Genomic DNA, 57,671 nt, shown 5'->3' on the forward strand with positions numbered 1-57,671 from the left:
AATTCCGTTGATATCAAAAACCGGCTCTTTGGTTAAATCAAAATCCGGAACGTTTTTTTTCTTTTGCAATTTCCATTGTCGGTTCAGTTTTTTTGCAAATTGGGTATTCACAAAGTGCCCAGGCTTATTTGCAATTACTTTACCTTTTATTTTTACTCCTGCCAATGCCAGGTCACCAATTACATCGAGTAATTTGTGTCTTGCAGCTTCGTTAGGATAGTTTAACGTAAGATTATCAAGAATACCATTCGGTCTTATAGAAACATTATCTTTTCCGAATGCTTTTTTCAATTTTTCTGTAGTGTCAGGTGTAAGATCTTTATCTACATACACGATAGCGTTTGAGATATCTCCTCCCCTAATCAATCCGTGATCCAAAAGCATTTCCAATTCATGCAAAAAGCTGAATGTTCTGGCAGATGATATCTCGTCTTTAAATTCTGAAATATTTTTAAGAGTAGCATTTTGGGTACCTAAGACTTTGGTTCCAAAATCTACCATGGTAGTCACTTCGTAAGTATCTGAAGGAATAATGGTAATTTCTGATCCTGATGCAGGGTCTGCATAGCTCAACACTTCTTTGATGACCAGGTATTCTCTGGCAATATTCTGCTCTGCTATTCCTACACTTTCGATAGCTTCAACAAAGAATTTTGAAGATCCATCTAAAATTGGCGGCTCAGAGGCATCCATTTCAAGAATGGCATTATCAATATCACATCCCACCAACGCAGCCAAAAGGTGCTCACAGGTAGTAATTTTTACACCTAATTTCTCTAATGTTGTTCCTCTTTCTGTTGCTACTACATAATTAACATCAGCTTCTACCTGAGGATGTCCCTCTAGATCTGTTCTTACGAACACAAAACCTGTATTTTCTTTAGCTGGTTTAATGGTAAGTTTTACTTCTTTACCTGTATGAAGGCCAATTCCAGAAAGTGTTACTTCTTCCTGGAGTGTTTTTTGCATATCACTCATTAGTTTTATCTTTTGAGATATCCTCAAGATTATTTATTCTCTTTACAATTTCAGTAAAATTTCTGAAATGGACATAATTTCTAAGATAGTCATTGTAGCTTATCGCCGGGGATCCATACAATGTTTCTTTATCATTAACACTGGAATTCACGCCACTCTGAGCCTGAATTTTCACCTGATTCCCAATCTTGATATGGCCAACCACTCCTACCTGTCCACCAATCTGGTTCCAGTCTCCAATTGTAGTAGATCCTGCAATTCCGGCCTGTGCCGCAATTACGTTATTCTGCCCGATTTTCACATTATGTGCAATCTGAATCAGATTATCGATCTTCGTTCCTTTTCCGATAATGGTAGAACCAATAGTTGCTCTGTCGATGCTGCAGTTTGAACCGATCTCTACATCGTCTTCGATAATCACATTACCCAACTGAGGAATCTTTTTGAATCCTTCAGCAGTAGGCTGAAAACCAAATCCGTCACCACCTACAACCGTATTGGAATGGATCACACAGTTGTCCCCGATAATACAGTAGTCATAAATTCTGGCTCCGCTGTCGATTTTACAGTTTTTACCAATCTTAACTCCCTTACCGATATAGACCTGCGGATAAATCTGCGAACCCTCTCCAATCTTAGCTTTCTCCGAAACATAGGTAAATGCTCCGATATAGGCCTTCTCTCCGATCACTGCAGTCTCATGAATAGAAGAACCGGTTTCGATTCCCTCTTTTCTTCCCTGCATTTCCTGATAGAGATTCATTAAAACCTGAAAAGAAAGGTAGGCATCCTTTACAACAATTAAGGTAGGATTATAATTAACTTTATCTATAAGTTTTTCCGAAACAATAATGACGGAGCATTTTGAGGTATTTAAAAAATGCGAAAATCGATCCTGTGCTATAAAAGAAAGATGTCCTGATTCACCATTCTCAATTGGTGAAACCCCTGTAATAACCGTACTTTCGTCGCCTATTATTTGTCCGTCAATAAAACTTGCAATTTGCGAAGCTGTAAATTCCATATTCTGCAAAGATAAGAAATTCTATAATTCGCAAACATTTTTTGATTTTAGGAACGTGAATTTTAAGATTATTTAAGATATTATGTGGGAAATATCTCTCGGAAAGGTAAGAATATACCGGGCTGTCTTGTGTACCATGAGTCCAGACAATAACTGGTCTTGTGACTCTTCTAATCTGATCTTTTTACCGTTTTTCTGGAGTAAATAAATCGGCTGTTTTTTAGTGTCATAAGGCAGCAATTTTCTTTTAATCTCATGTACAAGCTCTTTTCCATTATTGATTCCGAAAAATTCATTGGTGTTTTTTATTTTTTCCTCAATAAATTTTCGCTTGAAAGGATGCGTTGAGATAACCGTTTTTGGAAGGTTTCTCTGGATTACGCATCTGCACCAATAAGAAAGAATAAAGTCTTCTGAATCCTGCCAGGATTTCATCGCATGAATTATATCATTGTCATCAAGTTGTGTAAATCTATAAATATCTTCATCGGTAGCAGAACTTTTTCCGCGGTTCAGAAAATATTTCAGGTTTTCCCCTGCAGGCAGGTCCATTCCCTCGGAAATCAGATATTTTGCCCTTTCCAGAATCTTAACTAGAAGAAACTCTGCCAATGCTGAAGTTTTATGATAATATACCTGCCAGTACATAAACATCCTGGCTGTCAGAAAATTTTCAATGGAGTAAACTCCTTTAGCATCAATGACTAATTCGCCTTCACTGCAGACATTCATCATGGAAATGATCCTCTGTGTATTAATATTTCCCTCTGAAACACCTGTGAAAAAGCTGTCCCGGTTCAGATAATCAAGCCTGTCCACATCAAGCTGGGAAGAAATAAGCTGGTTAAAAAACTTTCTATGATATTTCCCCTGAAACATTTCGATCGCTACAGACAGCTGTCCTCCAAACTCCTCATTCAGCTTATTCATTAACAGCAGCGAGAGTTTCTCGTGATGCCAGTCGTCCATCAGCATATTTTCTAATGCGTGAGAAAAGGGTCCATGCCCAATATCATGCATCAGAATGGCAAGCATCGCTCCTTTTTCTTCTTCCTCCGTAATTTTAATTCCTTTCTGACGCAGGGTTTCCAACGCCGTAAACATCAAATGCATTGCTCCCAAAGCGTGATGGAATCTTGTATGGGTAGCTCCCGGAAAGATGAGGTTCAAAAGTCCGGTCTGCCCGATTCTTCGAAGTCTCTGGAAATAAGGATGCTCTATAACATCAAATAAAATTTCGTGGGGGATTCTGATGAAACCATGAACGGGGTCGTTGATGATCTTTAGCTTATTCTGCATTGAAACTTTGGTATTAGTAAACAAAGTTAGGGATTTTAAATTTTAGGCATGATTAAATTGCTATTAAAGAATCCGCAGCCTCCAAAATACTCTTTCCCTTTTGCATGTGAAATAATTTCTGTATGATTTGTGAAGGTATCTGTGGTTCTTATTTTTTCAACTACAAATTCTACTAATTTTATACAAATGGTTTCGTTATATTCTGTTTTAAAAATATATCTTTGATAGCATTAATAACCATTCTATTTAATGAGAAAAATTTCTCTTTTCATTTTATTTTTTTTCAGTTTATACTTTTCCGCACAGGCTTTGTCTGAAACCCAAAAGCTGGAATCACTATGTAAGGTCTGGGGATTTTTAAAATATTACCATCCTCATGTGTCAAAAGGGGATTTTGATTGGGACAAACAGCTTTTTGAGAAAATTGATGAACTTAATACTATCCGTGATAAAGAGCAGTTGAACGAATTTTATTCTAAATGGATCAACAGCCTTGGAAAAGTTGATGAATGTAAAAAATGCTCAAAAGAAGACAAAGAGAAAGTTTATTTTCTGAGAAACTTTGATCTGAATTGGATTAGAAATGAAAAGATATTCAATGAAAAGGTAACCTTACAGCTTCTTTTTATCCAAAACAACAGAAATTTAGGCAGCAGTCATTATTTCGGAAAAGGAGGAAAAAAGGTTTATTTTAAAAATGAAAATTCATACGGATCAAAATTTACCTCAAAAAAGATCAGTCTTTTAGAACTTTTCAGATATTGGAATTTTGTAGAATATTTTTTTCCGTACAAATATCAGACGGATCAGAACTGGAATGATGTTTTAACGGAAATGATCCCAAAGTTCCTCGATATCAATAATGATGAAAGTTACCACTTGACTCTTGCGGAATTGGTGACAAAAATTGATGATTCTCATGCTTTTCTGCACTCGCCGATAATCAATGCCAATCAATATGGAAGAAGAAAAGTTCCGGTAGAATATATGTATGCAGAAGGAAAGCTGGTCGTAACCAACATCATCAAAAATAAATTGGATGAAGAAATACCTTTGAAAGCCGGTGATGTCATTTATGATGTTAACGGCAGAACGATTCCTCAAATGGTGAACAGCTTTGGAAAATATGTTCCGGCATCTAATTTCTGGGGAAAGATCGCAAAAGTGAAACATCTTTTTCTTTTCAGCAATAATGATTCTCTTACCTTAAGAATAGAACGTGACGGACAAAATTTAGCTATCACCGCCAAAACCTATCTTCTCAAGAATATTATCCGGGAAAATCCGGCTGTTCAGCAGAAATGGGAATTTCTTGATGCTGACAAAACGACAGGGTATGTCCATATGGGTATTATTGAAAAAAGTGATCTGGACGATATGTATAGAGATTTGAAATCTGCAACGTCAATTATTTTTGATCTCAGAAATTATCCTAAACAGACCATTTTCCCTTTAAGCAAAATGATTCTTCCGGAAAAATCAATTTATTATCAATTTAATTTCCCGGAGACGGATTATTTGAGTAAATTTTATAGCGCAAAAAACAGCATCGGCAGAAAAAACCTGGATTACTATAAAGGGAATATTGTGGTTTTGGTTGATGAAAATACACAAAGCCAGGCAGAAACCACTGCTATGATGCTTAAGCAGCATCCAAAAGCTAAAGTGATAGGGAGCAATACTTCAGGAGCTAACGGTGATGTGATTAGATTTAAAATTGCGGACCTGGATACCTGCTTTACAGGGCTTGGAGCCTATTATCCTGACGGAAGGGAAACACAACGGATAGGAATACTTCCTGACATTGTCATAAAGCCCACTATAAAAGGGATAAAGAAGGAAAAGATGAAGTTCTGGAAAGAGCTTTAAAATATATAAAGACCGGTTTTTAAATGAATTGAATATCAGTAATAATGGGCAGGATTTTCATTTAACTAATATTTAACTTTTGTTGTCTCTAATTTGTGAGAATTTAAAAGGAATTGGTCAACATTTTGATGCAATAACCATGTAAAAAAATAAATTATGTCGGAAAAGATATTATGGATAGATGATGAAATAGATTTACTCAAACCCCATATCGTATTTTTAGAAAAAAAAGGTTACCAGGTAACCCCTGTTAACAACGTGAACGAAGCTCTGGAACTAATGGATTCGGAGAAATTTGCATTAACACTTATTGATGAAAATATGCCCGGCATTTCGGGACTGGAAGCCATTCCCATGATCAAGGAGAAAGATAATTCTTTAAAGATCGTAATGGTGACAAAAAGTGAGGAGGAACATATTATGGAAGAAGCCATCGGATCTCAGATTGCTGACTACATTTTAAAGCCGGTAAACCCTAACCAGATTTTATTATCGTTAAAAAAGAATCTTCAGGAGGAAAATCTTGTTGAGCAGAAAACAATTCTCCAGTACCAGCAGGAATTCAGAAACCTGTCTATGGAACTTTCTTATATCAGAACCTATCAGGAATGGGCGGAATATTATAAGAAGATTCTGAGCTGGGAGATAAAATTTGATAAGGTAGAGGATAATGAATTCTCCGACCTTCTGCAATCACAAAAAGAGGAAGCTAATATCCAGTTTGCCAAATTCATTGAAAAAAATTACGAAAGCTGGCTTACAGATTCTGATAAGCCATTGATGAGCCATACACTTTTCAAGGAAAAAGTAAAGCCTGAGGTAGAGAAAGAAAAAGTTCTTCTTCTTATGGTCGATAATCTTCGTTTCGACCAGTGGAAAGTTATTGAGCCTTTATTTACAAAATACTACAATAAAATCTCGGAAGATTATTATTACAGTATCCTTCCTACAGCCACACAGTATGCAAGAAATTCTTTCTTTGCAGGTTTAATGCCGTCCGAGATCGAAAAACGTTTTCCTGAGAAATGGTTCAATGATAATGAGGAAGGAAATAAGAATGAATTTGAACGTGATTTCCTTGAAGATCAAATGAAAAGAATCGGTTTAGGATCTAAATCCATGAAGTACCTCAAAGTATTGAATGCAGATTTTGAGCGTAAGATTTATGATGATTTCAACCAGCATAAAAGCAATGATCTCCTGGTTATTGTTTACAACTTCATTGATATTCTTTCTCATGCCAAAACGGATAATCATATTGTAGACCAGCTGATCCGTGATGATAAAACGTTCAGATCTCTTACCTTTAACTGGTTTGAAAACTCATCATTACTGAAAATCATTAAAGCAGCAGCAGAAAACGGCTATAAACTTGTGATCACTACGGATCATGGAACTGTATACGTTAAAAAGCCTAGTAAAGTAGTTGGCGACCGTGAAACATCGACCAATATCCGCTATAAAACAGGAAAGAGTTTAACGTATGACGACAGTGATGTATGGGCGGTTACCAACCCTGAAAAGCTGTTCCTTCCCAAAGGAAATTTAAGTTCAAAATATATATTTGCAAAAAACAATATCTTCTTGGCCTATCCAAAGAATTACAATCACTTTGTGAATTACTATAAAGAGACATACCAACACGGAGGAATTTCACTGGAAGAATGTATTATTCCTATCAGCATTTTAGAACCCAAGTAGTTTTTTTCATAGTTTATTTAAATTTTGGGTTTAAGGCGGCAAAAATCGAATGATTTTTGCCGCCTCTTTTTATGAACTGCTTTTAATAGTCTCAAAGAGTTCATATCTTAGCGAAAAAACAATGTTTATTACTTCATTGACTTACCAAAATTTCTCTGGAAAAATATGGAACGCTTCATTCCGGAACATAATAAGTATTACAGATTATGATATCATTGAATTTATCCATCAAAATATAACGAACATTTTAAATTTTATAAAAAACTCATGAGGTTAATCACGTATAACGTTAACGGAATCAGGGCTGCCTTTACGAAAGATTTTTTGGGCTGGCTGAAGACGGCCGATCCGGATATTGTCTGTATTCAGGAAAGCAAAGCCGGAAACGACCAGATAGATATTGAAAGTCTCGAAAAAATCGGTTATTACAGTTATTGGCATTCTGCAGTAAGAAAAGGCTACAGCGGTGTCGGAATTGCGTCAAAAATAAAACCTAATCATGTTGAATATGGATGTGGTATCGAAAGCTATGATAATGAAGGCAGGATCATCCGTGCAGATTTTGACGGATACTCTGTAATTTCAGTATATGTTCCGTCTGCAAGCAATATTGAAAGGCTGGATTTTAAAATGCAGTTCTGCCATGACTTTCTGGCTTATATAAAGGAGTTAAGAAAAACGATTCCTAACCTGATTATTTCAGGCGATTTCAATATATGCCATCAGGCCATAGATATTCATGATCCGGTTCGTTTAAAGAATGTTTCCGGCTTCCTGCCGATGGAAAGGGAATGGATGACCAGTTTTATTGAAGAATGTGAACTGATTGACAGTTTCCGTTTTTTCAATAATGAACCTGATAATTATACGTGGTGGAGCTACAGACAAAACTCCAGAGCTAAAAATAAAGGCTGGAGACTGGATTATAATTTCGCTACCTATACTTTGAAAGATAGGCTGTCACGGGCGGTAATCCTGAAAGAAGCCGTACATTCTGATCATTGCCCGGCTTTATTGGAATTCAATGTATAGATATATAGAAAAGCCATAAAATAAAAGCCAGCTGAATCAGCTGGCTTTTTTTAATTTAAATCATAAACTTAGTCGACAATTTCATATTCAACCGGAATGGTACCACGACTGATATCCCCGATTTCATCGAACGCAGCTTTAGAAATATCTAATGCTCTTGATGCATGGAAAGGTCCTCTATCATTGATCTTCACTATCACCTGTTTTCCATTGTTCAGATTGGTGACTCTAATATTAGTCCCAAACGGAAGCGTTCTGTTTGCAGCAGTGAACTTTGAATTACTAAAGATCTCGCCGCTTGCTGTTTTTCTACCATTAAACTTATCGTGGTAGTACGATGCATAACTTGTTTTCTTCGCATCTAATGTGTTACCTGTAAAAGAATAAACACCTAGGGTTGAAATCATCATTATGATTACGAGAATGAATCTTTTCATCATCTTGAATTTTATTGGTTTTGACGGAGCAAAAGTATAAGGAATGTTGTAAAGTCCCTACTCGATATGTTAAAAACTGTTAATGGAATATCAATTATATGTTAATAAAGCCTGTAAGTACCTATTAACAGGGATTTTAGGTAGCACTGTTAAAAAACGTTAAAAAAACAAGCTAAAAGTTAACATAATTAACTTATTCTCAAAAAAACTTAAAATACGTAATCTATAAACATCTAATAATCAGTATTTTATGTTTTTATTAAAAATTCAATATGCAAGGACAGCTTCCCTAAAAAACAAAAGTTTTTATGATATTAAATGGACAGAACTGTTTAATAGAAGTCAATAAGAGTAAAGTATATATCACTCTATATTTATTTTAACAATGGTTTTAACAACAGGATGAAGGTTAACTTCAAATTCTATTAATTAAAAATAGTAAATTGATTTTTCCGCTTAAACATTTCTTCTTCATTATATTCAAATGAAGCTATTAGATAAAGGATTTTTTCCTACCATAACTTCATCATATTATAAAAACAAAAAACCAATGATTACTCATTGGTTTAAGTTATATAATATAAGGTATTATCTTATTTTAAGTATTCTATTACATAGTCATATGTTCCAGAAGGATAAACCACTGACATATTTGTTGATCCTGTAATTGCATTTCCTGCAGTAGTTGCAATTGTATAAGAATACAAGCTTCTGTCATAAACAGTGTTTGTACCTGCTCTATAGATAGTGATACCATATAAAGCAGTCATCCCTGCCGGAGATGGAATATTTACAGCTGTTGAACTTCCTGTTGCATTAAATGTTCCTTTAATAGCGTAAACTTGCTTGCTTGCTACTAATGTATTTGTAGCTGTTTCAGCAGCGGTTACGTCAAATTTAGCGTTACCTCCTCCTATTGGTAGCCATCTACCTCCGGTAACATCAGTACTTTTATTAGGGTTATCAAAATAATAGAAGCCACGGCTTACTGGTGTAGAAACAACACCATCATTTGTAAGCGTGTTACCAACACCAATATTAAAAACTATCATGCCATCATAAGCAGATGGGAAGTTAATACCATCTAAACTAGCTACTTTAAATGTAAAAGCTGTTAGATCTGTTGTAGGAAACAATAGACCTTTACCGTCATTTACTGCAGCATTGTTATTTGTAGAGGCATCTAAGAAAATGTTTTCATTAGGGAAAGTGTTTGCAATTACACCGTTAGATAAAGCCTGTGCACTGGCCAATGTACCTAGTGATACAAACAGTGCTAATATGATTTTTTTCATCTGTTTAAAATTTAATGATTGTTATATTATCTACCTGAAAGAATACCCCAGTTATTTACACCAGCATTACTCACTACAATAAAGCAGAAAGATCCACCTGAAGTTACCGTTGATGGTATGCTATTCATTCCTCTAGTGATACCTGGAACTGCTGCAGCATCCCAACCCACGTTACCTGGGCCATTCGCAGATACACATCTTACTGAGTTTAATGGCAGTGACGTGGCTGCAGGCAATAATAGCTGGCTAGTTCCTCCCATAGCAGTAGTAACGACAGAATAATCATCCGGTGCCCATGTAATAGGAGCATTTACAGAGTGAAGTCTACCTTTCTGAATCTGGAAGTTTGGAGGTGTTGAACCACCACCACCACCTACAGCAACCCAAACAGAATTTGGAGCATCATAGTAATAGAAGCCAATTCCAATTACATTTACTGTCTTACCAGCTGCACTACCATCTAAAGTGGTAACAAATGTAAGGGCACCATTCTGAGCAGCCGTATATGCTGCGTCTTTAGCTGCTAACTGAGCTCTTGACAAACGAGGGACTAGCAAGGCATCAGGTCTGGCATTATCGGTAGTATTGGCTACTACATCCAATGTTGCGGCTGGTGTGGTTGTGTTAATACCTACACGCCCCGTTGTCTGAGCCTTGGAAACTGCCGAAAGGCCAACGAGCATTGTCGCTGTTAATAAAAATTTTTTCATAAGTTTTTAAAGATTTTAAATTACATTATTTTCCATCAATATTTCCAAATGGAGATGCATCCCAACTTGTGCTAACCATTAAGATTAACTGTTTTTTTAAGCTTTATTAAGGGGCAACTCATTGAAGCATTTGATTTTAAAACATTGCTTATTGCGCAAATTTAAGATATAATTTTCAAATTTATTCATTTTATATAAAAAAAATAAAAAGCTTTTAGCAAGCAAAATTACAACTACCTGAAAATCAAACATATCATTAAATCAATATTTATTTTAATTATGTTAAATTTTATTAATATTTTCAATTATGCGCGAAAACCATACAATTATAATAATTCCGATAGAAACAGATTGCTAGACCAATTCTCCATACAAGTCAAATTCTTCTGCAGAAGTAATTTTCACTTCAGCAAATTCTCCTATAGAAATGTAGGTTTCATCAGCTGAAACTAAAACTGTGTTATCTACATCTGGTGAATCAAATTCTGTTCTACCAATGAAATAATTGCCTTCTTTTCTGTCAAATATACATCTGAATGTTTTCCCAATCTTTTCTTGGTTTTTTTTCCAAGCAATCTGTGATTGCAGCTCCATGATCTCTTCTACTCTTGTTTCTTTTACTTCCTGAGGAATATTATCCTCCAATACATAAGCTCCTGTATTTTCTTCATGAGAGTAGGTAAAACATCCCAGTCTATCAAACTTCTGCTCTCTTACCCAATCTTTCAGCTCCTGGAACCTTTCTTCAGTTTCTCCTGGATATCCTACAATCAAAGTAGTTCTAACAGCCATATCCGGAACTTTTTCTCTAAACTTAGCTAATAATGCATTGGTTTTTTCGTGGGTAGTTCCGCGTTTCATTGACTTCAACAGATCAGAGTTGATATGCTGAAGAGGAATATCGATATAATTGCAGACTTTAGGTTCTTCACGGATGATATCAAGAACATCTTCAGGGAAACCACTTGGAAAAGCATAATGGAGACGGATCCACTCGATCCCCTCAACTTTTACAAGTTCTTTTAAAAGTTCTCCAAGCGCACGCTTTTTATAAAGATCAAGACCATAATAAGTAAGATCCTGGGCAATAAGAATAATCTCTTTTGTTCCTTTTTTTGCCAGTTTTTGAGTTTCCAAAACCAGTTTTTCGATAGGCGTAGATACGTGTCCACCTCTCATTAAAGGAATTGCACAGAAAGAACATGGCCGGTCACAACCTTCTGAGATCTTCAGATATGCATAATGTTTGGGAGTTGTTGTCAGCCTCTCTCCTACCAGTTCATGTTTGTAATCTGCACCAAGGTGTTTTAGGAGAATAGGCAGATCTCTTGTTCCAAAATACTGATCTACATCCGGAATTTCTTTAATAAGATCCGGTTTATATCTTTCAGAAAGACAGCCTGTAACAAAAACCTTTTCGACTTCGCCTCTGTTTTTTGCGTCTACATAATCAAGAATTGTATTGATTGATTCTTCTTTAGCATTATCAATAAATCCGCATGTATTGATCACTACAATATCTCCGCGGTCTTCGTGAACCACTTCTTTTCCATTTGCTTTCAGCTGGCTCATTAATACTTCAGAGTCATATACATTCTTGGAGCATCCTAGCGTAACCACATTAATTTTCTTCTTCCCTACAGATTTTGTGCGCATCGTTTTGATTTTGAGTGTGCAAAGATACAAAATAATAAAAGAGTTAGGCTCAAAAAATAAAAACCACTTTAGTAGAGTGGTTTTCAATATATTTAAAAGTTTTGTTCAGAGAATGTAGGGAGCATCTTATCTTTTTCAGAAAGTATGATTACTTCGATCGGAAGCTTCCAGTCAATATTCAAATCCGGATCATTCCATATAACACTTCCTTCAGAATCTTTATTGTAAAAGTTATCACATTTATACGAAAAAACAGCTGTTTCGCTTAAAACCGAAAAGCCATGTCCAAAACCACGTGGTACATAAAGCTGAAGCTTATTTTCTGGTGTCAATTCAGTTCCGAACCATTTTCCGAATGTTGGCGAATCTTTTCTCAGATCAACTGCCACATCAAAAACTTTTCCTTCAAGGCATGATACTAGTTTGGCCTGTGCATGTTCACCTTTCTGTAAATGGACTCCTCTGAGCACACCATATGAAGATTTTGAAATGTTATCCTGAACAAAATGGCCGTTCATTCCCGTTAGTTCCTCAAATTTTTTTTCATTGAATTTTTCAAAGAAGTATCCTCTATCATCTTCAAAAATTGTGGGCTCGATGATATAACAATCTTTTAAGGGTGTTTCTTTTATTTTCATTTTTATGCTTCTATAAATTATATTCCTTTTTCAGTTTCCATTTTAACGCTAAATAAATTCCGCCTGCAGGAATAAATATAATCAAAATAATAACCCAAACAGGAAGTTCGGAATGAATTAAAAATATATTAATTAATAATTGACAAACAGCATAAACTGAACTTATTACCAGGTGTGAAGCTTTTTTCTCGTTGGCAAAAAGCTGATATAAATGCCGTCTGTGTGCTTCAAAAATATTTTCTTTCAATAATATTCTTTCAGTAATTGTAAGGACTACTTCCATTCCGTAGATTGAAAGTAACAATATATATTTATATTCACCGGTCCTCATGACAAGAAGAGTAACAAGCCCTATCACCCAAAAGCCAATCCCCATACTTCCAACATCTCCTGCAAAACATTTCGCCTTTTTCCTAAAATTAAAAAAAAGAAAAACCAGACATGCTAAAATTGGATATATAATAAAATTCTCATCTGTAAACTGGATAATATCATTATTAATATATGCTAATGAAGCTAAAGTTACAAGACTATAGATCCCTGTCATTCCATTAATTCCATCCATGAAATTATAAGCATTCAAAGTTCCTATTATCATAACGAATAAAATAGGCCAAGTCCAAATAGGCATTATATTAAAAGCTCCTGTAAAATATAAAAGCAGAATTACCGAAATTAAATGAACCGAAAGTCTTATTTTATTTGACAAGGTTTTAATATCATCAATAAAACTAATGGTACAAATGGCTAAAAGCCCTAATCCAAAGGACCAGTAATTCTGTATAGTTTCATTTAGATTGAACAAACAAAAGAAAATAAATGCTACGGGAAAAATAATGCCTCCCCCTCTTAAAGTAATCTGAGTGTGAGCACTTCTATGGTTGGGCTTATCAATGATATTAAAATGATCGGCAATCCAAAAGTACAGCAGGATACTAACAAATAGGATGAGGGTTACAAGCCAATATTGCATCAAATAGAAATTTATGTTTTTATGGCAGTAAAAATAGTGATTTTGAATTTAAAATAAGCATATAATAGACTTAAACAGAAACTTTATTCTTACCTACTATTAGTAACAAGAACTTGAATTTCCTATATTTGTTTATATTCCGGTTTATGAAAAGTAAAATAATTTTTATCCTGCTATTTATTTTGATTAACCATAGTTTATGGGCAAAAGAAAAAGAAGAACAGTCTAATAATAACATCTTAATTCAACAAACCTACAGCCTTCTGGATTTTGGAGCTATAGGTGATGGCAAAAAGGATGATTCTCAGGCATTATTAAAAGCACTTGAAGTTATTGCAAAAACACCTTCAAGAAAACTTATTATTCCTGATGGATATCTTTTTAATTTTTCAGGTAAAAACATTGATTTCACAAAATATTCAAAAGGGATTATATTGGAATTTTCAGGTGGAATTATCATGAACGCTACTTTGACAGGAAACCAAACTAAAATATTAGCAGACAGAATCAAATTATTTGATAATGTAACCTTAGCAGGGACATTTACTTCACTATCAGACTATGCCTACCCTGAATGGATGGGTATATTTCCAAATGACAATAATATTGATCTTGCAGATGGAATAAACAAGTTATCTTCGGTCTTTTTTGATATATCACTGGGCACGGGAGATTATTATACAAGAAAAGGGGAAATTGCGATCAATGGACTAAAAGGCACTTCAATGGCTGGCACCAGAGTGGTAATGGAAACCGATAAATCCAATACGTATCTTTTTTCGTTGGGAAAGATTGGCGGTACAGTTAAGGAACGTACTTATAATTATAATTATATAAGGGATGTAAACCTTTTTATTACCAAAAAATCAAATTCATCAATACTAAAAGGAAATAGAGGCATTATCATTGGAGCAGTGCATAAACCTTTGATAGAAAACGTAAGGATACAACAATCTTTTAATTATCAGATGTTTGTAAAATCTGATTTATATGATTTTTTAAAGAATGAAAATAAAGTACAGGATGCGAATGTAGGAATTGATTTTCATGGGGATTCTGAAGTGTCACGTTTATCGAATGTTTTTACTATATCAGACATAGGAATCATGTTTTCACAATACACAGATTTTGTAAATGTAACCGACTTTATGAACTGGTGTGGCCCTTATGGACTAGCCAATGTATATTTTAAGAAGGAAGCTGTACAGTCACAAAATCTTTTATTTACAGGTTCACAAAGTTGGAATCAGGGATTGTATGGCCTTTACTCAGAAGACAGTAACCTTTGGAATGCCTTTCGAAATAACAAGTTTGAAAATCTCAGAATTGAACAGCTCACATCTGAAGTTACCCAAAATGGTAAAGTTGTGAGCACATCTATCAGAATAGGAAGATCTAATCTGATTGCCAATATGATGTTTGAAAACATTATTCTTTCCGGCGCTTCTAATGGCATTTATATTGGAGAAACGACGAGTGGCGATTTATTTTTTGACAAAGTCATTCTGTATGCTGATATAACAATCAAAAGGGGTTTTGCTTTTAAAACAAAATTTCTAAAACCAAGCACAAGCCCTCATGAAACGCCTTTCAGGATTCACTTAAAAAATGTTGATCTTTACAGAGATGCTGAAACTTACTTTGAGAACAGTAGTTTTTTAAAGCAAAGCAAGCAAGCCGTGCCTACAAACAATAGATTTACAGAGGAAACAATCATTTCTTATCAATAAAAGATTGTATTGTTTTTTTCAAGCCTTCTTCTGCTGTATATGGGAGATTATCAATATTTAAGGCATTTTTTATTTTTAAATTAGAAACTACATAATTTTCAGTTAATTTAGTAAGCCTCTCTGAATTTAAAGGTAAATGAAGTTTATCACCTAATTTTGCTATACCCTCCATCAGAGATTTTTTAATAAAAAGAAATTTGGGTTTCTTTTTTAAACCTATGCTTATAATGTCAATTAGCTCATTTGTAGATAATGAATTATCATCTGAAAAATTATATATACCCGACTGAATTTGATTATTTCTTATAATTTGTTCTATTAAAAAGGATAGATTGTCTATACTTAAAAAAGAACGTCTATTCTCAAATGCGGCTAATGGCCAAGGCACTCCCTTACTAACTAATTTGTATAATAAATTCAGATTTCCTTTGTTCCCCGGACCATGAATCATACATGGGCGTATAATAAACAATCGTTTACCCATAGGAAGTGCTCGTGATAAAAGAAACTGCTCAGCCTCCAACTTAGATTTACCATAAGGAGTTAGAGGGTTTTCAATTATTTTTTCATCCAAAACTCCTTCAACAGTATCTGCTGCTGCTTTAACCGAACTAAAATAAATAAAATCTCTAATATCTGATTGTAAAAATTCATTAAAAACATCTATTGTTAAATCCCGATTAATTTTAAAATAGTCGGCCGAAGAGGAAATATTAGAAGTATCATGTGCTTTACCTGCAAGATGGATAATAGCTAATCCTTCTCGAACAAAATTATCTTTCCAATTTTTATGTTGTAAAGAAAGGCCTTTACAACTCATATTTTTAAATGATAAATATTTTGATAAATTCTGTCCTACAAAGCCTGAAGAACCGGTTATAATAATATCCATAGCTTATTCTTTATTCATAGATCTATTAAATACATTATTTCATTATATCTACAAGAGTTTTCAGCAATTTATTTCTTTCAAAATTTGTTTTAAAATAAACCTCGGCATTGCTTCCCATTCTTTCTCTTTCGGTATTAGAAAGATTATATAGTTTAATTACATTTTCAGCTAAAGTATTTGCGTCCTCACTTGGAGAAGCAAATCCACATTTTGCATCATTTATAATTTTAGCTCCTTCTCCATCTAAAGATGCTAAAATAGGTTTAGCACACGCTAAATATGATTGAATTTTAGATGGTATAGTTAATGCAAAAATTTTATCTTTTTTCAAAGACACCATTAAGGCATCTGCAGAGGCAAAGAATTTAGGCATATCTTGAGCAGGATATGAGCCTAATAAAAATACATTATCTTCTAGTTTTTTATAGTTTATATTTTTTTCAAGAGCCTCTTTAGCTCTTCCATTTCCTAAAAAAAACCATTTAATATTAGATATTTTTTGCTTTACAATCGCAGCTGCTTCGATTAAAGTTTCTAAACTCTGTGCTTCTCCTAAATTTCCTGCAAAAATTATTCTAAATCCTGGTGATAAAAGTTTCTCAATTTCTTCTATAGGTTCTTCTTTTTTATAAAATCCTTCAGTTGTATTAGGGTAAAAAATAATTTTATCTTCAGGTACTCCTTGATTTTTTATATATTCCTTAAAGCCAGGCGATTGTACAAGAATTTTTTCAGCCTTAGAATAAATAAGTCGTGTTATCTTATCAAAAAAACTCAAGACATATTTATTTTTCACTCCCCCCGCAGCTGTAAGGCTTTCAGGCCAAAGATCTTGAACCCAAAAGTAATAAGGAGCATGAAACTTTTTAGCTGCCTTTATAGCGGGAATTCCTACTGTTATAGGAGAAGGTTCATAAACAAGAATTCTATCAAATTTTTTATTTATTTTTTTAATTTTCAACCATCCAAAAATAACAAATGAAAAATAATTAATAAAAAGTTTTACTCCTCCTTTACCTCTTGGAAATAACTTTGATCGATATATTTTAATACCATTCCATTCTTCATCACTACTTTTAATGCTATATCCATCATAAAAAGTTCCAGAAGGATAATTCGGAAGTCCTGTTAAAATGCTTACTTCATGGCCTAATTCCTTAAGTCCCAATGCAATGTCATTGATTTTAAAACTTTCTGGCCAAAAATATTGTGAAATAATTAAAATCTTCATTAATAATTATAATTATTTGGATGATTTTTCAGCCATACTTTTATGTCATCAAGCATAGTTTCATAAGCTGGAACATTATAGGTATAATCACTTCTTATGCTGATGAGGCTTTTATCAGAATGGTAATCTCCATTAGATTCTATTGTAATTGCACTATCTCTGAAAATTCTGTTAAAAAGTAAAATTAGATTATACTTATCAATTTTTTCGCGGGCAATCTGTTTTAACCCGGTTACATTGTTTTTAATTGCATCATCAACTACTTTTGCCAACTCTAAAGTGGTTATTCCTGACCAAAATACATTGGAGAATCCTTTAAGAGTTGCTTCGTTGGGCTGAGTCATAAACCAATGAAATAAGCCTATCCCATTTTTATTAATTTCAGGTCCTATGATCGATGTTCTGATCGTAAGATCTTTGTCATTATCAAGTTCTCCCAAAGCTTTAGACTGTGCATAAAAACCGGTTCCATTCTTAAAACTTTGTTCGGTATAACCTCCATTGTCTTTTCCGGAAAAGACACAATCAGTACTGATATGAATAATTTTTGTTGCTGTACTTCTCGTCACTTCTTCTAAAAAATGAGGAAAATAGCTATTAAACCATATTGCTTTTGCAGGATTATCTTCTGCATCCTTGTTTAAAATTCCAATACAGTTTACAACATAATCAAATTTATGGTTAGTAATTATAGACTTTAATGCTGCAGTATCAGATACGTCCAAATTGAATATTTTTTCTGAAGAATCAATATTTCTGGCAATCCCATATACATCATACAAATCATTTTGGTCGTAATAATTGAATAAAAGATGACCGGCCATACCTTTTATTCCTATGATCAACATTTTTTTCATCGCTTAAATCTTTTTATTCCAAGTTACTTTATTGATAATAGAAGTATAACTTTGTATCACTTTAACTACTCTGTCAGAAGTATTTGTTACCTCATATTCAAAAGGCTGTTTGATTTCAGCATCGTGCAGTCCTTTTGCTATCTCAATGGAATTAAGAATCTGTTCTTCTGAAATTCCACCCAGAACAATAGTTCCTGCATCTATAGCTTCAGGTCTTTCTGTACTGGTACGAATGCTTACCGCTGGAAATCCCATCATTGCAGATTCTTCACTGATTGTTCCGCTATCTGATAATACAATAAAAGATTCTTTCTGTAATTGTACATAATCAAAGAAGCCTAAAGGAGGAACATTCTTAATTAAAGGGTGAAATTGTATATTGTTTTTCTGTATTCTATTTTTGGTTCTTGGGTGTGTTGAAAAAATAATAGGCATCTGATACTTTCCGGCAACAGCATTTAACGAATTGACTAAAATATCAAAATGATTACTTAAATCTATATTTTCTTCCCTATGTGCACTTACCACAATATAATTATTCGGCTCAAGTTCTAAATTCTTAACAACGTTGCTGGCAGCTATTTTTGATTCATATCTGTTGAGTACTTCTTTCAATGGAGATCCGGTTACAAATACGTGATCCTTCCGGAAACCTTCGCTAAGTAGATATCTCCTACTGTTCTCGGTATAGGTTAAGTTGATATCACTGATATGATCAGATATCTTCCTGTTTATTTCTTCTGGTACATTTTGATCGAAACATCTGTTACCTGCTTCCATATGGAAAATAGGAATTTTTAATCTTTTTGCTGCAATAGTACTCAGTACGCTATTTGTATCCCCAAGAACCAGAAGGGCATCTGGCATTTCTTTTGACAAAATCTCATAAGATTTTGAAATTACATTCCCGATAGTTTCCCCAAGATGTTCTCCAGCAACATTCAGAAAATAATCAGGCTTTCTAAGTCCTAAATCTTCAAAAAATATTTCATTAAGCTCATAATCATAATTTTGTCCTGTATGGATAAGCAGATGATCGAAATAAATATCACTTTTCTTTATACATTCGGCTAATCTTATAATTTCCGGACGTGTTCCTAAGATCGTAGCTAATTTAAGTTTTTTTATGTTATTTACCATGTGTTTTGATTAAATTTATAGTTATCTTCAACTTCATCTTGCTTATAATCAGACATCACCAACAGCTTCGAATTTTCTTCGAGGGCCTGAATGGAAGTTGCAAATCCTGGTGGTACTTTTAGTAAAGAAAATTCACTACTCTTAAGTTGAAAAATTTTAATAGAAAGATCATGTGAGGGATTTTCCCAATCATCTATCTCAACCGTCTTTATTTCAAAACTACCCCCTGCAGCCAAAAACCACCTCTGCTCTATTTTATGTCCTTGCCATGCTCTTATAATAGAAATATCAAGGTTCTCTATTATATAAATTTTTTTTATCTCTGAAAAATCAAGTTGATTATTATAAAATAAGGAACCTCGGTTATCAGAAAATGCTTCCCCTTTAATAAGCTGAATACCCCTGTGTACCATTATTAAAAATATCTAAACCGGATAATAATTTCATAACTTGAGCCAGATCTTGTTGTTCTGTATTATGGGAGTTATAATCTTCAATTTCTGATTCTATTTGCTGACCTTCAGAGAAATATTTTGCATAGTTCAGATTTCTATTGTCTGCCGGAATTCTGTAAAAATCTCCCATATCTTCGGCTTTTGCCATTTCTTCTCTGGTACAAAGGGTTTCATAAAGCTTTTCGCCATGTCTGGTTCCAATAATTTTGATTGGGTTATCTGCCTTTTTAATAGTTTTTACAGCTTCAGCAAGAATGCCAATGTTAGTAGCAGGTGCCTTATTTACAAATAAATCTCCTGCATTACCGTTTTCAAAAGCAAATAATACAAGCTCTACTGCATCATCCAAAGACATTAAAAATCTTGTCATATTAGGATCTGTAATAGTGAGCTCTTCGTTATTTTCAATTTGTTTAAGAAATAATGGAATTACCGAACCCCGTGATGCCATAACGTTTCCATATCGGGTAAGGCAAACTGTAGTATCTTTTAAATTTCTGGCTTCAGCAACAGCAACTTTTTCCATCATTGCTTTAGAAATTCCCATTGCGTTGATTGGATAGGCTGCTTTATCTGTAGACAGACAGATTACTTTTTCCACAGAATTGGCTGCTGCAGCACGAATGACATTTTGAGTCCCTATAACATTCGTCTCTACGGCTTGCATTGGAAAAAATTCGCAAGAGGGTACCTGTTTAAGCGCAGCAGCATGAAAAACAAAGTCTACATCTTTCATTGCATATTCAACAGATTTGAAATCTCTTACATCTCCTATGTAATACTTTATTTTATCATTTTTATAATAATTTCTCATATCATCCTGCTTTTTTTCATCACGGGAGAAGATTCGAATTTCTTTAAAATGATCAGTGTTTAAAAATCGGTTGAGAACAGCCGTCCCAAATGATCCGGTACCACCGGTAATAAGAAGTGTTTTATTTTGTATTGTTTTCATCATTATATATTTTCCTCTATTATACGTAAATATTCTTTTGTACGATCTAAACTGTTTCCAAAACGAAGTAAATTATTAATCCCATTGTTGATTAGTCTTTCTTTTAAAAAAGGATCTTTAGATAAATTTACTATATTTTCTGCATATTGACGAGAATTTACCGGATCACAATAAATTGCAGCATCTGAACAAATATCTCTAGAAAAACTCATATCTGAAGTAATGATTGGAACTTTCATAAACATCGCCTCCAAATAAGTGGTGGAAAATGTCTCTAATAAAGTAGGCATAAATAAACTGTCCATTTTAGAAAATAATGAAGGTAATTTGTTTAGATCTACTCTTCCCAAATAATTAATATATTTTTTATATACATCCGGAACCTTAAGATTTTCTTCTGTAAGAGAAATATGGAATTTAAAATCAAAATCCGGATCAATTTTTAAAATTTCATCTATAACGTTTGGGATAATCTCCAGGTTTTTATGAGGATAATTAGCAGACAAGCATAAAAGATTAAAACCAGAAGACGGAATTAAAATATCTTTCCATTGCTCTTTTTTATTAAAAATGGAATTCAAAGTATTACTTACTACATAAGATTTAATACTTGAATTGTAATTTTTGCTATAAATTTCCTGAGCATTTTTAGTTTCAAAGATCAATGCATCAGAATTACGGTTAAAAAAGAAAACTTTTAATGCATTTAACACCTTATATTTTATAGACTCTATAATTCGGAGTCTTTTGTAAAAAGGAGAATCTAAATACAAAACGTATCCCCAAGCAAAACCAACTATTTTAGGAAATTTGCTTTTATGATATGATGGACCAAAAACTGTAAAAATACAGTCAGGCTTTATTCTATTTTCTTCAATCATCATTTTCTTTATTCTTTTCCGTTTAGAATTATATTCTTCATCAGAAAGCTCAATAAAATGAAAATTTTCAGGAAATAAATTTACTTCAAATTGACGATGACAATTAGGAGAATTAATGATATAGTAATCATTGTCATTATTTATTCGCTTCAAATCATTAACAAATGAAGCTGCAACCTGCAATCCGCCCCCTGCAAACAAATTAGAATTATCTATTATGATTCTCATAATGTTTTTCTTTTAACAGGTTATAAAAGGAATGTATTGATTCATCAGAAATTTCATTAAAAAAGTTAAACTCGGCATCGTTAAAATTTGATTTATTCTTAATTAAATACTGAACTGAGTCGTCAAGCATTTTTAAAAGCTCTATTTCATCAACTGTTTTTGGATTAGGCAATATTATTCCTTTTTTACAATAATAAACCGAATTAAGATCTTTATCATAATTATTCTTTTCATTAAATATTTCCCAAACACCAAAAGAGGAATTGGTAGTTATAACTGCATTATTAAGTATCAACGACTCTATAATTACTCCTGGCAAACCTTCGGACTCTGATAAAGATACAAGGCCATCTACAGCTTTTATAAGTGGATAAGGATTAGAAAGAAATGGAATAAATGTAATATTTTTTTGTAAATTATTTTTTTCTATCAACTTTACAAGTTTATTGTAATAGTCATTATCAACAATATTGCCAACAATATAAACATGTACATTTTTATTTGTAGAAACCATTTTAATGATGAGATCCTGTCTTTTATTATAATCTATTGTCCCTAGACATAATAGATTTATTTTTTGATCATTATGAATTTCAATTGAAGAACTTAACAAACTTTTTTTAATAATTTCATCGTCATTATGAATATTATAATGTAATCTTATATCTGCATCTTTGATATGTCCTTTTAGATCATTCACTACCTCTTGGCTAATACCTATCAAAGCATGAAGTTTTGGAAAAATAAATCGCAATGAAAAAACATTAAGAAAAAAGGTTAATGCCCCTCTTTGTTTTAGCTGAAAATTTGGAGCGTGAAAAATTCCAATTTTTACATCCTTTTTATTAATGATACAGTTATATGTTGTAATCGCATTTTGATTGGAAACTGTAATATCCGGCTGAAAATCTTTCTTTACCTTTTTAATAAATAATAAGGATTTTACATAATTTACAATTTTATTTTGATATTTTTTTTTCTTATAAATATCTTCTTGTTCCAGCAATGACCCATTTTTTTCATAATTCACGCAGGCTATCTTAATTTTAAGGTTCGGATAAAACTTCCGTAAAGCATTTATCTGGTTCAAGGTTACCCTCGCTACAGAGGTATCTGCCGTAGAAAAAAGATATAAAATATTCATTTGTGAAAAATCTAATTATTACTGAATCTTCTTGATTCAATTATCATGACGAAGATTTGAGGGTTCTTTATTGATTGTGTTTTCTTTTTGCTTATAAAGGGATTTTGTAATTTTCAAAACAACAAAAACCAGAAGCAAACTCCATGCTATTGTTCGGGGCTGATAAAGATAAAATGCTCTGGGAAAAAATATAGCATGTGAGACTAACAAATAATAGACTACAAAAGCATAAATATTTTTATCTGAAGATTGTTGCATTTTATTAATTAACCATCCTAGTAAAAACATTATAATACATACCCCATAATATCCAAATCCCATATAGGTTTCGCCAACAAGATTTGTCCCAAGTCCCCAGACCGAATCTCTTCCAAATTCAATATATGTAGGTAAAGCTCCCCCTGAAATCAATTCCACGGGTAATCCCATATTTGAAGAAACATAGGCAAATAGCCCAGGCACTGGAGAGGTAATATCTGAAATGGCACTTAATAAATAAACGTTGCCATAATGATCTGCAAAATCCACCAAAACATATAGGTTTCTATTGTTTATAATTAAGTCCATAAAAATATCAAAGCCTGAGTCAAACTCAGTTTTTTCAGCATTTTTAGCCCACACATCAGTAGAAAATGTTTCTTGCCTAGCTAACTGGATAAAAGTCATTACAAAAGACCCAATCAATAAAAATAAAATAAGTTTTGGAAAAGTAATTTTTTTGACACAGCGTCCATACATTGCAATAAGAATTAGTCCAATTCCAAGTACAACAGTTCTTGAGCCTGTAGCCAAAAGTAGAAGAGAACATATCGCTAAAAATATAAAAATAGTAATTTTTGTTTTCTGATCTTTGATTAAAAAAACAAAAATAGCAAGTAAATTACAGCAAATCACAAAAATATTGTAAAAATATGAAAATGCACCTACCTCATTTAAATTGGCATTCTTACCAGCATATACATTTTGTAAATGTGATAATCCACCAGTAATTACATATCCGACAAAAGAAACTATACCAATGATAAAGATTGATCGTAGAAAAAAATTATTGATGTGAAAACTGGGCTTTATGTCTAATCTGGGCTTAAGCTCAATTTTTTTGTTATCTTTTCTGAAAATGGTCATTCCAAAAATATAGAAGGTATATCCTAAATAAGCAATTGCAGTAGATTTTGAAATAATATTTGAACTAAAAGGAATGACAAAAATAGATACATTCGGATTTTGAGGCTTATAAAATACAGGATATATAAAGTTTGTCATCCCATATGAAAACATAAAAAAGAAATCAAAATTGGCTGCATTAATATTGCGCCCGGTAATTTTATTTCCTAAAAAATAAATTGTATTACTAATAATAAACAAAACAAGCACCTGCTGGCAAAAACCAAAGTCATAGCGATTTGGGGCAATATATACCATTAGTCCTGCAATCAGACAAAAAATTAAGTTTATTATTATTCTCATAATTAGTTTCTCCTTTTAGTGATTTGCCACGCAGAAAACATTTTTCCATAAAAAAATAGAAAAATTTTAAGAAAAAAAAGATTAGCTTCACTTAATGTTAAAATGAGTCTTTCAATAAAAGTAAACTTGTTTGAAGAAATTTTATTATAAGCTAATGGGAAATAAGACATAACTGTGCTTACATTTCTTAAATCTACTTGTGTAAGATATTGCATTTTTTTCCTATTAGTTCCAACCTCCAGAGCATCCAAATATTTTTTATCAGAAGGCTTAGAGAAAAATTCTCTTAGAAAGTCTAAGACATAAGAAACATCCTGCAATGTTTTTATTTTAAAATGTTTAGTATATGATCCTGCATTATATTGTACATAATAATAAAGAGCATCGTCCACTTTTGTAATAATATCTGCATAGTAGATAAGGCGTGGCGTCACAATTAGATCTTCTCCCACATTGATTCCTTCAGTAGGAAATATATTATTATCAATGTACAATTTTTTTCTTACAAGTTTATTAAATACTCCTTGGATTACACGAGATTCCAATAGATCAATTAAATATTGCTCTTTGGTCGTAAACTCTTGAATCACTTGTTTTCTTTTATTAAGCCATTCTATCCAAACATCACAAAAAACAATATCTGAATTGTTTGCTCTAGCACTTTTCATCATCAGCTCTATCATATTCACATCTACAAAATCATCGCTGTCAACATGATGGATATATTCTCCCGAAGCATTAGAAATCCCTGTAATTCTCGCTGCAGATAATCCTTTGTTTTTTTCATGACGAATTATTTTTATTGAATTTTTTCTTTCAGGAAATCTTTCCATGACCTGATATAAAATCTCAATAGAATTATCTGGTGTACCATCGTCTACAAAAATATACTCAATACTATCATGAGTTTGTGAAAATAGAGAGATCAAGCACCTTTCTATGTAATTGGCAACATTGTAAATAGGTACAATTACAGATACGTCAAACATCATAATAGTTTATTTTTTAAAGTTTTATAATAGCAAAATATAATTTCTACCAGACCTGAAAATGCCAAAGCAATTATAAGTACAAATATACTTTTCGAAAATAGAAATCCGATAAATGCAAATAGAAGTACAGAAATTACAGCGACAACCTGATTTTGTGCTATAAAATAATTTTTATTATTTGGAATAAAAACAAAACTAATAAATGCTCCAACAACAAGCCAGCTGACAACAGTAAAGCTAAGAATAATAGATAATGGATAAGCCGGAGCCATAACTTCCCCGCCCAATAATTTAATCACAAATTTTCCAAAAACAGCTGTACAAATCATTACAAAAATACCCAGAATGAATTCGTATTTTATAATCTTTCTTACAATGTGTTTTTTTTTCTCCATAACAATCTTAGGAAACATAGCAGCATTAACACTCATAAGCAATGTACGTGGTATGATAACAATTTTATTAGCCAAATCATAGATAGCAACATCTTTCATTCCGAAAAAAGCACCAATTGCAATTGTGATTCCCTGTTCTTTTAAAACTCCAACTGAATTGCTTAAAAAAAATGGCATCCCTTGTTTAAACCAGGATTTAGTTTTGTCAAAACTCATCCATCTTATTTTAAACCCGTCTTGGTAACGTATCATTAGAAATGCTACTATTGCACCTGCTAACACTGTAAAACTGGTGATAAAAGCAAATAAATTTATATCTTGTGCTTTTTTGACAAAAATCAAAATTAGGGGTAATGAAACTAATTTGAATATAATTTGTATCATTGTTACTGTCTTCATCTTTTGAAGTCCCTGATAATACCACTGAGGAAATAAAATATTAGCAAATGTTTGAATATATACAAAAAAATAGATCAGTTTATTATTCCGAAAAAATGGTATGGAATATATTAAAATAAAGAATATTATGCTTGCCAAAACATATAAATAGATTTTAGCCGTAAAAATATACGAAAGTATATCATTGAGCATATTCAAATCATCTTTATTCTGAGCAACAGATTTTGTTCCCGGAAAATCAAAACCAAAATTAACAATGAAAATAAAATAGGTAACAATACTAACCGCATAAACATAAACGCCATAGCTTTCTGCACCTAAAACTCTAATTACATAGGGATATATTATGATATAGAAAAGAGAATTTAAAATTTGCAAAACAGTCATAAAAATATAATTTTCAACGACAGCTTTGTTCTGTTTAACTTTTCCAAAAATTTTATTACCAAATTTCATCATTCTTTTTGAATATGGTTTAATTATTCAAACAATACATACAGAACATATATTTAAAAACTTACCATCATTATCTGTTAACAAAATATTTTTTTAATTTCTGAAACAGAGTAAGTTCTGTTTCTCCATAACCATATCCATATTTATTTCCATAACCAAAATAATCCTTGTTTACATCATTTAATACAAATCCTACATTTTTGATTTTACCACTTTCAATATTTCTATTAGCAAATTCAATTAAAGTTTTTTCAGTATATCCTGACCGTGTAACATATAATGTAGCATCTGCCATTTCTGCAAATAAGAAGGTATCCGTTACCAACATCAGTGGTGCAGTATCTAATAGAATATAGTCATACTTTTCTTTTAATTGATTAATCAGAACTTCATATCTCCCGTTGGTCAGCAACTCTGTTGGATTTGGCGGAATACTTCCAGAATATATAACATCCAGATTCGGATTGAAGGTAGAAACATGAACAACATCTTTCAGTTCTGTTTTATTATCATACAGATATTCTGTAAGACCTACCAGACCTTTTCTTGCAGGATTATACCGCTGCAGTTGTGGATTTCTAATATCAGAACCAATAATGATAACTTTTTTACTTGGTGTTGCTAATGTAAGTGCAAGGTTTACAGAAATAAATGTTTTACCTTCACCTTTTACAGTGGAAGTGACAAATACAACTTTAGCCTCTTTTTTCTTAGGCAACATAAAATTCATATTTGTAATCAGAATTCTGAATGCTTCTGCAATTGGAGAAAGGTCGTTTACCCTAATCAGTTCAGAAGCTCCTCTTTCTAAACTAGGGATCTCGCCGATGACAGGTTTACCATTTGAAAGGGCTTCCAAATCATGCTTAGTTTTAACTTTATTATTGAATAATTCTTTAAGGTAAATAAATACAAAAGGAAGTAATAAACCAGCTATTAAAGCTCCCCCCAAAAAGACCATTTTCTTTGGAGCAACCGGTCTAGGTGAGGCATAGGCATAATCAACGATTCTTGCTTTATCTGCGGTAACAGCAAGAGAAATAGCAGTTTCTTCTCTTTTTTGAAGCAATAATAAATATAAGCTTTCTTTAATCTGTTGCTGTCTTTCTATATCTCTGAAAAGCTTTTCCTGGGTAGGAATTTTTGATATCCTTGAAGACACTCTGTTTTGCTCTGTAAGATATTGGTCTTTAGCAAACTGCAATCCTGTTCTATTTTTATTAAGGCTTTCCATTACAGAAGTACGAAGAGAACTAATCTGCTTATTCAAATCAATAATCAAAGGGTTTTGTGGGGTAGCGCTTTCTAGTAAACGGTTTCTCTCTAAAACCAGCTGGTTATAAGCTGAAATATTACCTGCCGCCTCTGTATTCTGTAGTCCAATATTTGACGGTAAAACCTGTGAATTATTTTGACGTGATAAATAACTCATTAATGCGTCAGTAAGATTAAGTTGAGCGTCTACTTCTACCTGTTTAGCTCTTGCCTCAGCTGAAGTTTGAAGATTTATTTTTGCTTCTGTTTCCAAATCAGTGATCTGGTTTGAAGATTTAAATCTTTCTTTTTTACTTTCTACTTCTCCTAAATCATTCGCAATGATATTGATTCTCTCGTCAATAAAATCCTTTGTTATACTTGATTCAGAATTTTTATCTTTAATAGCATCCTGATTGTAAACCTGAACAATTTTGTTAAGAATATCTTTAGCTTTATCCACATTAGGATATCTCAAAGAAAGATTAATGACAGTAGTTTCTTTATTAGCAAGATCGGCTGCAAATGCTTTCTGTAAACTATTTACTTTATCCTCTTTAGTAGAATATGTAAAATACAGTTTTCCCAATTCACCAGCCTTTAACTTATTAAACTGAGAATTTTTAATGATAATGATATTAGCATATGGCAAACTAATTGTCTTTCCGAAATTGGTTATGATTTCTTTGGCCATCTCCTCAGATGACAAAACAATCTTATTACCATCTATTTTAACATTTATAGGCCTTTTAGGTCCTTCCGCTAAAGGCTTTTCTTCTACAACTTTTATACTGAACGGAGCTGTATCTTTGTACAGCTCTTTTGAAGCAAACTTCGCTTCTGAATAGATGGTCGTCTGAAGATCAAGAGCATTTACTACGTCATGTATAAGCTTCTTTGACCTGAAAATTTCTATCTCATTTTTGATACTATTTGTACTCATCCCACCGAACCCTGATAAATCCTTTAAAACATTAAGCTCGCCTCCCATCGCAGGTGAATTTTTTGAATCTTTAATCAGAACTGATGACTGAATATCATATACAGGAGTTACAGTCTTTAAATAAAAGAAAGTAAGAATAATAATGCAAAGAGGGACAATAATAAACCAAATCCAATTTCTTAGATAAGGTATGATAATTTCATGAATATTTATCTTTTCAGATTCTTCTTGTGTTGAGTGGTTCATTCTCTATTTATAATTTGAATATAGTTAAATAATATACAATTAATTTCTCTTGCAAAAAAATTGGTATTATATTTATTAAATTAAAGCCTAGCATCTACTTTATGCCGGGCAATACATGACTTTGCGTCAAAAATTACAGCATTTTCCTTTTTCAGATCATCAAGATTCAATCTCAAAAATTCTTCATGAGAAACTGCAATTATAATTGAATTATATTTTACATCAGTGAGATTTTCTAAAAGGTTAATCCCAAACTCTTCATATACTTCTTCTTTACTTGCCCAAGAATCATATACTTCAACATCGATCCCATAATCTTTTAATTCTTTATATATATCCAATACTTTGGTATTTCTAATATCCGGACAATTTTCTTTAAAAGTAACTCCTAAAATCAATGTTTTTGAATTTTTAATAACATTCCCTTTAGCAATAAGTAATTTTACTACTTTCGATGCAATAAATCTTGCAATAGAATCATTGACACGACGACCAGATAATATAACATCAGGATGATATCCAAGTTGTTCCGCCTTATGTGCTAAATAATATGGATCAACAGAAATACAATGTCCTCCCACCAAACCCGGTTTATACTTTAAAAAATTATATTTAGTTCCAGCTGCTTCCAATACATCAGTTGTATCAATCCCCATTCTATCAAATATTAATGCTAATTCATTAACAAAAGAGATGTTTACATCTCTCTGAGCATTCTCAATAGCTTTGGAGGCTTCTGCAACTTTAATACTTGGAGCTTTATATGTACCAGCGGTAATGATTTTCTTATATAAATTATCAATTTCTTCAGCAATATCCTCTGTAGAACCAGAAGTCACTTTTTTCACGCTTGTCAGAGTATTTATTTTATCTCCCGGGTTAATTCGTTCAGGAGAATAGCCTACATAAAAATCCCTATTAAATATTAATTTAGAATATTGCTCTAAAACAGGAACACACTCTTCTTCAGTACATCCTGGAAAGACCGTGGACTCATATATTATAATATCCTCCTTCTTAATGATTTCTCCCAGCATTTTAGAAGCAGTTATTAACGGCCTTAGATCGGGAGCATTATATTTATCTATTGGAGTAGGAACTGTTACTATAAAAACATTACAATCAGCAATTTCATGTAATTTTCCTGTAGCTTTATAGCCTATTTCGCCGTTTGAACTTTGATATTTCTTTAGTCCTGCAACAAGTTTTTCCGGATTCGCCTCAAGCGTAATATCTACACCAACATTTAACTGTAAAACCCGGTCAGTATTAATATCGAATCCTAAAACTGGAAAATGATTTGAAAATTCTAAGGATAAAGGCAGCCCTACATACCCCTGACCAATAACGGCTATTTTATAAGATTTAATTTCATTCATTTTGGTGTTTTAAGTTGCTCATACAACAAATCTTAAAAAAATAAAGCATATGAACCTTAGATTATTCAGATATAAAATAAAAAGTTTGGCTACTATTTTTTTATTAAACTTACAACCACTGCAGCTGCAGTTATTGCAATAGAAGCAGCCGTTAAATATATTCCCGTATTAGGATTTTGTTTAGACATTATATCTTTATTATTATTTGCTGGAACTATCACTGCATCCCCTTGTTTTAAATTATAATAAGGTGAATTAATTAAATTGGCATCCAATAAATTTATTTTTCCGTGTGTAACAATGCCATTTTCAGTTCTTATTACCAGTAAATCTTCTCTCTTTCCATACATAGTCAAATCTCCTGCTAATCCTAATGCATTCAAAATAGTAGCTTGTCCGTTTGAAATAGTATAATCACCTTGTCTGTTAACTTCTCCAAGAATAGTAACCTTAAAATTCGCAAGCCTTACATTAACAGTGGGATTAATTATGTACTGCGTCATTTTATTTTTTAGCTCATCTTTGAATTCAACTAGTGTTTTATTGGATGTATTCACTTTACCAATAATTGGAAAATCTATATTCCCTTCATTATCTACAATATAAGTAGGTCCGGAAATAGTACTTGTACCCTGATTAGGAGTATTACCGCCAGCTAAAATATTTGTCTGAACGAGTTCTGAAGAAGAATAATTTTGATTAAACGGCTTTACAACATCCATATCTTTAGCCGTGATCAATATCACTAACTGATCACCAACTTGTATTGTATTATTAGAATTTTTAGAAGAGGATTCAATGGCCACTTTCTCGATATTCTGCATATAATTTAGGTCATTTTTTGCATTCTGATTAGTTTTACAGGAAACCAACCAAAACGCAGCCAATACTACCAATATCTTACTTTTCATATTTTAAAATTGTACAAATATACATTTATAATTTATTTATCTAATTGTTCATATACAGAATTATTACTCTTAAACTCCGGAACAATTGTTTTTAAAAGCTTCACTACACTTACCTTATCTTCCATTACTGAAGCATCTGTAATCAGAATAATCAGATTCTCTATTTCTAAGAATTCCATCGCAGGATCTTTAGAAATCATAATTTTTTCATTATGGGTAGGGAGTGTTTTTGCATTGTCGCTTAACAGCTCTTCATACAGCTTTTCACCCGGTCTGAGACCTGTATATATTATTTTTATATCAATATTAGGTTCAAAACCTGATAACTTAATCATTCTTCTGGCAAGGTCAAGTATTTTTACAGGTTCTCCCATATCAAATACAAATATCTCACCTCCTTTTCCCATTGTTCCCGCGTGAAGGACCAGCTCACAAGCTTCCGGAATGGTCATAAAGTATCTTACAATATCAGGATGGGTAATCGTCACCGGACCTCCAGCTTCAATTTGTCTTTTAAAATGTGGAATAACGGAACCGTTTGAACCTAACACGTTACCAAACCGGGTAGTAATAAATTTTGTAGTATTTCCTTCAACATGCTGTAAAGACTGAACAAATAACTCGGCAGCTCTTTTAGAAGCACCCATTACATTGGTAGGATTTACAGCTTTATCTGTAGAAACCATTACAAATCTGTTGACTTTATAACGGCTTGATAAAACGGCAATATTTTTTGACCCTAAAACATTGACGCGTATAGCTTCATTAGGATTTTCCTCAACCAACGGAACATGCTTATAAGCGGCTGCATGGTACACCATCGAAAAGTTATAAGTCTGAAATACAGGTTCAACCCTATGTATATTGGAAACATCAGCCAAAACAAATTTAAATCTGATATGAGGAAATTTCTCTTTCATTTCTAGCTCAATATCATACAATGGCGTTTCAGCCTGATCCAGTACAACTATTAATGAGGGATTGAACTGTGCTACCTGTCTTACGATTTCGCTTCCGATAGACCCCGCACCGCCAGTCACCAATATATTTTTATTAAAATGTCTGCTTTTAACCTCTTCGCTTTCTATTTTTATTGGTTTCCTGTTAAGCAGATCTTCGATCTGAAGGTTCCTGATTGCTCCTCCCAAGTCACTGTCTCTTAATTTCTGTACAGATGGAGCTTTGAATATATTTAAGTCTTTCTCTAAAAATAAATTAACCCATGAATTCATTTCATCTTTAGACATCATTTCTTTTACAATAATGACTCCGTCTATAATAAGATCTTCTTTTGTAGATTCCTCAATCCTACTTTTTTCATAGATAGGTTTTCCTAATAAAGAAGCTCTTTTGGAATCTGTTCTTTGGGTAAGAAAGCCTACCACCTGATAAGGCAAACTTGGGTTATCCAAAATAGCACGTGCTATAGCAATAGATTGTTCATCAATACCAAGTACCAGAATTCTCTTTTTCAAAGCACTCCTTCTATATTCTCTGACAATGTGGAAAAATTCTTTCACATACAGTCTGAAGAGAAACAGTCCCATAAAAGAAATGATAAAGTACAGTATCAGGAATGGTGTAAGGATAAACTTTCCGCCTGTAGACCAGAAATAGATAAGATTAACCAACCCCACTACAGTCATAGTGCAGAAGCAGGAAATCAGCAGTTTGAAAAGGTCAATAAACGTAGAGTGCCTTATGATTCCTGCATAGGTTTTGAAAAAATACATAAAAATTGTATTTATCAAAATAATAAAAGCAAAAACGATGCTTTTGTCTTCATGATAAATAAACTCTTTTTGGGTAATCTTTTCAATTGTATAAGTAGAGAGAAATAAAGACATCACCAGAATAATAATATCTATTACAAGTATTATCCATCTGGGAAGATATCTTACGTCTGAGAGATTGACAACATTATCACCTCCAAATATTTTTTTTCTAAGAGAGTTGTACATTGCCTGTATTTATGTTCATATTTAAATGGGTAAACCTACTTTATTAATATTCGTTTTGATGGTACAAAATTAAAATAAAATCCTATCTATACTTAAATAAAATAAATTTAATATATTTTATTTTGTATTACCTCAGAAATTCTGGATCTGCAATCATCCGTTAAATTGGTCCCTGACGGCAGGCAAAGTCCTGTGTCAAAAAGTGTACCAGATAAATTATTTCCAAAAAACTTACACTTTTTATAGAGGGGTTGAAGATGCATTGGCTTCCATAGATATCTGGTTTCTATATCGTTCTGCGAAAATATCTCTCTAAGTTTTTCTTTCGAAAGTTCATTTTTTAAAATAACGGTATTAAGCCAATAGTTGGAAAAAAAATCATTATTAGGAGCAGAAAATAGTTCAATATTTTTATTATTTTTCACCAGTTCTTGATAAAAATCATGATTTTTTCTCTTTTGTTTAATTTTTTCGTCCAATGTTTCCATCTGCCCTCTTCCCATCCCTGCTGCGATATTATCCATCCTGTAATTATATCCTAATTCAGAATGGCTGTAAAATTCTGTATTGTCTTTAGCTTGTGTTGCAAGGATAAGTGCTCTGCTTTTGAAATGTGCATTTCTTGAGATCAAAATTCCGCCACCGCCGGTTGTAATAATTTTATTACCGTTAAAGCTTATAACAGAAAGATCTCCAAAAGTTCCGCAAGGCTGTCCTTTGTATTTACTGCCCAGTGCTTCTGCGCTATCTTCAACAATAGGAATTTCATGTTTTTTTGAAATCTGGAGTATTTCTTCCGCCATAAATGGCATTCCGTATAAAGATACTGCGATAATGGCTTTAGGCTTTTTCCCTTGTTGGACACAGTATTTCACAGCATCTTCCAGAGCATTCGGACACATATTCCAGGTGTGGCTTTCGCTATCTACGAATACAGGAACGGCTTTGAGATAAAGAATTGGATTAGCAGAGGCTACAAATGTAAAAGACTGGCAAATCACAAAATCTCCTTCCTCTACATTTAATAATCTTAGCGCCAGATGAATAGCTGCAGTACCGGAAGACAAAGCAGTGACATGCGAATCATTGCCTAAATAATTTTCCAGACTCTTTTCAAATTCAATTATATTGGAGCCATATTGGGAAATCCAGTTGGTATCAAATGCGTTGTGTATATATTCAAGCTCATTTCCTCCCATATGAGGAGGTGAGAGCCAAATTTTTTCTTTTTTCAATTATCTATTTATGTTTCGTCAAAAGTATCATTTATTTTTTCATATTCAAAGCCTCTGCTCATTAAATATTTTATTGTTTTAGATTTTTTCTGATATTCCTGTATTCCTTTTTGTCTGGAATAGTAATCTTCGAAGATTTTTTTGATGATTTTTTCATAATCATCTTCATCTATTTCATCAAAACAGCTGTTGATAAGTTTTTCTGAGATCTGTTTCTGTTTAAGATGCATTCTGATCTTATTCCTGCCCCAGTGCTTGATATAAAACTTTCCTCTTATATAGCTGCGTGTAAATCTTTCTTCGTTAAGATAATTTTCTTTCAGAAGGTACAGGATAATTTCATCTTTTGCCTCATCAATCAGCAGAAATTCTTTCATTTTTTGCTCAACCTCCGCATGACAACGGTCCTGATAAACACAGTAGTTTACCAGTTTCAGTTTTATTTCATCAAAGGTGAAAGATTTTTTCTCCATAATAGATATGAAAAAGAATGGACAGATGCCCATTCTTTATTATAATGTTTAAATCAAATTAATAGTTGAACAGAGCTCTGCCTTCCATCAGTTCATTTACTTTCTTTCTTACCGAAGCAATAACTTCTTCATTTTTAATATTGTCAACCACATCAGAAATCAGTCCTGCAATAGTATCCATGTCATTTTCTTTAAGACCTCTTGTCGTAATCGCTGCAGTTCCCAGTCTGATACCGGAAGTTGTGAACGGTGATTTGTCATCAAAAGGAACCATATTTTTGTTACATGTAATGTCTGCAAGCACTAATGCCTTTTCTGTTTCTTTTCCGTTTACATTCTTATTTCTAAGGTCTACCAGCATTAAGTGGTTGTCTGTACCACCGCTTACGATATCGAAACCTCTGTCTGTCATTGCTTTTGACAGTGCCTGTGCATTGGCTTTAACCTGCTTGGCATAGGTCTCGAACTGCCCGTCCAATGCCTCACCGAAAGCAACAGCTTTACCGGCAATAACGTGTTCCAGCGGTCCGCCCTGAATTCCAGGGAAAACTGCTCCGTCCAATACCTGGCTCATCATTTTTGTTTCTCCTTTTGGCGTTTTGTGGCCATATGTATTTTCAAAGTCTTTGCCCATCATGATCATTCCTCCTCTTGGACCTCTTAAAGTCTTGTGGGTAGTAGTCGTTACTACATGACAGTGTTCAAACGGAGAATTCAACAACCCTTTTGCCACTAAACCAGCCGGGTGAGCTATATCTGCCCAAAGTGTAGCCCCTATCTCATCCGCAACCTCTCTGAATTTAGCATAATCAAGATCCCTTGAATAAGCAGAGAAACCTGCAATAAGCATTTTCGGTCTTTCTCTCAAAGCAACTTCTCTCATCTGATCGTAATCGATAAGTCCTGTTTCTTTCTGAACACCATAAGAAACCACCTGATACTGAATCCCTGAGAAATTAACTCCTGAACCATGAGTAAGATGCCCTCCCATTGAAAGATCCATACCCATGATTTTGTCTCCTGCTTTCAAAACTGCAAGATAAACGGCAGCATTCGCCTGAGAACCTGAGTGCGGCTGTACATTAACATAGTCAACACCGAAAAGTTCTTTTGCTCTGTTGATGGCTAATGTTTCAACCTCATCTACTACTTCACAGCCTCCGTAATATCTTTTTCCGGGATATCCTTCAGCATATTTGTTCGTCAGTACACTTCCCATTGCTTTCATTACGTTCTCAGAAACAAAGTTTTCTGATGCAATAAGCTCTAATCCATGGGATTGTCTTTGTCTCTCTTTTTCAATCAGGTCGAAAATAATGTCCATTTTACTTTTAGTTTTTGAAATTTTTCACCCCAAATGTACGGAATTTCCTGTAAGATTTCTTTATCCTGAAGTCTGATTTGGGAATAAAATTTCAGGTATTATGCAGCAATTTACCATCAATTGTGACTTTTTACTTCAGTTTATAGCTTCTTTTTAAATATAAACTTGCTTTAACCAATAAAATCAATACAGGAACTTCCACCAATGGGCCGATAACACCTACAAAAGCCTGTGATGAATGAATTCCAAAAACAGCAATACTTACCGCAATAGCCAATTCAAAATTATTTCCTGTCGCCGTAAAAGCAATGGATACATTTTTATCATAAGGAACTTTGAGCCATCTGTTTATTAAAAAACTAATAAAAAACATCAATACAAAATAAATGATCAGTGGAATTGCAATTTTTACAACATCCATCGGCAGTTCCAATATTTTATCCCCTTTTAAGCTAAACATTAAGACAATCGTAAATAATAAGGCGTATAAAGTAACAGGTGATATGAAAGGAATGAATTTTTGGCGGTACCATTCTTTTCCTTTGAGTTGTGTAAGAAAATAACGGCTTAGAAAACCTGCTAAAAAAGGAATTCCCAGATAAATTAAGACGCTTTCCATTACATCGCCGATGGGTACAGAAACATTAAAATTACCCAATCCTAATTTTTGAGGAAGAATATTAATAAACAGCCATACCATAAAGCTATAGGATATAATTTGAAAAATACTATTTAAAGCGATCAGCAAAGCTGCATATTCCCGGTTTCCTTTTGCCAGGTCATTCCATACAATAACCATGGCAATGCATCTTGCCAGGCCTATAAGGATCAGCCCTATCATAAAATCCGGCTCATCCTTAAGAAAAATAACAGCTAAAACAAACATTAAGACTGGACCTACAACCCAGTTTAACAATAACGAAACAGATATTACTTTTTTATCCCGGAACACTTGTGGTAATAAGCTGTAATCTACCTTCGCGAGAGGTGGATACATCATCAGGATTAACCCGACAGCTAAAGGGATATTGGTGGTACCTGAAGAAAATGAATTTGTTATTACAGAGATTCCAGGAAAAAAATATCCCAAACCGACTCCGATGATCATGGCCAGAAAAATCCAAAGTGTTAAATACCGGTCAAGAAATTTTAATTTGGTCTTCATTCTAATGATTTATTTGGGAAAAAACATAAAACATTTCGGCGCCGATTTGCAGACTTCTTTCTTTGTATATTCTGGTCTGTTCAGGTGTGTTATCTGAAATTTTCGGATCTTCAAAGGTAACAGGAATACGTTTCTCTGCACCTGAAATGAAAGGGCATCCTTCATCTGCCTGAGAGCAGGTCATAACTGCAGCAAAACCTGTATTTGGGTTAAAACGATCATCATACTTTTTAGAAAATCCAATGACAGGTAAAGCATCTTCAGAATACTTAACAGCATATACAGGATTTTCGCTTTCACTTAATTTCCAAATATGAAAGCCAGCTTCCATCAATGTTTCAGCAACTTTAGGAAATAAAGCAGTTGTCTCCGTTCCTCCGGAATAGCAGTTTACATTAGATATTTTAAAATAGGCGGATGCAGTTTGTGCCCAGATTTGGGCAAGATGGCTTCTCCGGGAATTATGGGTACAGATAAAATTAACAGATATTAATTCTTGATTTCTTTTTTTCTGCTTTATAAAATCTATTAATGGCTGCAGCACAGCTTTTCTTTCTTCACTGATCTCTATAGAAAGAAGTTCTTCTATATATTTTGTCAATTTAGGATACATTCCAGTCATTATAAAAGTTAATATTAGCAACAGCCCGAACCTGGTGTACAGCTAGAATCCTGATTGCTCTTCAGCCCGCTTAAGCTTATTTTTTGCTTTTCCTGAGGAATTCCACAGGCATCTGTTGCTAAACAAGCCGTCAGTTTATTTTTTAGGACAAAGTTTTTACCGTTAAATTCCAGATCATATTTTCCAATAGTCTGATCCTGATATTCCACTTCAATTTCAAAATCTCCGATTCCCAGCTTTTCTTCTGACAGATTGATGATATGCAGCAATTTTCCGGGTTTAAGACGGTGTTCATAATCTTCTGCATTCCAGAGCTGAAAATTCACACGCTCTTCTTTTCTGATGGTTCCTCCGCAGTCGATAAAGTTTTTGGTAACCATTCCTATTTCCGTAACGTGGAAGTGTTCTGGTACAAATCTTCCGTCCTCCAGCTGAAATTCTACATTTTCCAACCCTCGCAAAATGTTTTTAATGTCTGATAATTTCATAATTCAATATTTTAATTGTTATAATGCAATATTACGATTAACCAATTCAAATTTTTTTAGCAGCAATTCTGTTTTTTAACAGTGGAAATAATATCTGTGAAGAAAGTATTTAAAATTTCAAATGCTTTTCCATCAATGCAGTAGCATACAGTATTTCCTTCAATATTTCCTTTAATCAGGCCTGCATTTTTTAATTCTTTCAGATGCTGGGAAACGGTAGGCTGTGCAAGAGGCAATTCATTGACAATATCCCCACAGATGCATTCATTAACTTTCAGAAGATATTCAATAATGGCAATTCTTGCCGGATGCCCTAAAGCTTTTGCAATGACCGCGATCTTATTCTGCTCATCTGTAAAGAAATCTGTTTTTGTAGCACCCATGATTTTTATTATATCGCAATATTACGATAATATATTTTAGTAACAAAATTTTGAATAAAAATCCCCACAGAAGATTTCTGCGGGGACGGCACCAATTTATAATATATAATTAAAAACTTTCGTCTGCAAGCTCTTTATTGACAATAGCTCCTGTGAAATTTCCCTGGGCAACAGCATTGGCTACAGACCTCATCATGGTGACATTGTCCCCACAAGCAAAAACACCGGGAATATTGGTTTTATGCATAGCGTCAATTTTGATAAACCCATGTTCGGTAAGCTCACAGCCGAGATCTCCGGAAGCATTGATGTTCTGCTCAAAAGGTATTTTAGCATACAGTGCTTTTAAAGAGATTTCCTTTCCGCTTTTAAAGATGATTTTTCGGATGTTTCCGTTTTCGTGCTCTATTTTTTCAATTTCATCTTCAACAAGATTGATATTATTCTGAGCCAGTTTGCTTTTCTGATCGTTTGAAAGAGCCGACTCTCCATTACTGAACAGAAAAAGATCTTTCGTCAGGTTGTACACCAGTTTTGAAAACTCATAGCCCATATCACCATCTGAAAGGATACCGGTGACCTGATTTCTCACTTCATAACCATGGCAGTAAGGACAGTGCAGGACTGAAATTCCCCAACATTCTGCAAATCCGGGAATATCCGGCATAATATCCTTCACTCCTGATGCCAGGATCAGCTTTTTGGCGTAAAATTTTTCGCCGGCAGAGGTTTCCGCTTCAAATCCTTCATCTGTTTTTCTCAGTTTTATAACGAAACCTTCATGAAATTTCACCGTATCATATGCTTCGACCTGTTTTCGGGCAAGATCAGCAATTTCTTTTGGTGCTTGTCCGTCCTGCGTAATAAAGTTATGTGAATGGGGCGTCTGCCTGTTGCATGGTTTCCCGCTATCGATGATCAGTGTATTTCTTAATGATCTTCCTAAGGACATTCCCGCTGATAATCCGGCATAGCTTCCTCCTATGATAATAACCTCAAAATTTTCCATTGTATTAAATATGGGCTGTTAGTTTGTTTTCACTTTAGCTTTCGCGTTTGTATTACAAAGTTAAAATAAAATTTCATTAATGCAATATTGTTGCATTAATATTATTACAAAAATCAAAAAATATCTAAAAAGGGAAACAGCTGATTCTAAACTTATTAAAATTTAAAATCGCTTGCAGCCCATATATTTATTGTCGGATTGATCTGCGAATCAATTATTTTTGAAGACTTTTATGGTACAATCCTGGTTCTATTCCGTTCGTTTTTCAGACAGGCTCCGAAGAGTGCCGGGAAAAATTTTACCCAAAATACGGACCCTCCGAGTATTTTGATCAACCAGGCCAGCCATGAATTCACTGGAGGAATGGAAAGATATCCCCAGGCCAGATGATTGCTCGGTCCAGATGCAGATATTCATCTCTGTGTAATTCATATTCAGAGCTGATCAGGGAATATTGAAGGATGAATTTTACAATGATAAAGAAAAAAAGAATCAGGTAGCTTTTCTTCATGGTTATGAAATTGTATGGTTAATGTTTCTTACAAGACAATTTATTAAAAATATCCATTACATCAGCTCAGTCCATTAAAAAATAAAAATCCCGGGAAAGATTTCCCAGGATCATACAGTTTAAATATATAGTGATTATTTACTATTTTTTCTTTTCTTTAAGCTCTTCTTTGTCTTTATCGGAAGGGTTCCATACTTTCACTTCAGAGTCTTTGGTAATTCCTGAAAGGATCTGTACATTGATCCCGTCGCTGGCCCCTAATTTCACATATACTTTTTTGAATTTACCATCCGGCTGTTTCACTTCTACAAAAGGAGTGTCTTTCCCGTTTTTCTTTTCGTACTGGATAAGTGATTCATCCAAAAGCAATGCATTTTTTTCAGATTTAAGGACAATTTCACCGTTGGCAGAAAATCCAGCCCTGATATATTCGTTGTTAGGATTGTTTACGTCACCTTCTACCGGGAATTTTATGGTTCCGAGGTTATCTTTTCCTTTAGGAGCAATCATGGTCAGTTTTCCCGGGAATGTTTTGTTCTGAAGGGCACCGATCACGATTTTCATATCCATTCCCTGCTTCAGCTTCCCTGCCTGAGCTTCATCAATCTCTCCCTGGAAGATCAAAGAATTAAGGTCTGCAATGGAACATATTGTGGTCCCTGCATTGAATGAGTTGGCCTCGATTACCTGACTTCCTACTTTTACAGGAACTTCAAGAACAGTACCTGCTGCTTTGGAACGGATCTGCGTAGTTGCAAGACCCTGAAGTTCCGGAGTAGCCCCCGTCTTTACGATCTGTAATCTTTTTTGAGCTGTAGCCAGCTGCTGATTGGCATTTCTAAGGGCCTGCTGCTGTGAAAACAGTTGCTGCTGAGAGTTTAAATACTCCTGCTTGGAAATAACGCCTTGCTTGTACAGTTTTTCCTGCATAGAATACTGCTTCTGCATATTATCCACATTCATTTTAGCGTTGCTGATCTGCAGCTGAGAGTTCACCACTTCCTGCTGTGCGTTATTTACATCAGCAATATTAGGGATGATTCTCACTGTAGCGATCAGCTGTCCTGCGGTTACTTTATCTCCTTCATCTACCAGAATTTTATCAATGATTCCTGCAATATTCGGCTTGATCTCGATCTCTTCCTTCGGAATGATCTTTCCTGTTGCCATTACCTTGTCTTCCATGTCCTGGTATTTTGGTTTTCTGGTCAGGAAAGCTTCACTTTCTTTAGAATTTGATTTTACGAGATACCCGATCCCGAAGATCAATGCCACTGCAAATAAAAGCCCGAGTACAATATAAATGGCTTTTTTCCAAGTGAATTTCTTTTTCATATATCTAGTTTATTTTTTACGATTAAAAGGAGAAAAATTAATTGAAGGGATTTAAATATTTAAGAATTTAAATATTTAAGAATTTAAACATTTAAAAAAATCTTCATCATTTTCAAATTAAAATATTATTTTATTTTCAAATTAACATATTACTATTCTGATCTCAGGGCCTCAATCGGCCGGATCTTTACTGCACGCTGTGCGGGGATCATCCCGATAATCAGACCAAGAATTACCATTACTGCCATGGCTCCAAATACGTTTCCATAATTTACAGTAGGGTTGTAGAACGGAAATTCATCCTGGTTCTGGGTGACTGCATTTAAAATGATCAGGACAAATATCCCAAACATGAATCCGAGAATACCCGAAGAGAGCGTAATAACAACACTTTCGAGAAGGATCTGATTTCTTACTTCAGCCGGTTTCGCTCCTAAAGCTCTTCGTATCCCGATTTCCTTTGTTCTTTCTTTTACCGTGATCAGAAGGATATTCGAGATGGCAATAACTCCGGCAAGAATGGTCAGCGTTCCTACAATGATCGTTAAAAGCTGCATTCCTGTGAGGAAACCTGTCAGTTTTTTAAATTCTTTACCTAAGTTGAAACTTCCGAATGCATTGGTATCTTCGGGAGATACTTTATTTTTTGTTTTCAGCACCTGTTTTACATTCTCTTCTACTCCATTAACGTTGGCATTGGGCTTACTTACGATAGCAAACATGTCAATCTGTTCTCCTGCGTTATACATTTTTGTATAGGTTGAAAGAGGAATAAAAGCAGTCCGGTCATTTTCAAAACCACCTCCTTTTTTTACTCTGAAGACACCAATTACATTAAAGAATATGCCTTTTATATTAACCTGTTTTCCAATCGGATTTTCTTTTTTCTTAGCATCAAAGAAGTTCTTGTAGATCTCTTCTCCAATCACCACGACATTCTTATTTCCCATAACATCAGCATCGTTAATATAACGTCCGAAAATAAGTTTTTTCTCAGAAATTTTATTTCCCACAGCATAATCTCCTGTAAGGGAATAGGTGCCGTTTTTACCGTTTCTCGACATGGACTCGCCCGGCGTTCCTGTAAAGCTTCCTCTGGCATTTTGTGGGGAGATATAATCTATGGCAATCACTTTTCTTTTCAACATTTCCATATCGGATAACTGGAGGTGGACTTCCCTTCCTTTCGGAAATCCCTCATATGGAATAGAGGTTTTCTGTGCCCAAAGAAAAATAGAGTTGGTCGCAAATCCGGAGAATAGCTTATCGAAACCGTTTTCCATCCCTTTTGCCGCCCCAAGAAGACTCACATATAAAAACATTCCCCAGCCTACACCAATCATGGTAAGGAACGTCCGAAGCTTATTATTCCTCAGTGAATAATAAATTTCCTGCCAAGTATCTTTTTTAAATAAAATGTTCACTTCTTTGAGTTATAAGTTTATAATAATATAAATGATGATTGATTAATGATGCTGTCCTGAGCATCTGATTACCAAATCATTACTCAGTTCTTAACGCTTCTATCGGCTTGATCCTGGAAGCTCTGTATGCCGGAACGAATCCTGCAATAAGCCCCGAACATACCAAAGCTATAAATGCCATGAAGATGGTTCCCCATCCTACACTCGGGCTTTTGATGAAATATTCCTCGAGGCTGTCTCCTATTAAGCTAAGTGCCAATACTCCTACTGCAACCCCTATAATTCCTGAAACTACCGTTATCACGACACTTTCCTGTACAATAAGGGCTACAATACTTCTCGGTTTGGCTCCAATAGCTTTACGGACGCCAATCTCTTTGGTTCTTTCTTTTACGATATACACCATGATATTACTGATCCCGATAATTCCTGCCAGCAGGGTTCCTAATCCAATAAAACCTACAATAAGGGTAAGCACTGCCATAAACTGGAAAGTTTCGTTCATATTTTGGGCATTATTCCAGACACGGACTCCGTTTTCATCGTCAGGAGCAACATTTTTCCTCGCTTTCAAGCGGTCTTTAAGCTCATCACCATATTTAATGGCTTCCTGTGGAGTTAGCTTTTCGTTATAGGCAATATATGCTGTAGATACTGTATCTGAACCTTTTTTCATCTGCTGAAGGGTTGTAATGGGAACGGTAATATGTCTTTCGTCCCAGTCTCCTCCGTCATCGGAAAATACTCCTACTACTTTGAACATGGTTCCATTAATATTCAGGTCTTTTCCTACCGGGCTTCCATTCTTGATCAGGTCACGCTGAACCATTCTTCCGATCACAGCTACATTCTGCTTTCTTGCAAGGTCCATAGGCGAAAGATAGCGTCCGTCCAGCATCTTCCTGTTCTCAATCGTCTTTTCTCCCGGTTCTGCACCGTTGATCTGGTAAGTACCGCTTTCCTTTCCGTATTTTACCATTAAGCTTGTGGTATATCTTGGACTGGCATCACCTACTTTTTCTTTATCTGTATTGATCAGGAAATCATAATCTTCATTATCCATCGTCACGGTTCTGTCAGACTGAAGTCCTTTATAAGCCAGCGTAGTTTTGCCCGTATAGATCGTGATAAGATTCTGTGCATCTCTTGCAAAACCTTCGGTAAAGGCATTCTGAAGCCCTTTCCCTATTCCGAAAAGAACAACAAAAATAAACAGCCCCAAAGCCACTGTAAACCCCGAAAGCACCGTCCGCAATACATTACTGCGAATAGAACTGAATATTTCCTGCCAACGATCTAGGTCAAACATAGTTTTTATTTTTTACTGTGTAAAAAGTCAATTAACTGCGTTGTGAATTTTCTCCGAAGTCAATTAACCCTGTTGTCAATTGTTTTTAAATAAATTATTCTAATTGACAATTCACTTTCTCTATTTCTTTTTCAACATTCCGCTCAGTAAGATAAATGTTGTTTTTATTAAATTTTCAATTTTTACTAATTCTTCTTTTTTGATATAATTACAGTCTATAACTATATCAAAACAGGAATCTAATTCTATCACGGAGCCTCTGACTATTTCAAAATATCTTTTCCTTTCGGTTTCCGATTTTCTGGAACATCCTTCCGTAATATTTAAAACTACCGAAGTTGAAGCTCTGCGTATCTGGTCTGTAAGATTAAAACGCTCACTATCCGGAATTCCAGATAAAATTTTATAACATTCAATTCTTAACTGTCTGGCCGATTGATAAACATCAAGTTTATAATGGTTCAGATTTAAAAACATAATTATTTTTTTTCATTTTCATTGGTGTGTTTTCGATAGCCTAATCACATTCACAATTGACTTAAAAAAATTCACTTGCGAAGCAAAATTCACTATTAATTATAAAACAATTTGCTTGATAAACTCGTCACTTTCTATGATGCCGTCTTTCAGTATTACGTTTCTTTTCGTCTGTGCAGCTACGTCCGGTTCGTGTGTTACGACGATGATGGTTCTTCCTTCATTATTGATATCCTGAAGAAGCTTCATAATATCGTGTGTTGTTTTAGAATCCAGTGCTCCGGTTGGCTCATCGGCCAGAACTACTTTAGGATCTGTGATCAGGGCTCTTGCAATAGCAACTCTCTGCTTTTGTCCTCCTGAAAGCTCGTTGGGAAGGTGGCCTGCCCATTGTGCAAGACCTACTTTTTCCAGGTATTCCAATGCTTTCTGGTTACGCTCTTTTCTCGGAACGTTTTGGTAATATAAAGGAAGTGCTACATTTTCCAGAGCTGTTTTATAGCTGATCAGGTTAAAAGACTGAAATATAAAGCCCAGGAATTTGCTTCTGTATTCTGCAGCTTTCACTTCAGACAGATGCTCAATCGGAACATTATCCAGCTCGTAAGTTCCTGAATCTTTTTCATCCAGAATACCGATGATATTAAGAAGCGTAGATTTCCCGGAACCGGAACTTCCCATAATAGAAACAAACTCGCCCTCGGAAATATTAAGATTAATCCCCTTAAGAACGTGCAGCTTGCTTTTCCCCGTATCGTATGATTTATGTAAATCCTGAATTACTAACATGAAGTGATGCTTGTTTTATACCCAATAAGTAGATGTTATTTTCAATTTGTTACAAGAACAATAATTTATTCGAAAATTTTATTGTTTAACTTATCACCCCTGTATTTACAATACATTACTAAAAAGTGTTTAACTGTAACTTTAATTTTTCATTTATTTTATGGCTCTACCCCCGTTTAAGCCATTATCCGTGCTGGTTTCATGTAAATGTGGAAAACTTTTACAGTTAAAACTCAGCCAATTAGTATTTACCTCTTTCAAAATCAGTTCTTTTTTTCGAACTTTGTCATTAGTTCTTTACAAGAAACCGACACTTAGGAATGTGAATATGTTTCTCATGTAAATACCAAACATACAAGAAGTTAAGCATTACTTCAACGTTATCCACAGTGATGCAGATTATTTAATTTTAAAGCTATTTTAATATGGGAATTTTCGATAAAAGAGTAAGTTACAAGCCATTTGAATACCCTGAGGTTCTTCAGTTTGTAGAGGCGATCAACAAATCGTTCTGGGTGCATTCGGAAGTGGATTTTACTGCAGATGTTCAGGATTTTCATTCGCAGTTAGAGCCGCACGAAAAACATGCTGTGAAAAATGCACTTTTAGCCATTGCACAGATCGAGGTGTCCGTAAAGACATTCTGGGGAAACCTATACAATCACTTGCCAAAACCTGAATTCAACGGCCTTGGAGCTACTTTTGCAGAATGCGAATTCCGTCATTCTGAAGCCTATTCCCGATTGGTAGAGGTATTGGGATATAACGAAGAATTTTCCAATGTTATAGAAATTCCTGCCGTGAAAAAGAGAATTGACTTCCTGTCAAATGTTCTGAAACACGCCAATTCTACAACACCGAAAGAATACGTATCTTCTCTTTTATTATTCAGCATTCTCATCGAAAACGTATCGCTTTTCTCACAATTTGCAATCATCCTTTCTTTCACAAGATTCAAAGGGTATATGAAGAATGTTTCCAATATCATCGCATGGACATCCGTTGACGAGCAGATCCACGCCAATGCAGGAATCTATCTAATCAACAAGATCCGTGAAGAACAGCCTGATCTGTTGACAGATTCAGATATTGAAGATATCTACACATTGGTAGATCAGTCCATTGAGCTGGAAGGTGAAATCCTTGACTGGATCTTTGAACTGGGAGAATTAAGCGTTTTCTCAAAAGAAGATCTTTTAAACTTCATGAAGTACCGTGTAGACGACAGCTTGAAGAAAATCAATATGGAAACCCGTTACAATGTTACTCCTGAGCAATACCGTCCAATGAAATGGTTTGAAGAAGAAGTTTTCGCGAATTCTATGGATGATTTCTTTGCCAAAAGACCGGTAGATTATACGAAGCATGATAAGAGTATTACAGCGAACGATTTGTTTTAATCTTTTAATAATTTCTCATTAAAAATTCGCACCATGCCAAAAAGAACAGTGCTATATGACAAAAACAATAATGAACTTGAATGTTATATAAATCAAGATAACAAAGTTTATATTGGTGTAGGTCCAAACAATGATAACATGCAATTTGGTTATATTGCTTTGGATAAAGAAGATGTTAGAGAATTAATCAAAATGTTGAGTGATTTAGAAAAGGAAATGGAAGAAGAATAGCGCGAGCGAAGCGAGCGTCAAAGCAGATAGTATTAGCATATCATACTGAGCCTATCATAAAGTATTCATTCAAATAATGATTTCCTCACTCTTCGGAATAACAAAAAATTCAAAGCACATAATGATCAATGTAATTGTAACCTACACCGTAAAACCTGAATACGTTTCAGAAAACAAGACCCATATCCAAACGTTTCTGGATGATTTTAAAAATCTGGACCAGGAGACATTTGAGTATAAGGTGTATGTAAAAGAAGACGGCGTTACTTTTTTACATTATTCAAACTACATTAATGAAGAGGTTCAGCATGAGGTTTTGAATACCCCTTCTTTTAAGGAGTTTCAAAGATTAAGAGATGAAAGCGGACTGAACGGTACGCACAAAGTAGAAATATTACAATCAATATAAAAAAGCAACAAAATTCCGGAGCACAAACACTGCTCCGGAATTCGAAAATATAACATCTATGGAAGAACAAAATTCAAATATATGGTGGCTCAATGAAGAGTCTGAGCAGATGCTGAACAGAGGATATCTGTTGAAAGGAGAAACTGTGGACGGAGCCATCGACAGAATTACCACTGCAGCTGCAAAAAAATTATACAAGCCGGAACTACAGCCCGCTTTCAAAGAAATGATCACCAAAGGATGGATCAGTTTCTCATCTCCTGTATGGGCGAATATGGGAACACAGAGAGGTCTTCCTATTTCTTGTTTCAATGTTCACATTCCGGACAGTATTGAAGGAATTACCCACAAAATGGGTGAAGTAATCATGCAGACGAAAATCGGAGGTGGAACTTCAGGATATTTCGGAGAGCTTAGAAACAGAGGTACAGCAGTTACAGATAACGGAAAATCTTCAGGAGCGGTTTCGTTCATGAAATTATTCGATACAGCGATGGATGTAGTTTCTCAGGGAGGCGTAAGAAGAGGTGCTTTTGCTGCTTATCTGGATATTGACCACGGAGATATTGAAGAATTCTTATCCATCAAAGATATCGGTAGCCCGATCCAGAACCTGTTTACAGGGATCTGCGTTCCAGATTACTGGATGCAGGATATGATTGATGGGGATATGGATAAGCGTAAGATCTGGGCAAGAGTTCTTGAAAGCCGCCAGCAAAAAGGTCTTCCGTATATTTTCTTCACCGATAATGTTAACAGAAACAAACCTCAGGTTTATAAGGATCTGGGAATGCCTGTCAATGCAAGTAACCTTTGCTCTGAGATTATGCTTCCTTCCACCAGAGAAGAATCTTTCATCTGCTGTTTATCTTCTATGAACCTGGAATTGTATGACGAGTGGAAAGATACAGATGCTGTAAAATTAGCTGTTTATTTCCTGGATGCTGTTTTGACTGAATTCATCGAAAAAACAGAAGGAAACTACTACCTGCAGGGAGCCAGAAACTTCGCATTGCGTCACAGAGCGCTTGGATTGGGAGTTTTAGGATACCATTCTTATTTACAGAAAAATATGATCCCGTTTGAAAGTTTTGAGGCGACTCAGTTCAATGCAAGAGCTTTCAAACACATCAAAGAACAGGCAGAAACTGCTTCAAGGGAATTAGCCAACATCTATGGAGAACCGGAATTATTGAAAGGATACGGACTGAGAAATACCACCACAATGGCTATTGCTCCTACCACTTCAAGCTCTGCAATCTTAGGACAGACTTCTCCGGGAATTGAGCCGTTTGCATCCAACTATTATAAAGCTGGTCTTGCCAAAGGAAACTTTATGCGTAAGAACAAATATTTAGCAAAATTACTGGAAGAAAAAGGTCTTGATAATGAGGAAACATGGAGAACCATCATGCTGAACCATGGTTCTGTACAGCACTTGAAAGAGCTTACCGATGAGGAGAAAGCAGTATTCAAGACATTCAAAGAGATTTCTCCTATGGAAATCATCTCTCAGGCTGCTCAAAGACAGCAATATATTGATCAGGCACAGTCCCTGAACTTACAGATTCCATCTACAATGCCGGTAAAAGATGTCAATTATCTTTATATCGAAGCTTGGAAAAAAGGAGTAAAAACTCTTTATTATCAAAGAAGTTCTTCCGTTTCTAAGGAAATGATGGTCAATTTTGTGACCTGTTCCGCCTGCGAGGCATAGTACTTAAATAACAACATTACATCATATCAAAGCACGCTTTTTTAAGTGTGCTTTTTTATTTACAATAAGACTTTAACATATTTTAACACTCAAGTTGAAAAATTTTATTTTTTTTGTTGATCCTCCATTAATACTGAAAATATTCATCTTATACTCCCAAAATGGTGAATCAAGTGTTTATATCATAAATTTTATGTGATTATTTTTAATAATTTTTATATACATTTGCCGAAATTTTTATAATATAAAATAAAGAGAATTTTAAATTATAATTAATTTTATTATTGGCAAGAAATTTGTTAATAGCAAACAACACAAAACAACACACAAAAAAAACATTATTTCGAAATGCACAAAATTATCACCCTAATTCTGGTAATGGTTTCATGTACCATTACCGCCCAGGTGGGTATTAATACTTCTACCCCTGACCAAAGTTCCGCTTTAGACATTACAAGTACCTCTAAAGGAGTTCTTTTACCGAGAATCAGCAACGTTGCAACAGTCACTAGTCCTGCTACAGGGTTAGTTATTTTTGATGTCAACAAGAAATGTATCAGCCAAAACGTAGGAACTCCAGCCACTCCGGACTGGGTATGCCTTTCTCCGTATGTAGCTAAATTTTTCTACATGCCAAGCGTGGTTTTTGATACGACCACTATTGCAGCAGGACAGACAAAAGACCTGTACACTTTGTATAAAAATCAGTTTTCGAATGTACCAACGAATGCAAGAAGTGCATCCGCTCCGGCTTCAATTCCGTTTTTTCCAAATGCAACAGATCTGTATTATTATGTAACGGGATATGATGCCTCTGTATTCAGGATAAACAGCATCAGCAGCACAGGTGTACTAAATTATGATGTCTTATCCAATGCTACCTCAGCATCTTTCATCAACATCGTATTTGTTGTAAAATAAGCAGCTATGAAACACACTTTTAAAGGGCTATCTTTGATGAGCCTTGTTTTCACCCTGCTTACCAACTTCGTGTATGCACAGACAGACAGTACTGAAACAGCAAGTATTTACGGGTTCTATTCCTATTCAAGTTCGTTAATGAATGCATCTTCAGCATCAGAACTTTCGATACAGGGAAGTGCCTCCCATACTTCTACAGGAGTACAGCTTACTCCCGCCAGCTCAGGGCAGTTTGGAGGATTGTTTATCAACGGAAGGACTTTTACTTCGGTAAACGGGCTTCATGTTGAATTTGAATATGACATGAAAAATGGAACACCGCTTGGTGGTACTTATGGAGACGGTTTATCTTTTTTCCTTTATGACGGAGCTGTAACAAGTCCCATCATTGGAGCACCGGGTGCCGGTCTTGGATATTCCTATAACAGAGCACAAAACACCTATGCAAGTCAAAGAAAAGAAGGTTTATCAGGTGCTTACCTGGGTATTGCACTGGATGAATTCGGGAATTTCAAAAATAAACGTTTTCAGGGTGAATCCAGAGTAAACGGTATTTCAGGAGTAACGTGGGGGCAGGCAACAAGCCATGTCACTTTAAGAGGGGCAAGAGGAGCAGCCATTAATGCCAATGGTTTAGGCTTAGGATATACGGGATATCCCGTATTGGTTACCCGCTCTACCTTAAGTAACACTGGTGCGGTAGGAAGAATCCTTCAAGCTGACAGAAGCTATCTGGCTACCTCCAATTCACTTGCCTCTGTATTTGATCTTAGGAATAATGCAGGAGAATTCAGGAAAGTATATCTTGATCTGATCCCACATTTTACAACTCCAACTACAACGGACGGATTTGATATAAAGGTGGATATTCAGACTACACAAAATGGAACACCTGTGAATGTGATCAACTATTATCATTACAAAACTTCAGTCCCTTATACTGAGAATGCAAATCCGCAAACAACTGACTTTAATACTTCTGATACGGAAGGAACTCCCACGCCTCAAACTCTGAATGCAACTGTTCCGTCTTTTTTGAAGCTGGGCTTTGCAGCAGCTACAGGAGCAGCTTTTCAGCAGCATATTATCCGAAACGTGAAGCTTACCCTTCCCTATGCAGCTGTAACTAATAACGATGTGGCTTCCACCTGTAAGTTTCAGCCGGTTACTATTCCGGTCTTCACTAATGATATAGCTTACAAAGGTCCTATCAGTGTTACAACTCCACCAACAGGAAGCAGTTCTAATATCGACTATTCGACGTTCAGTTTTACGAAAAACAGTGATACAGATCTTACGCTGTACCGTAAAAAAGTAACTCCACAGGGAACGTGGACTTATAATAAAGCAACAGGTATCGTTACCTTCAATCCTTCAAGTGGATTTACAGGAACAGCAACGATGACTTATACAGTAAAAGGAAGGACTCTAAAAGATTCAAACGGCAAGATCATTGAACCTTACGGTGATACGGCTTACCGGTCTACTCCGGCTACTATCACTGTCAATTTAAAGACCACAGGCTGTATCTATTCTGTCATTTCGAACAGAATGGTAACACAAGGGGTAAAATAAAACAATAATATTCAATTATAAAAGGCATTACAAAACCATAGAAATTCTATGGTTTTTGTTTTATATTTGTTTAAGCAGTTTAATCCTTAAATATCAAAAAATATGAAATTCGGACAAGTAGAAGATCCTTCAAAAATAGATTTCACTCTTCCTAAAGACCATTCCAGAACTAAGGAAATTTTAAGTCAGAATAAAAAAGGGCTGGAAAATATTTCCATCGGATGTGCAAAATGGAACAAAACCGATCTTAAAGGGTTTTATCCTAAAGGAACCAAGGACGAATTGACCTATTACGCCAAACAGTTTAATTCTATTGAACTGAATGCTACTTTTTACGGAATGCCTACCCCTGAACAGGTTGCAGTCTGGAAAGAGAAAACCCCTGAAAATTTTAAGTTTTTCCCCAAGATTACTAATACTGTTTCACATTTCCGAAGGCTGATCGATGTTACTGAACCGGTAACCAGCTTTGCATCAGCGATTATGAATTTTGACCAAAAGCTGGGCATGGCTTTTCTGCAGCTGCATGATAATTTTAAGCCTAAAGATTATGACAGGCTGGAAAAATTTGTAAAAGACTGGCCGAAGGAAGTTCCTCTTGCCATTGAACTCCGCAACACGGAATGGTTTACTGATGAAGAGATTTTCAACACAACCTGTGAGCTTTTTGAAGCCAATAACATCACCAATATTATCGTGGATACTGCAGGAAGAAGAGATATGCTCCATATGCGTCTCACTACTCCCAACGCTTTTATCCGCTATGTAGGTGCCAATGCCGAAAGCGATTATGAAAGACTGGACGACTGGATGAAACATCTGACTAAGTGGAAAAAAGAGGGTCTGCAGAATGTATACTTTTTTGTCCATCAGAATATTGAAAAAGCTTCTCCACTTCTTTCAGCCTATTTTATTAAGAAGATGAATGAGGAATGGAAAACCGATCTTCATATTCCACAAATGGCTACCGATAATAACGGAACACTGTTTTAACTAAAATACATTCATTTTCCAGATTCAACAAAAAAAACTGTTTTTGTTGAAAAAAATTAGTAAATTAGGATTTACTGATGCTCATCATGCAACACAGTACCTAAAAAACAAAATGTCATGGAAAAAGAAATTTGCACAATAAGTATTGCCAGTACGTGGCTCGGTGATGAATATACATTTTATGAAGACCATAAAATAAAAAGACTCTACGATAATCACAGCCTGAGTGCCAACCGGACTGAATGGCTGGAACCTCACCAGATCAGTAAACAGAATAAAGATAAGCTAATCAAAAATTGTCCTGAAGAATTTAAGGAACAGGTCATGCAGATTCTGGATTATCCATAATATAATAAGTAATGAGTAATTTTTTAAACCAATAATTACTCATTGCTTATTTGATTTTTTCTTAACAAAAGTACGAGGTTCAGGAAAAGAAGCAGAAAGTCTAAGGATACCCAAATTCCCAGCTTTGCATTTTCGTAGTTATAGGTCTCTACCTGTTTTTTTGCAGCTTCTGAAAGTTTTACACTCTGATTGATGTAGTTCTGGACTTCCACAATCTGGTCGATATTTTTGTTCGGAACGGCATGCTGGGAGAAATAGACCATGTTTTTTTTACCCAGATAGCCTATGATCCAGTATTCGTCGGATTGGTCCATTTTAAGATATTCTATCCTGTAATATTCCGGACGTATTTTCCCGATATGTTTAGGTTCCAAATTTTGGATTTTAGCCGTATCCACTTTGATCAGATAAAAATCCAAAGTCTGTGGAAGCTTATTGACTACCTGCAGTCCAACTGAATTATCTACAAAGCTTACCGCACTTTTTTTGATGAACCAATACGTAAACGTTGAAATTGAAAAAACCAGTGTAAGGATACGGAACAGTTTCGCCCATTTTGCCACCCTTCCTGATTTTACTTTAAACAAAACCAAAGAAAGGACACAAGCCCAGAAGATAACAAAAATGATAAATACCATACTGCAAAGATACTGATTTAAGATTTTTCAGAGGAATGTTAATCTACATTCCATTCTTTGTAGAACTGGTCCAGGAATCCCAGCATATAATCATGTCTTTGCTGAGCGATCTCCTTCCCTTTCTCAGTATTCATCAGGTCTTTTAAAAGCAGAAGCTTTTCATAGAAATGATTAATCGTTGTTCCGTTAGACTTTTTATATTCATCTTTAGACATATTCAGACTTGGCTGAACTTCCGGGTCATACATCGGATTATTTTTAAAGCCTCCAAAGTTGAACGTCCTTCCAATTCCAATAGCACCTATCGCATCTATACGGTCTGCATCCTGTACGATCTTAAGTTCAATCGGCAGTTCATCCGGAACTTCGCCCCTGTTTTTAAACGAAATATTTTTAATGATAAATAAAACTTTTTCTATCACCTCTTCAGAAACCTGCTGACCTTCCAGAAATTCCCTTGCTATTTTAGGAGCTATGGTTTCATCTCCGTTGTGAAACTTTGGATCTGCAATATCATGCAGCAATGCGGAAAGTTCCACAACTTCCTGATTACAGTCTTCTGCTGCAGCTATTTTTCTCGACAGCTTCCATACTCTTTCAATGTGATACCAGTCGTGTCCGGCCTCGGCTCCTTTTAATTTTTCTTTTACAAATTCTACGGTGTTTTCAATCGTACTTTTCATGTATCTGCCAATTCGTTTAAAATAATATTCCAGAGATTTTTGTTATAACTTCTAAAAAAATTGACGTGCCCGATCTCCTTTTTGTCAGATTCGGAGGTTTTAACCAGCCTGTAGGAAGGTTTTAGGTTGGGATATGTATCGTTTAAAAGGCTCAAAACCCCTTTTTCAGTCAGCCATACATCGTCTTCTGCGCGGATCACAAACACTTTTTGTGTCAAATCTTTAGAATAGTCATCAATTTTCTCCAACAGCCTGTTGGTTGATTTCCTGTTTAAAATTAAGGTTCTCCAGTCATATGCGCAATTTTTTGGAAGACTTTCTCCAAGTCCGAACCAGTTTGCAGGGAAATAGCCTAATAATCCGGTGGTTAGTGGCTGAACAATTCCAAAGCCGAGATAAGCTTCCACTTTGGTCCTGAGCTTCAGGTTTCCGACAAATGCATTCTGCGTTCCTACAAAAATAAATTCATCAAACATCATGGAATCCTCATTCATACCAAGAATCAATGCTCCTACCGAATGTCCCAGACAGTACTTTTTATATTCCGGGAATTCTGTTTTAATATATTGGGTCAGCGCTTTATAATCTTCAGAACCCCAGATTCTCATGGAGCCCTTAAAACCTTTCATATTTTTTGGTTTTGACAGTCCTATTCCTCTATAATCATAAGCAATGACCGTAAATCCTTGTTCGGAGAAGAAATGGGCAAATGAGAAATACACCTGCTGCTTCACCCCAGTTGCAGAATTGATCAGAAGCAATTTTCCGTTGCTTTTTCCAGGTCTGAAAAGATGAACAGCCAAAGGTATATGGTCTTTTGTAATGAGTTCCAGTTTTTCCATATTATAAAAAGAAAAAATCCACTATAAAAGTGGAGATTTTACTTATATTTTTATGTTAAGTTTGCAAGTTTCGATATGTGGCAAATAGCTTTAGGAAAGAAAATCTGACATTCTGGGAAGCCCTGTCTGTGAACCTTTTCCTCCGGAAACCCTTGAAGAAACTTCATTACCGAATTTTACACAATCCTCGATAGAATTTCCGTGGCAGAGCGCTACAGCGAATCCTGAAGTAAAGGCATCTCCCATCCCCATTTTGTAAACGGTCTCGTCTTTATCATTTCTATAGTATTTCATTTCCGTTCCGTCAAAATAGACTGTCGAATTGGTATCGTCCCTTACAAAAACCTTATTGAAATATTTTTTTAGTATTTCTTCTCTTTTATCTTCACCGAAAACAGTATGCAGTTCGCTGCTTTTTGTCACAATAAAATCTACATTTTCTATAATTCCTTCATTGATTCTCATCGCCGGCGAAGCATAAAGGCCTACTTTTTTTCCATATTTTTTAGCTTTTCTGATCGCATATTCTACGACCTCCATGGCCACTTCAAGCTGAACGAGAACAAGATCTACACTGTTAAAATAGCGGTCCGCATCTTCCACATGCTGAATGCTGAGACGTTTATTAGCTGCAGGAACCACTACAATAGCTGCATTTCCGTGGCTGGTAGTCACATATGCTGTACCCGTAGATTCCATATCGGTTTCATGGACAAAGCCTACATTTACACCTTCACCTACGAGATTCCTCATAATCTGCTGGCCAAGAGGATCCATCCCCACACATCCTATAAAATAGACACTGGCTCCCAGCCTTGCGGTGCCCACCGCCTGATTGGCTCCTTTTCCGCCAAAATAACTGTCTGAATTGACGGCCAAAACAGTTTCATTGGATTGAGGAATTTTTTCAGTTTCTAAAACGAGATCAATTGATGAGCTGCCTACTACAATAATTTTGGGTTGTTCTGATGAGAATTTCATTGGTGTTTTTATCTTAGTTTAAATAATACTTCAGAAAACTAGGTTTCAAAAATAACTAATTTAATTAACTTATTTCAATAAATTCGGTAATTATCTTTACAGGCTTCTGCTCGTTATCATATGCGATATAGCTGGCATAAAAACCCTCTCCGTATCCTGTTTCAAAGGCAAAAATTGTTCCCGGATGCCCGTCAGTCGGTTTCAGAAATGCATACTGATCTATAGCCCCTTTCTCATCAAAGAAATACTCATGGAAAAACTCTTCATAGATTCCCATGAAATCTGCACCTTTGCTATGATACAATCTCTTTTCAAGTTCGTTAAGGTTGTTCTGCGTATCTACATCCATAAGGCATCCCATCCCACTTTCTACAGGGTATCCAAAAACTTCTTCTTCAGCAAGATCTCTGGTATCCTGCCCTTCGGTAACTGCCATTTTCCAATCTGTAATTTCCGTACTGCTGAAAATAACTTCCGCATACGCGACACAGTTGCTTTCTCTTTCTTTATGCAGTAAAACAGAGAAATTTCCTTTTGGAAATTCTGTCGTGAAAGGCAGCATGTCATTAGTGATCAAGGGATCACAGGCAACGAGCTTCCCACTGGAAAGATAGAGTTTCCCCACTTCGAAGCTTTCCAGTAAAGGACTTTCCACGAAGTTTCTTGAGAATAGTTTTTTTATGTTTTCTATGTGTGTCATTTTAATTTTTGTTGTTTACACTGTCAGGCTGAGCGGAGTCGAAGCCTTTTTGATCTTGCTCCAAATTATCCGAATGACTTTTGTTTTTACAAGCAGATAATTCTTTTAACTGTTCCCAGTTATCATTTATAATCGCTTCTTTTTTCTTTCGGCTCCATCCT

Annotated in this window: 55 protein-coding genes and 1 pseudogene (2 of these 56 running past the window's edge); 12 read left to right on the forward strand and 44 right to left on the reverse strand. The window is 34.7% G+C overall.

Annotated features, from left to right (window positions below):
* The 3 genes from ACMGDK_RS11830 to ACMGDK_RS11840 form a co-directional block, all read right to left on the reverse strand.
* Positions 1–978 carry the 5' portion of a bifunctional UDP-3-O-[3-hydroxymyristoyl] N-acetylglucosamine deacetylase/3-hydroxyacyl-ACP dehydratase gene (locus tag ACMGDK_RS11830; protein ID WP_184158000.1) on the reverse strand. 420 nt of this gene lie to the left of the window's left edge, so only the first 978 of its 1,398 coding nucleotides appear in the window; its start codon is at positions 976–978; its stop codon lies off the left edge, out of view.
* Positions 971–2,002, reverse strand: coding sequence for a UDP-3-O-(3-hydroxymyristoyl)glucosamine N-acyltransferase (lpxD, locus tag ACMGDK_RS11835; RefSeq protein ID WP_306843399.1), 1,032 nt, complete (start codon positions 2,000–2,002; stop codon positions 971–973). Before lpxD ends, ACMGDK_RS11830 begins: the two co-directional genes overlap by 8 nt.
* Before the next feature lie 72 nt (positions 2,003–2,074).
* Positions 2,075–3,301, reverse strand: coding sequence for an HD domain-containing protein (locus ACMGDK_RS11840; protein WP_436808145.1), 1,227 nt, complete (start codon positions 3,299–3,301; stop codon positions 2,075–2,077).
* A gap of 249 nt (positions 3,302–3,550) precedes the next feature.
* Here ACMGDK_RS11840 and ACMGDK_RS11845 point away from each other — a divergent pair, with 249 nt between their 5' ends.
* The 3 genes from ACMGDK_RS11845 (at position 3,551) to ACMGDK_RS11855 (ending at position 7,903) form a co-directional block, all read left to right on the forward strand.
* Positions 3,551–5,170: a S41 family peptidase gene (locus ACMGDK_RS11845; RefSeq protein ID WP_436808146.1), complete on the forward strand. Its 1,620-nt coding sequence runs from the start codon at positions 3,551–3,553 to the stop codon at positions 5,168–5,170.
* Between the two features lie 156 nt (positions 5,171–5,326).
* Positions 5,327–6,871 (forward strand): T9SS response regulator signal transducer PorX, encoded by a 1,545-nt coding sequence (gene porX, locus ACMGDK_RS11850; protein WP_436808147.1) that lies wholly within the window; start codon positions 5,327–5,329, stop codon positions 6,869–6,871.
* Between the two features lie 267 nt (positions 6,872–7,138).
* Positions 7,139–7,903, forward strand: coding sequence for an exodeoxyribonuclease III (locus ACMGDK_RS11855; RefSeq protein ID WP_436808148.1), 765 nt, complete (start codon positions 7,139–7,141; stop codon positions 7,901–7,903).
* 68 nt (positions 7,904–7,971) lie between these two features.
* Here ACMGDK_RS11855 and ACMGDK_RS11860 read toward each other — a convergent pair whose 3' ends face one another.
* The 6 genes from ACMGDK_RS11860 to ACMGDK_RS11885 all read right to left on the reverse strand — a co-directional run bounded on the left by ACMGDK_RS11860 (position 7,972) and on the right by ACMGDK_RS11885 (position 13,612).
* Positions 7,972–8,343: a septal ring lytic transglycosylase RlpA family protein gene (locus ACMGDK_RS11860; protein WP_306843391.1), complete on the reverse strand. Its 372-nt coding sequence runs from the start codon at positions 8,341–8,343 to the stop codon at positions 7,972–7,974.
* A 590-nt stretch (positions 8,344–8,933) separates the two neighbouring features.
* A complete protein-coding gene (locus ACMGDK_RS11865) occupies positions 8,934–9,635 on the reverse strand; it encodes a hypothetical protein (RefSeq protein WP_436808149.1) in 702 nt (233 codons plus the stop codon).
* 26 nt (positions 9,636–9,661) lie between these two features.
* Positions 9,662–10,345 carry a phage tail-like protein gene (locus tag ACMGDK_RS11870; protein ID WP_436808150.1) on the reverse strand — a complete coding sequence of 228 codons (684 nt, stop codon included), beginning with the start codon at positions 10,343–10,345 and terminating at the stop codon, positions 9,662–9,664.
* 354 nt (positions 10,346–10,699) lie between these two features.
* Positions 10,700–12,001 carry a 30S ribosomal protein S12 methylthiotransferase RimO gene (gene rimO, locus ACMGDK_RS11875; protein WP_436808151.1) on the reverse strand — a complete coding sequence of 434 codons (1,302 nt, stop codon included), beginning with the start codon at positions 11,999–12,001 and terminating at the stop codon, positions 10,700–10,702.
* Positions 12,002–12,093: 92 nt separating this feature from the next.
* Entirely contained in the window at positions 12,094–12,639 is a 546-nt protein-coding gene (gene rfbC, locus ACMGDK_RS11880) for a dTDP-4-dehydrorhamnose 3,5-epimerase (RefSeq protein WP_436808152.1), read from the reverse strand.
* Positions 12,640–12,649: 10 nt separating this feature from the next.
* The gene (locus tag ACMGDK_RS11885) at positions 12,650–13,612 is read right to left on the reverse strand and encodes an MraY family glycosyltransferase (protein WP_436808153.1); all 963 of its coding nucleotides are present in this window, start codon (positions 13,610–13,612) and stop codon (positions 12,650–12,652) included.
* A gap of 146 nt (positions 13,613–13,758) precedes the next feature.
* Between ACMGDK_RS11885 and ACMGDK_RS11890 the strand changes: the two genes are divergently transcribed.
* Positions 13,759–15,342 carry a hypothetical protein gene (locus ACMGDK_RS11890; RefSeq protein WP_436808154.1) on the forward strand — a complete coding sequence of 528 codons (1,584 nt, stop codon included), beginning with the start codon at positions 13,759–13,761 and terminating at the stop codon, positions 15,340–15,342.
* Here ACMGDK_RS11890 and ACMGDK_RS11895 read toward each other — a convergent pair.
* The 29 genes and pseudogenes from ACMGDK_RS11895 to ACMGDK_RS12035 all read right to left on the reverse strand — a co-directional run bounded on the left by ACMGDK_RS11895 (position 15,326) and on the right by ACMGDK_RS12035 (position 46,072).
* On the reverse strand, positions 15,326–16,234 hold the full coding sequence (locus ACMGDK_RS11895) for an NAD-dependent epimerase/dehydratase family protein (RefSeq protein ID WP_436808155.1): 909 nt from the start codon (positions 16,232–16,234) through the stop codon (positions 15,326–15,328). The genes ACMGDK_RS11890 and ACMGDK_RS11895 overlap by 17 nt on opposite strands.
* A gap of 34 nt (positions 16,235–16,268) precedes the next feature.
* A complete protein-coding gene (locus ACMGDK_RS11900; RefSeq protein WP_436808156.1) occupies positions 16,269–17,465 on the reverse strand; it encodes a glycosyltransferase family 4 protein in 1,197 nt (398 codons plus the stop codon).
* On the reverse strand, positions 17,465–18,322 hold the full coding sequence (locus ACMGDK_RS11905) for a sugar nucleotide-binding protein (RefSeq protein WP_436808157.1): 858 nt from the start codon (positions 18,320–18,322) through the stop codon (positions 17,465–17,467). The genes ACMGDK_RS11900 and ACMGDK_RS11905 overlap by 1 nt, the downstream gene beginning before the upstream one ends.
* Positions 18,323–18,325: 3 nt before the next feature.
* Positions 18,326–19,462: a non-hydrolyzing UDP-N-acetylglucosamine 2-epimerase gene (gene wecB, locus ACMGDK_RS11910; protein ID WP_436808158.1), complete on the reverse strand. Its 1,137-nt coding sequence runs from the start codon at positions 19,460–19,462 to the stop codon at positions 18,326–18,328.
* Positions 19,456–19,875 carry a WxcM-like domain-containing protein gene (locus tag ACMGDK_RS11915; protein WP_436808159.1) on the reverse strand — a complete coding sequence of 140 codons (420 nt, stop codon included), beginning with the start codon at positions 19,873–19,875 and terminating at the stop codon, positions 19,456–19,458. The genes wecB and ACMGDK_RS11915 overlap by 7 nt, the downstream gene beginning before the upstream one ends.
* On the reverse strand, positions 19,847–20,872 hold the full coding sequence (locus ACMGDK_RS11920; RefSeq protein ID WP_436808160.1) for a polysaccharide biosynthesis protein: 1,026 nt from the start codon (positions 20,870–20,872) through the stop codon (positions 19,847–19,849). Before ACMGDK_RS11920 ends, ACMGDK_RS11915 begins: the two co-directional genes overlap by 29 nt.
* A gap of 2 nt (positions 20,873–20,874) precedes the next feature.
* Positions 20,875–21,981, reverse strand: coding sequence for a glycosyltransferase family 4 protein (locus tag ACMGDK_RS11925; protein ID WP_436808161.1), 1,107 nt, complete (start codon positions 21,979–21,981; stop codon positions 20,875–20,877).
* Positions 21,962–23,125, reverse strand: a complete 1,164-nt coding sequence (locus ACMGDK_RS11930; RefSeq protein WP_436808162.1) for a glycosyltransferase — start codon at positions 23,123–23,125, stop codon at positions 21,962–21,964. Before ACMGDK_RS11930 ends, ACMGDK_RS11925 begins: the two co-directional genes overlap by 20 nt.
* Positions 23,126–23,161: 36 nt before the next feature.
* Positions 23,162–24,592 (reverse strand): O-antigen polysaccharide polymerase Wzy, encoded by a 1,431-nt coding sequence (wzy, locus tag ACMGDK_RS11935; RefSeq protein ID WP_436808163.1) that lies wholly within the window; start codon positions 24,590–24,592, stop codon positions 23,162–23,164.
* A gap of 2 nt (positions 24,593–24,594) precedes the next feature.
* Entirely contained in the window at positions 24,595–25,584 is a 990-nt protein-coding gene (locus ACMGDK_RS11940; protein WP_436808164.1) for a glycosyltransferase family 2 protein, read from the reverse strand.
* Positions 25,581–26,837, reverse strand: a complete 1,257-nt coding sequence (locus ACMGDK_RS11945) for an oligosaccharide flippase family protein (protein ID WP_436808165.1) — start codon at positions 26,835–26,837, stop codon at positions 25,581–25,583. The genes ACMGDK_RS11940 and ACMGDK_RS11945 overlap by 4 nt, the downstream gene beginning before the upstream one ends.
* 67 nt (positions 26,838–26,904) lie before the next feature.
* Positions 26,905–29,277 (reverse strand): GumC family protein, encoded by a 2,373-nt coding sequence (locus ACMGDK_RS11950; RefSeq protein WP_436808166.1) that lies wholly within the window; start codon positions 29,275–29,277, stop codon positions 26,905–26,907.
* Between the two features lie 80 nt (positions 29,278–29,357).
* A complete protein-coding gene (locus ACMGDK_RS11955) occupies positions 29,358–30,656 on the reverse strand; it encodes a nucleotide sugar dehydrogenase (RefSeq protein WP_436808167.1) in 1,299 nt (432 codons plus the stop codon).
* A gap of 92 nt (positions 30,657–30,748) precedes the next feature.
* Complete coding sequence (locus ACMGDK_RS11960; protein WP_436808168.1) at positions 30,749–31,567, reverse strand: polysaccharide biosynthesis/export family protein; 819 nt, start codon at positions 31,565–31,567, stop codon at positions 30,749–30,751.
* Positions 31,568–31,599: 32 nt separating this feature from the next.
* Positions 31,600–33,528, reverse strand: a complete 1,929-nt coding sequence (locus tag ACMGDK_RS11965; RefSeq protein WP_436808169.1) for a polysaccharide biosynthesis protein — start codon at positions 33,526–33,528, stop codon at positions 31,600–31,602.
* 107 nt (positions 33,529–33,635) lie between these two features.
* Complete coding sequence (locus tag ACMGDK_RS11970) at positions 33,636–34,727, reverse strand: aminotransferase class I/II-fold pyridoxal phosphate-dependent enzyme (protein ID WP_436808266.1); 1,092 nt, start codon at positions 34,725–34,727, stop codon at positions 33,636–33,638.
* Positions 34,728–34,771: 44 nt separating this feature from the next.
* Positions 34,772–35,236 (reverse strand): regulatory protein RecX, encoded by a 465-nt coding sequence (locus ACMGDK_RS11975; protein ID WP_436808170.1) that lies wholly within the window; start codon positions 35,234–35,236, stop codon positions 34,772–34,774.
* A 58-nt stretch (positions 35,237–35,294) separates the two neighbouring features.
* Positions 35,295–36,560 (reverse strand): serine hydroxymethyltransferase, encoded by a 1,266-nt coding sequence (glyA, locus tag ACMGDK_RS11980; RefSeq protein ID WP_436808171.1) that lies wholly within the window; start codon positions 36,558–36,560, stop codon positions 35,295–35,297.
* Between the two features lie 130 nt (positions 36,561–36,690).
* Positions 36,691–37,725: an ACR3 family arsenite efflux transporter gene (gene arsB, locus ACMGDK_RS11985; RefSeq protein WP_436808172.1), complete on the reverse strand. Its 1,035-nt coding sequence runs from the start codon at positions 37,723–37,725 to the stop codon at positions 36,691–36,693.
* 1 nt (position 37,726) lies between these two features.
* A complete protein-coding gene (locus ACMGDK_RS11990) occupies positions 37,727–38,338 on the reverse strand; it encodes an arsenate-mycothiol transferase ArsC (RefSeq protein WP_436808173.1) in 612 nt (203 codons plus the stop codon).
* 23 nt (positions 38,339–38,361) lie between these two features.
* A complete protein-coding gene (locus ACMGDK_RS11995; protein WP_436808174.1) occupies positions 38,362–38,835 on the reverse strand; it encodes a DUF6428 family protein in 474 nt (157 codons plus the stop codon).
* 56 nt (positions 38,836–38,891) lie between these two features.
* Positions 38,892–39,218, reverse strand: a complete 327-nt coding sequence (locus tag ACMGDK_RS12000) for an ArsR/SmtB family transcription factor (protein WP_436808175.1) — start codon at positions 39,216–39,218, stop codon at positions 38,892–38,894.
* A 109-nt stretch (positions 39,219–39,327) separates the two neighbouring features.
* Positions 39,328–40,227 carry an NAD(P)/FAD-dependent oxidoreductase gene (locus ACMGDK_RS12005; protein ID WP_436808176.1) on the reverse strand — a complete coding sequence of 300 codons (900 nt, stop codon included), beginning with the start codon at positions 40,225–40,227 and terminating at the stop codon, positions 39,328–39,330.
* 272 nt (positions 40,228–40,499) lie between these two features.
* A pseudogene (locus ACMGDK_RS12010) lies at positions 40,500–40,738 on the reverse strand (glycosyl transferase); the annotation flags it as partial.
* A gap of 141 nt (positions 40,739–40,879) precedes the next feature.
* Positions 40,880–42,073, reverse strand: a complete 1,194-nt coding sequence (locus tag ACMGDK_RS12015; protein WP_111956544.1) for an efflux RND transporter periplasmic adaptor subunit — start codon at positions 42,071–42,073, stop codon at positions 40,880–40,882.
* 152 nt (positions 42,074–42,225) lie between these two features.
* On the reverse strand, positions 42,226–43,497 hold the full coding sequence (locus ACMGDK_RS12020; protein WP_436808177.1) for an ABC transporter permease: 1,272 nt from the start codon (positions 43,495–43,497) through the stop codon (positions 42,226–42,228).
* Between the two features lie 79 nt (positions 43,498–43,576).
* Positions 43,577–44,806: an ABC transporter permease gene (locus tag ACMGDK_RS12025; protein ID WP_436808178.1), complete on the reverse strand. Its 1,230-nt coding sequence runs from the start codon at positions 44,804–44,806 to the stop codon at positions 43,577–43,579.
* 120 nt (positions 44,807–44,926) lie between these two features.
* Entirely contained in the window at positions 44,927–45,283 is a 357-nt protein-coding gene (locus ACMGDK_RS12030) for a four helix bundle protein (RefSeq protein ID WP_436808179.1), read from the reverse strand.
* A gap of 99 nt (positions 45,284–45,382) precedes the next feature.
* Positions 45,383–46,072 (reverse strand): ABC transporter ATP-binding protein, encoded by a 690-nt coding sequence (locus ACMGDK_RS12035; protein ID WP_034704703.1) that lies wholly within the window; start codon positions 46,070–46,072, stop codon positions 45,383–45,385.
* A gap of 425 nt (positions 46,073–46,497) precedes the next feature.
* On the opposite strand from ACMGDK_RS12035, the gene ACMGDK_RS12040 reads away from it, so the two are divergent.
* The 8 genes from ACMGDK_RS12040 (at position 46,498) to ACMGDK_RS12075 (ending at position 53,666) form a co-directional block, all read left to right on the forward strand.
* Positions 46,498–47,472: a ribonucleotide-diphosphate reductase subunit beta gene (locus ACMGDK_RS12040; protein ID WP_436808180.1), complete on the forward strand. Its 975-nt coding sequence runs from the start codon at positions 46,498–46,500 to the stop codon at positions 47,470–47,472.
* A gap of 33 nt (positions 47,473–47,505) precedes the next feature.
* Positions 47,506–47,703, forward strand: coding sequence for a hypothetical protein (locus ACMGDK_RS12045; RefSeq protein WP_436808181.1), 198 nt, complete (start codon positions 47,506–47,508; stop codon positions 47,701–47,703).
* Between the two features lie 121 nt (positions 47,704–47,824).
* Positions 47,825–48,112 carry a hypothetical protein gene (locus ACMGDK_RS12050; RefSeq protein ID WP_436808182.1) on the forward strand — a complete coding sequence of 96 codons (288 nt, stop codon included), beginning with the start codon at positions 47,825–47,827 and terminating at the stop codon, positions 48,110–48,112.
* A 49-nt stretch (positions 48,113–48,161) separates the two neighbouring features.
* Positions 48,162–49,829 (forward strand): ribonucleoside-diphosphate reductase subunit alpha, encoded by a 1,668-nt coding sequence (locus ACMGDK_RS12055; RefSeq protein ID WP_223560202.1) that lies wholly within the window; start codon positions 48,162–48,164, stop codon positions 49,827–49,829.
* Positions 49,830–50,177: 348 nt separating this feature from the next.
* Positions 50,178–50,750, forward strand: coding sequence for a phage tail-like protein (locus ACMGDK_RS12060; protein WP_436808183.1), 573 nt, complete (start codon positions 50,178–50,180; stop codon positions 50,748–50,750).
* Between the two features lie 6 nt (positions 50,751–50,756).
* The gene (locus ACMGDK_RS12065; RefSeq protein ID WP_436808184.1) at positions 50,757–52,325 is read left to right on the forward strand and encodes a hypothetical protein; all 1,569 of its coding nucleotides are present in this window, start codon (positions 50,757–50,759) and stop codon (positions 52,323–52,325) included.
* A gap of 102 nt (positions 52,326–52,427) precedes the next feature.
* Entirely contained in the window at positions 52,428–53,318 is an 891-nt protein-coding gene (locus tag ACMGDK_RS12070; RefSeq protein WP_436808185.1) for a DUF72 domain-containing protein, read from the forward strand.
* Positions 53,319–53,435: 117 nt separating this feature from the next.
* Positions 53,436–53,666: a hypothetical protein gene (locus ACMGDK_RS12075; protein ID WP_436808186.1), complete on the forward strand. Its 231-nt coding sequence runs from the start codon at positions 53,436–53,438 to the stop codon at positions 53,664–53,666.
* Between the two features lie 35 nt (positions 53,667–53,701).
* On the opposite strand, the gene ACMGDK_RS12080 is transcribed toward ACMGDK_RS12075, so the two are convergent.
* The 6 genes from ACMGDK_RS12080 to ACMGDK_RS12105 all read right to left on the reverse strand — a co-directional run.
* Positions 53,702–54,304 carry a hypothetical protein gene (locus ACMGDK_RS12080; RefSeq protein ID WP_436808187.1) on the reverse strand — a complete coding sequence of 201 codons (603 nt, stop codon included), beginning with the start codon at positions 54,302–54,304 and terminating at the stop codon, positions 53,702–53,704.
* A 38-nt stretch (positions 54,305–54,342) separates the two neighbouring features.
* Entirely contained in the window at positions 54,343–54,987 is a 645-nt protein-coding gene (locus ACMGDK_RS12085; protein ID WP_436808188.1) for an HD domain-containing protein, read from the reverse strand.
* Positions 54,984–55,829, reverse strand: a complete 846-nt coding sequence (locus ACMGDK_RS12090; RefSeq protein WP_436808189.1) for an alpha/beta hydrolase family protein — start codon at positions 55,827–55,829, stop codon at positions 54,984–54,986. Before ACMGDK_RS12090 ends, ACMGDK_RS12085 begins: the two co-directional genes overlap by 4 nt.
* A 90-nt stretch (positions 55,830–55,919) precedes the next feature.
* Positions 55,920–56,810 (reverse strand): ribokinase, encoded by an 891-nt coding sequence (locus ACMGDK_RS12095; RefSeq protein ID WP_436808190.1) that lies wholly within the window; start codon positions 56,808–56,810, stop codon positions 55,920–55,922.
* 64 nt (positions 56,811–56,874) lie between these two features.
* Positions 56,875–57,510, reverse strand: a complete 636-nt coding sequence (locus tag ACMGDK_RS12100) for a DUF4241 domain-containing protein (RefSeq protein ID WP_436808191.1) — start codon at positions 57,508–57,510, stop codon at positions 56,875–56,877.
* Position 57,511: 1 nt separating this feature from the next.
* Positions 57,512–57,671, reverse strand: the 3' portion of a protein-coding gene (locus tag ACMGDK_RS12105; RefSeq protein ID WP_436808192.1) for a GIY-YIG nuclease family protein. 206 nt of this gene lie beyond the right edge of the window; the window shows 160 of its 366 coding nt (coding positions 207–366); its start codon lies off the right edge, out of view; its stop codon occupies positions 57,512–57,514.

Source organism: Chryseobacterium hilariae, assembly GCF_051400735.1.
Taxonomy (GTDB): domain Bacteria; phylum Bacteroidota; class Bacteroidia; order Flavobacteriales; family Weeksellaceae; genus Chryseobacterium.

Coding starts and splice junctions, on each gene's coding strand:
- ACMGDK_RS12025 (WP_436808178.1), bottom strand. CDS start 44,806: ATGTTTGACCTAGATCGTTGGCAGGAAATATTCAGTTCTATTCGCAGT.
- ACMGDK_RS11995 (WP_436808174.1), bottom strand. CDS start 38,835: ATGAAATTATCAGACATTAAAAACATTTTGCGAGGGTTGGAAAATGTA.
- ACMGDK_RS12030 (WP_436808179.1), bottom strand. CDS start 45,283: ATGTTTTTAAATCTGAACCATTATAAACTTGATGTTTATCAATCGGCC.
- ACMGDK_RS12000 (WP_436808175.1), bottom strand. CDS start 39,218: ATGGGTGCTACAAAAACAGATTTCTTTACAGATGAGCAGAATAAGATC.
- ACMGDK_RS11845 (WP_436808146.1), top strand. CDS start 3,551: ATGAGAAAAATTTCTCTTTTCATTTTATTTTTTTTCAGTTTATACTTT.
- ACMGDK_RS11940 (WP_436808164.1), bottom strand. CDS start 25,584: ATGATGTTTGACGTATCTGTAATTGTACCTATTTACAATGTTGCCAAT.
- ACMGDK_RS11965 (WP_436808169.1), bottom strand. CDS start 33,528: ATGTACAACTCTCTTAGAAAAAAAATATTTGGAGGTGATAATGTTGTC.
- ACMGDK_RS11955 (WP_436808167.1), bottom strand. CDS start 30,656: ATGAATGAAATTAAATCTTATAAAATAGCCGTTATTGGTCAGGGGTAT.
- ACMGDK_RS11900 (WP_436808156.1), bottom strand. CDS start 17,465: ATGAAGATTTTAATTATTTCACAATATTTTTGGCCAGAAAGTTTTAAA.
- ACMGDK_RS11975 (WP_436808170.1), bottom strand. CDS start 35,236: ATGGAGAAAAAATCTTTCACCTTTGATGAAATAAAACTGAAACTGGTA.
- wzy (WP_436808163.1), bottom strand. CDS start 24,592: ATGAGAATAATAATAAACTTAATTTTTTGTCTGATTGCAGGACTAATG.
- ACMGDK_RS12035 (WP_034704703.1), bottom strand. CDS start 46,072: ATGTTAGTAATTCAGGATTTACATAAATCATACGATACGGGGAAAAGC.
- ACMGDK_RS11885 (WP_436808153.1), bottom strand. CDS start 13,612: ATGCAATATTGGCTTGTAACCCTCATCCTATTTGTTAGTATCCTGCTG.
- ACMGDK_RS11970 (WP_436808266.1), bottom strand. CDS start 34,727: ATGGGAGGAAATGAGCTTGAATATATACACAACGCATTTGATACCAAC.
- ACMGDK_RS11945 (WP_436808165.1), bottom strand. CDS start 26,837: ATGATGAAATTTGGTAATAAAATTTTTGGAAAAGTTAAACAGAACAAA.
- ACMGDK_RS12090 (WP_436808189.1), bottom strand. CDS start 55,829: ATGGAAAAACTGGAACTCATTACAAAAGACCATATACCTTTGGCTGTT.
- arsB (WP_436808172.1), bottom strand. CDS start 37,725: ATGAAGACCAAATTAAAATTTCTTGACCGGTATTTAACACTTTGGATT.
- ACMGDK_RS11960 (WP_436808168.1), bottom strand. CDS start 31,567: ATGAAAAGTAAGATATTGGTAGTATTGGCTGCGTTTTGGTTGGTTTCC.
- ACMGDK_RS12015 (WP_111956544.1), bottom strand. CDS start 42,073: ATGAAAAAGAAATTCACTTGGAAAAAAGCCATTTATATTGTACTCGGG.
- ACMGDK_RS11890 (WP_436808154.1), top strand. CDS start 13,759: ATGAAAAGTAAAATAATTTTTATCCTGCTATTTATTTTGATTAACCAT.
- ACMGDK_RS12045 (WP_436808181.1), top strand. CDS start 47,506: ATGCCAAAAAGAACAGTGCTATATGACAAAAACAATAATGAACTTGAA.
- ACMGDK_RS12050 (WP_436808182.1), top strand. CDS start 47,825: ATGATCAATGTAATTGTAACCTACACCGTAAAACCTGAATACGTTTCA.
- ACMGDK_RS12070 (WP_436808185.1), top strand. CDS start 52,428: ATGAAATTCGGACAAGTAGAAGATCCTTCAAAAATAGATTTCACTCTT.
- ACMGDK_RS12095 (WP_436808190.1), bottom strand. CDS start 56,810: ATGAAATTCTCATCAGAACAACCCAAAATTATTGTAGTAGGCAGCTCA.
- ACMGDK_RS11950 (WP_436808166.1), bottom strand. CDS start 29,277: ATGAACCACTCAACACAAGAAGAATCTGAAAAGATAAATATTCATGAA.
- rimO (WP_436808151.1), bottom strand. CDS start 12,001: ATGCGCACAAAATCTGTAGGGAAGAAGAAAATTAATGTGGTTACGCTA.
- ACMGDK_RS11920 (WP_436808160.1), bottom strand. CDS start 20,872: ATGAAAACAATACAAAATAAAACACTTCTTATTACCGGTGGTACCGGA.
- ACMGDK_RS12075 (WP_436808186.1), top strand. CDS start 53,436: ATGGAAAAAGAAATTTGCACAATAAGTATTGCCAGTACGTGGCTCGGT.
- porX (WP_436808147.1), top strand. CDS start 5,327: ATGTCGGAAAAGATATTATGGATAGATGATGAAATAGATTTACTCAAA.
- ACMGDK_RS11915 (WP_436808159.1), bottom strand. CDS start 19,875: ATGGTACACAGGGGTATTCAGCTTATTAAAGGGGAAGCATTTTCTGAT.
- ACMGDK_RS11855 (WP_436808148.1), top strand. CDS start 7,139: ATGAGGTTAATCACGTATAACGTTAACGGAATCAGGGCTGCCTTTACG.
- ACMGDK_RS12085 (WP_436808188.1), bottom strand. CDS start 54,987: ATGAAAAGTACGATTGAAAACACCGTAGAATTTGTAAAAGAAAAATTA.
- ACMGDK_RS12080 (WP_436808187.1), bottom strand. CDS start 54,304: ATGGTATTTATCATTTTTGTTATCTTCTGGGCTTGTGTCCTTTCTTTG.
- ACMGDK_RS12005 (WP_436808176.1), bottom strand. CDS start 40,227: ATGGAAAATTTTGAGGTTATTATCATAGGAGGAAGCTATGCCGGATTA.
- ACMGDK_RS12065 (WP_436808184.1), top strand. CDS start 50,757: ATGAAACACACTTTTAAAGGGCTATCTTTGATGAGCCTTGTTTTCACC.
- ACMGDK_RS12060 (WP_436808183.1), top strand. CDS start 50,178: ATGCACAAAATTATCACCCTAATTCTGGTAATGGTTTCATGTACCATT.
- glyA (WP_436808171.1), bottom strand. CDS start 36,560: ATGGACATTATTTTCGACCTGATTGAAAAAGAGAGACAAAGACAATCC.
- ACMGDK_RS11840 (WP_436808145.1), bottom strand. CDS start 3,301: ATGCAGAATAAGCTAAAGATCATCAACGACCCCGTTCATGGTTTCATC.
- lpxD (WP_306843399.1), bottom strand. CDS start 2,002: ATGGAATTTACAGCTTCGCAAATTGCAAGTTTTATTGACGGACAAATA.
- ACMGDK_RS11925 (WP_436808161.1), bottom strand. CDS start 21,981: ATGAGAATCATAATAGATAATTCTAATTTGTTTGCAGGGGGCGGATTG.
- ACMGDK_RS11990 (WP_436808173.1), bottom strand. CDS start 38,338: ATGTATCCTAAATTGACAAAATATATAGAAGAACTTCTTTCTATAGAG.
- ACMGDK_RS11905 (WP_436808157.1), bottom strand. CDS start 18,322: ATGAAAAAAATGTTGATCATAGGAATAAAAGGTATGGCCGGTCATCTT.
- ACMGDK_RS11895 (WP_436808155.1), bottom strand. CDS start 16,234: ATGGATATTATTATAACCGGTTCTTCAGGCTTTGTAGGACAGAATTTA.
- ACMGDK_RS12100 (WP_436808191.1), bottom strand. CDS start 57,510: ATGACACACATAGAAAACATAAAAAAACTATTCTCAAGAAACTTCGTG.
- ACMGDK_RS12040 (WP_436808180.1), top strand. CDS start 46,498: ATGGGAATTTTCGATAAAAGAGTAAGTTACAAGCCATTTGAATACCCT.
- ACMGDK_RS11930 (WP_436808162.1), bottom strand. CDS start 23,125: ATGAATATTTTATATCTTTTTTCTACGGCAGATACCTCTGTAGCGAGG.
- ACMGDK_RS11870 (WP_436808150.1), bottom strand. CDS start 10,345: ATGAAAAAATTTTTATTAACAGCGACAATGCTCGTTGGCCTTTCGGCA.
- ACMGDK_RS11860 (WP_306843391.1), bottom strand. CDS start 8,343: ATGATGAAAAGATTCATTCTCGTAATCATAATGATGATTTCAACCCTA.
- ACMGDK_RS11865 (WP_436808149.1), bottom strand. CDS start 9,635: ATGAAAAAAATCATATTAGCACTGTTTGTATCACTAGGTACATTGGCC.
- rfbC (WP_436808152.1), bottom strand. CDS start 12,639: ATGAAAATAAAAGAAACACCCTTAAAAGATTGTTATATCATCGAGCCC.
- wecB (WP_436808158.1), bottom strand. CDS start 19,462: ATGGTAAATAACATAAAAAAACTTAAATTAGCTACGATCTTAGGAACA.